The sequence below is a fragment of the Pseudoclavibacter terrae genome (genome assembly GCF_008831075.1).
GTDB classification, from domain to species: Bacteria; Actinomycetota; Actinomycetes; order Actinomycetales; family Microbacteriaceae; genus Pseudoclavibacter; species Pseudoclavibacter terrae.
The window spans coordinates 354,647-412,317 of the sequence record NZ_WBJX01000001.1; the positions used below are offsets into that span (position 1 = coordinate 354,647).

The 57,671-nt window shown below is 66.5% G+C and carries 46 protein-coding genes and 3 tRNA genes (1 of these 49 cut by a window edge); 30 read left to right on the plus strand and 19 right to left on the minus strand.

The features are described from left to right. Nucleotides 1-94 precede the first annotated feature (94 nt). From F8O03_RS01710 to F8O03_RS01725, 4 genes are all read right to left on the minus strand, one after another. The gene (locus F8O03_RS01710; protein WP_151422110.1) at nt 95-1,150 is read right to left on the minus strand and encodes an ABC transporter permease; all 1,056 of its coding nucleotides are present in this window, start codon (nt 1,148-1,150) and stop codon (nt 95-97) included. Further along, nucleotides 1,147-2,166: an ABC transporter permease gene (locus F8O03_RS01715; protein ID WP_151422111.1), complete on the minus strand. Its 1,020-nt coding sequence runs from the start codon at nt 2,164-2,166 to the stop codon at nt 1,147-1,149. Before F8O03_RS01715 ends, F8O03_RS01710 begins: the two co-directional genes overlap by 4 nt. Next, nucleotides 2,163-3,809 (minus strand): sugar ABC transporter ATP-binding protein, encoded by a 1,647-nt coding sequence (locus F8O03_RS01720; protein WP_151422112.1) that lies wholly within the window; start codon nt 3,807-3,809, stop codon nt 2,163-2,165. Before F8O03_RS01720 ends, F8O03_RS01715 begins: the two co-directional genes overlap by 4 nt. 75 nt (nt 3,810-3,884) lie before the next feature. Continuing rightward, on the minus strand, nt 3,885-4,967 hold the full coding sequence (locus F8O03_RS01725) for a substrate-binding domain-containing protein (protein ID WP_151422113.1): 1,083 nt from the start codon (nt 4,965-4,967) through the stop codon (nt 3,885-3,887). 746 nt (nt 4,968-5,713) lie between these two features. On the opposite strand from F8O03_RS01725, the gene F8O03_RS01730 reads away from it, so the two are divergent. Further along, nucleotides 5,714-6,481, plus strand: a complete 768-nt coding sequence (locus F8O03_RS01730; RefSeq protein WP_151422114.1) for a hypothetical protein — start codon at nt 5,714-5,716, stop codon at nt 6,479-6,481. Nucleotides 6,482-6,640: 159 nt separating this feature from the next. Here the strand turns inward: F8O03_RS01730 and F8O03_RS01735 are convergent, their stop codons facing one another. The 3 genes from F8O03_RS01735 to F8O03_RS01745 all read right to left on the minus strand — a co-directional run bounded on the left by F8O03_RS01735 (nt 6,641) and on the right by F8O03_RS01745 (nt 10,074). Beyond that, nucleotides 6,641-7,519, minus strand: coding sequence for a DUF3592 domain-containing protein (locus F8O03_RS01735; RefSeq protein ID WP_151422115.1), 879 nt, complete (start codon nt 7,517-7,519; stop codon nt 6,641-6,643). After that, nucleotides 7,516-8,361 carry a DUF3592 domain-containing protein gene (locus F8O03_RS01740; RefSeq protein ID WP_151422116.1) on the minus strand — a complete coding sequence of 282 codons (846 nt, stop codon included), beginning with the start codon at nt 8,359-8,361 and terminating at the stop codon, nt 7,516-7,518. Before F8O03_RS01740 ends, F8O03_RS01735 begins: the two co-directional genes overlap by 4 nt. A gap of 378 nt (nt 8,362-8,739) precedes the next feature. Next, the gene (locus tag F8O03_RS01745; protein ID WP_151422117.1) at nt 8,740-10,074 is read right to left on the minus strand and encodes a uracil-xanthine permease family protein; all 1,335 of its coding nucleotides are present in this window, start codon (nt 10,072-10,074) and stop codon (nt 8,740-8,742) included. 300 nt (nt 10,075-10,374) lie between these two features. On the opposite strand from F8O03_RS01745, the gene F8O03_RS01750 reads away from it, so the two are divergent. After that, nucleotides 10,375-11,922, plus strand: coding sequence for an NCS2 family permease (locus tag F8O03_RS01750; RefSeq protein ID WP_151422118.1), 1,548 nt, complete (start codon nt 10,375-10,377; stop codon nt 11,920-11,922). Nucleotides 11,923-11,950: 28 nt separating this feature from the next. Here the strand turns inward: F8O03_RS01750 and F8O03_RS18325 are convergent, their stop codons facing one another. Both F8O03_RS18325 and F8O03_RS01760 read right to left on the minus strand, forming a co-directional pair. After that, on the minus strand, nt 11,951-12,487 hold the full coding sequence (locus F8O03_RS18325) for an NINE protein (RefSeq protein ID WP_151422119.1): 537 nt from the start codon (nt 12,485-12,487) through the stop codon (nt 11,951-11,953). A gap of 100 nt (nt 12,488-12,587) precedes the next feature. Next, a complete protein-coding gene (locus F8O03_RS01760; protein WP_244295824.1) occupies nt 12,588-13,514 on the minus strand; it encodes a DUF368 domain-containing protein in 927 nt (308 codons plus the stop codon). 223 nt (nt 13,515-13,737) lie between these two features. Between F8O03_RS01760 and F8O03_RS01765 the strand changes: the two genes are divergently transcribed. Both F8O03_RS01765 and F8O03_RS01770 read left to right on the plus strand, forming a co-directional pair. Next, on the plus strand, nt 13,738-15,432 hold the full coding sequence (locus tag F8O03_RS01765) for a molybdopterin-dependent oxidoreductase (RefSeq protein ID WP_151422120.1): 1,695 nt from the start codon (nt 13,738-13,740) through the stop codon (nt 15,430-15,432). A 169-nt stretch (nt 15,433-15,601) separates the two neighbouring features. Continuing rightward, nucleotides 15,602-16,249 carry a hypothetical protein gene (locus tag F8O03_RS01770; RefSeq protein ID WP_151422121.1) on the plus strand — a complete coding sequence of 216 codons (648 nt, stop codon included), beginning with the start codon at nt 15,602-15,604 and terminating at the stop codon, nt 16,247-16,249. 19 nt (nt 16,250-16,268) lie between these two features. Here F8O03_RS01770 and F8O03_RS01775 read toward each other — a convergent pair. From F8O03_RS01775 to F8O03_RS01785, 3 genes are all read right to left on the minus strand, one after another. Then, nucleotides 16,269-16,341: transfer RNA gene (locus F8O03_RS01775), tRNA-Phe, on the minus strand. A 79-nt stretch (nt 16,342-16,420) separates the two neighbouring features. Further along, nucleotides 16,421-16,497 (minus strand) — tRNA-Asp (locus F8O03_RS01780). Between the two features lie 92 nt (nt 16,498-16,589). Further along, nucleotides 16,590-16,662: transfer RNA gene (locus F8O03_RS01785), tRNA-Glu, on the minus strand. Between the two features lie 360 nt (nt 16,663-17,022). Between F8O03_RS01785 and F8O03_RS01790 the strand changes: the two genes are divergently transcribed. Next, complete coding sequence (locus F8O03_RS01790) at nt 17,023-18,819, plus strand: peptidoglycan DD-metalloendopeptidase family protein (RefSeq protein WP_151422122.1); 1,797 nt, start codon at nt 17,023-17,025, stop codon at nt 18,817-18,819. A gap of 297 nt (nt 18,820-19,116) precedes the next feature. Here F8O03_RS01790 and ppa read toward each other — a convergent pair whose 3' ends face one another. Then, nucleotides 19,117-19,605, minus strand: a complete 489-nt coding sequence (gene ppa, locus F8O03_RS01795; RefSeq protein WP_068479635.1) for an inorganic diphosphatase — start codon at nt 19,603-19,605, stop codon at nt 19,117-19,119. Nucleotides 19,606-19,851: 246 nt separating this feature from the next. On the opposite strand from ppa, the gene F8O03_RS01800 reads away from it, so the two are divergent. The 8 genes from F8O03_RS01800 (at nt 19,852) to F8O03_RS01835 (ending at nt 30,025) form a co-directional block, all read left to right on the plus strand. After that, on the plus strand, nt 19,852-20,112 hold the full coding sequence (locus tag F8O03_RS01800; protein ID WP_104251780.1) for a PLDc N-terminal domain-containing protein: 261 nt from the start codon (nt 19,852-19,854) through the stop codon (nt 20,110-20,112). Nucleotides 20,113-20,207: 95 nt separating this feature from the next. Further along, nucleotides 20,208-21,236 (plus strand): tRNA lysidine(34) synthetase TilS, encoded by a 1,029-nt coding sequence (gene tilS / locus F8O03_RS01805; RefSeq protein ID WP_151422123.1) that lies wholly within the window; start codon nt 20,208-20,210, stop codon nt 21,234-21,236. A 64-nt stretch (nt 21,237-21,300) separates the two neighbouring features. Beyond that, a complete protein-coding gene (gene hpt / locus F8O03_RS01810; RefSeq protein ID WP_104251707.1) occupies nt 21,301-21,858 on the plus strand; it encodes a hypoxanthine phosphoribosyltransferase in 558 nt (185 codons plus the stop codon). Between the two features lie 155 nt (nt 21,859-22,013). Continuing rightward, nucleotides 22,014-23,990 (plus strand): ATP-dependent zinc metalloprotease FtsH, encoded by a 1,977-nt coding sequence (ftsH, locus tag F8O03_RS01815; protein ID WP_151422124.1) that lies wholly within the window; start codon nt 22,014-22,016, stop codon nt 23,988-23,990. 495 nt (nt 23,991-24,485) lie between these two features. Further along, nucleotides 24,486-26,420, plus strand: coding sequence for a dihydropteroate synthase (gene folP, locus F8O03_RS18525; protein WP_208851777.1), 1,935 nt, complete (start codon nt 24,486-24,488; stop codon nt 26,418-26,420). After that, nucleotides 26,413-27,864: a 2-amino-4-hydroxy-6-hydroxymethyldihydropteridine diphosphokinase gene (gene folK / locus F8O03_RS18340; RefSeq protein ID WP_167516432.1), complete on the plus strand. Its 1,452-nt coding sequence runs from the start codon at nt 26,413-26,415 to the stop codon at nt 27,862-27,864. The genes folP and folK overlap by 8 nt, the downstream gene beginning before the upstream one ends. Next, nucleotides 27,861-28,460: a DUF3180 domain-containing protein gene (locus tag F8O03_RS01830; protein WP_167516433.1), complete on the plus strand. Its 600-nt coding sequence runs from the start codon at nt 27,861-27,863 to the stop codon at nt 28,458-28,460. The genes folK and F8O03_RS01830 overlap by 4 nt, the downstream gene beginning before the upstream one ends. A 650-nt stretch (nt 28,461-29,110) precedes the next feature. After that, nucleotides 29,111-30,025, plus strand: a complete 915-nt coding sequence (locus F8O03_RS01835) for a type IV toxin-antitoxin system AbiEi family antitoxin domain-containing protein (protein WP_151422128.1) — start codon at nt 29,111-29,113, stop codon at nt 30,023-30,025. A 16-nt stretch (nt 30,026-30,041) separates the two neighbouring features. Here F8O03_RS01835 and F8O03_RS01840 read toward each other — a convergent pair whose 3' ends face one another. Continuing rightward, the gene (locus tag F8O03_RS01840) at nt 30,042-31,127 is read right to left on the minus strand and encodes a GTP-binding protein (RefSeq protein ID WP_151422129.1); all 1,086 of its coding nucleotides are present in this window, start codon (nt 31,125-31,127) and stop codon (nt 30,042-30,044) included. Between the two features lie 45 nt (nt 31,128-31,172). Here F8O03_RS01840 and ykgO point away from each other — a divergent pair, with 45 nt between their 5' ends. Both ykgO and galE read left to right on the plus strand, forming a co-directional pair. Then, entirely contained in the window at nt 31,173-31,295 is a 123-nt protein-coding gene (gene ykgO / locus F8O03_RS01845) for a type B 50S ribosomal protein L36 (RefSeq protein WP_104251782.1), read from the plus strand. A 120-nt stretch (nt 31,296-31,415) separates the two neighbouring features. Beyond that, nucleotides 31,416-32,405: a UDP-glucose 4-epimerase GalE gene (gene galE / locus F8O03_RS01850; RefSeq protein WP_151422130.1), complete on the plus strand. Its 990-nt coding sequence runs from the start codon at nt 31,416-31,418 to the stop codon at nt 32,403-32,405. Here galE and F8O03_RS01855 read toward each other — a convergent pair. Continuing rightward, nucleotides 32,395-33,585 (minus strand): acyltransferase family protein, encoded by a 1,191-nt coding sequence (locus tag F8O03_RS01855; protein WP_167516434.1) that lies wholly within the window; start codon nt 33,583-33,585, stop codon nt 32,395-32,397. The genes galE and F8O03_RS01855 overlap by 11 nt on opposite strands. Nucleotides 33,586-33,638: 53 nt before the next feature. Then, entirely contained in the window at nt 33,639-34,718 is a 1,080-nt protein-coding gene (locus F8O03_RS01860) for an acyltransferase family protein (protein WP_151422132.1), read from the minus strand. Between the two features lie 418 nt (nt 34,719-35,136). On the opposite strand from F8O03_RS01860, the gene F8O03_RS01865 reads away from it, so the two are divergent. The 12 genes from F8O03_RS01865 (at nt 35,137) to F8O03_RS01920 (ending at nt 49,064) form a co-directional block, all read left to right on the plus strand. After that, nucleotides 35,137-35,679: an SGNH/GDSL hydrolase family protein gene (locus F8O03_RS01865; RefSeq protein ID WP_167516435.1), complete on the plus strand. Its 543-nt coding sequence runs from the start codon at nt 35,137-35,139 to the stop codon at nt 35,677-35,679. Nucleotides 35,680-35,891: 212 nt separating this feature from the next. Next, nucleotides 35,892-37,361 carry a tyrosine-protein kinase domain-containing protein gene (locus F8O03_RS01870; RefSeq protein ID WP_151422134.1) on the plus strand — a complete coding sequence of 490 codons (1,470 nt, stop codon included), beginning with the start codon at nt 35,892-35,894 and terminating at the stop codon, nt 37,359-37,361. Nucleotides 37,362-37,461: 100 nt separating this feature from the next. Continuing rightward, nucleotides 37,462-38,763, plus strand: a complete 1,302-nt coding sequence (locus F8O03_RS01875) for a UDP-glucose dehydrogenase family protein (protein WP_151422135.1) — start codon at nt 37,462-37,464, stop codon at nt 38,761-38,763. A 99-nt stretch (nt 38,764-38,862) separates the two neighbouring features. Next, a complete protein-coding gene (locus tag F8O03_RS01880; RefSeq protein ID WP_151422136.1) occupies nt 38,863-39,993 on the plus strand; it encodes a glycosyltransferase in 1,131 nt (376 codons plus the stop codon). Then, on the plus strand, nt 39,994-41,055 hold the full coding sequence (locus F8O03_RS01885; protein ID WP_151422137.1) for a glycosyltransferase: 1,062 nt from the start codon (nt 39,994-39,996) through the stop codon (nt 41,053-41,055). Between the two features lie 43 nt (nt 41,056-41,098). After that, complete coding sequence (locus tag F8O03_RS01890; protein WP_151422138.1) at nt 41,099-42,229, plus strand: glycosyltransferase family 1 protein; 1,131 nt, start codon at nt 41,099-41,101, stop codon at nt 42,227-42,229. Then, on the plus strand, nt 42,226-43,452 hold the full coding sequence (locus tag F8O03_RS01895) for a polysaccharide pyruvyl transferase family protein (protein ID WP_151422139.1): 1,227 nt from the start codon (nt 42,226-42,228) through the stop codon (nt 43,450-43,452). Before F8O03_RS01890 ends, F8O03_RS01895 begins: the two co-directional genes overlap by 4 nt. After that, nucleotides 43,449-44,909, plus strand: a complete 1,461-nt coding sequence (locus F8O03_RS01900) for a lipopolysaccharide biosynthesis protein (protein WP_280115558.1) — start codon at nt 43,449-43,451, stop codon at nt 44,907-44,909. The genes F8O03_RS01895 and F8O03_RS01900 overlap by 4 nt, the downstream gene beginning before the upstream one ends. A gap of 5 nt (nt 44,910-44,914) precedes the next feature. Next, the gene (locus F8O03_RS01905; protein ID WP_167516436.1) at nt 44,915-45,952 is read left to right on the plus strand and encodes a glycosyltransferase; all 1,038 of its coding nucleotides are present in this window, start codon (nt 44,915-44,917) and stop codon (nt 45,950-45,952) included. Between the two features lie 62 nt (nt 45,953-46,014). After that, nucleotides 46,015-47,319 carry an O-antigen ligase family protein gene (locus F8O03_RS01910; RefSeq protein WP_151422142.1) on the plus strand — a complete coding sequence of 435 codons (1,305 nt, stop codon included), beginning with the start codon at nt 46,015-46,017 and terminating at the stop codon, nt 47,317-47,319. 95 nt (nt 47,320-47,414) lie between these two features. Then, entirely contained in the window at nt 47,415-47,912 is a 498-nt protein-coding gene (locus F8O03_RS01915; RefSeq protein ID WP_167516437.1) for an ElyC/SanA/YdcF family protein, read from the plus strand. Between the two features lie 63 nt (nt 47,913-47,975). Further along, entirely contained in the window at nt 47,976-49,064 is a 1,089-nt protein-coding gene (locus F8O03_RS01920) for an acyltransferase family protein (protein WP_151422144.1), read from the plus strand. Between the two features lie 478 nt (nt 49,065-49,542). Here F8O03_RS01920 and F8O03_RS01925 read toward each other — a convergent pair whose 3' ends face one another. Both F8O03_RS01925 and F8O03_RS01930 read right to left on the minus strand, forming a co-directional pair. After that, a complete protein-coding gene (locus tag F8O03_RS01925; RefSeq protein ID WP_151422145.1) occupies nt 49,543-49,989 on the minus strand; it encodes a hypothetical protein in 447 nt (148 codons plus the stop codon). 312 nt (nt 49,990-50,301) lie between these two features. After that, nucleotides 50,302-51,255 (minus strand): acyltransferase family protein, encoded by a 954-nt coding sequence (locus tag F8O03_RS01930; protein WP_151422146.1) that lies wholly within the window; start codon nt 51,253-51,255, stop codon nt 50,302-50,304. Nucleotides 51,256-51,756: 501 nt separating this feature from the next. On the opposite strand from F8O03_RS01930, the gene F8O03_RS01935 reads away from it, so the two are divergent. The 3 genes from F8O03_RS01935 to F8O03_RS01945 all read left to right on the plus strand — a co-directional run bounded on the left by F8O03_RS01935 (nt 51,757) and on the right by F8O03_RS01945 (nt 56,962). After that, a complete protein-coding gene (locus F8O03_RS01935; RefSeq protein ID WP_151422147.1) occupies nt 51,757-52,674 on the plus strand; it encodes a UTP--glucose-1-phosphate uridylyltransferase in 918 nt (305 codons plus the stop codon). A gap of 344 nt (nt 52,675-53,018) precedes the next feature. Then, nucleotides 53,019-54,431, plus strand: coding sequence for an acid phosphatase (locus tag F8O03_RS01940; RefSeq protein WP_244295826.1), 1,413 nt, complete (start codon nt 53,019-53,021; stop codon nt 54,429-54,431). Nucleotides 54,432-54,700: 269 nt separating this feature from the next. Continuing rightward, on the plus strand, nt 54,701-56,962 hold the full coding sequence (locus F8O03_RS01945; protein WP_151422149.1) for a hypothetical protein: 2,262 nt from the start codon (nt 54,701-54,703) through the stop codon (nt 56,960-56,962). A 28-nt stretch (nt 56,963-56,990) separates the two neighbouring features. Here F8O03_RS01945 and F8O03_RS01950 read toward each other — a convergent pair whose 3' ends face one another. Then, nucleotides 56,991-57,671, minus strand: the final stretch of a protein-coding gene (locus F8O03_RS01950; protein WP_151422150.1) for a pectate lyase family protein. 1,518 nt of this gene lie beyond the right edge of the window; the window shows 681 of its 2,199 coding nt (coding positions 1,519-2,199); its start codon lies off the right edge, out of view — the gene reads right to left on this strand; its stop codon occupies nt 56,991-56,993.

A 57,671-nucleotide genomic window follows, 5' to 3' on the forward strand; every position in this document is an offset into this window, starting at 1 on the left:
CCCCCCGCCGGGGGGCTCTTTTTTGGGGGGGGGGTTGGTCCCCCCCCGCCCCCCCCCCCCCCCCCCCCACAACTCTGGGCGGAGGGCCGGGCCGCTACGCGCGCTTGCGCCCGTACAGCGAGATGACGACGAGGATGATGGCGCCGTAGATGAGCTGCTGCACGTTGGACCCGAGGTTCAGCACGGTCACGAGCGTGGCGACCTGGCCGAGCACCAGCGCGCCGCCGACGGTGCCGACCACCGACCCTCGCCCGCCGAAGATGGATGCGCCGCCCACGACGACCGCGGCGACGGAGGAGAGCAGGTAGCTGTCGCCCATGGTCGCGGAGGCCTGCTGGAAGTAGCCGACGATGACCATGCCGGCGAAGGCGGCGAGCATGCCGGAGATGACGTAGCCGGTGATGCGGATGCGGTCGACGGGCAGGCCGGCGAGCCTGGCCGTCTCGGGGGCCGCGCCGACGAGGAACAGGGAGCGCCCCCATCCGGTGTAGCTGAGGACCAGCTGCAGCACGACCATGAGGACGAGTCCGAGGGGGAGGACGGCGGCCATGGACAGCCCGAAGACGCTGATCTGCGCCGATGTGATGGCGGTGATGAAGTCGGGGATCTGCGTGAGCTCGGAGAAGTTGAACTGCAGCAGGATCACGCCGAACAGGAGGCCGTTCATGGCGATGGTCGTGACGATGGGGGTGAGCCCGAGCTTCGCGATGACGAGCCCGTTGAGGAGGCCGATGACGGCTCCCGCGAGCAGTGCTCCGATGAATGCGCCGAACGGGCCGAGGGGTCCGACCATCGCGAGGAACGACAGTGCGGAGAACGCGATCGTGTTGGGCACGGACAGGTCGATGCCCGCCTGGATGACGGCGAAGGTCTGCCCGAAGGACGCGATGGAGAGGATGATCGCGAAGGTCGCGGTGCCGATGAGCGATTCGATGGTGATGAGGTTGGGGCGGATGATGCCGCCGATGAGGAACAGCACGAGGAACGCGACGAGCGGCCACACGCTGCGGGGGACGCGAGCGAGCAGCGACTTGGACGGCGAGTACTCGACCTCGTGCTCGGCGCCGCCAGCCGCCCCCGGGCCGGTGCCCGAGTCTCCGGCGCCGGATGCCCCGGTGCCGCCGACTGCGGCCGGAACTGTTGCGGTCATGACCGTGCTCCCTTCCGAGCGAACGACACCTTGCGCCACACGACGGGGATGCCCACGACGGAGACGATGATGAGCGCCGAGATGACGTACTGCCAGTACGAGTTGATGCCTGCGAAGAAGAGCAGGTTGCCGATGAGCCCGAGGGTGATGCCGGCGAGGATGGTGCCGATGATGCTGCCGCGTCCGCCCGTGAAGCTGGCGCCGGCGAGGGCGACGGCGGCGATCGAGGAGAGCAGGTAGGGGTCGCCGCTTCGCGGGTCGCCGGTCATGGTGGAGCCGGCGAGCATGATGGCGCCCGTTGCGGTGAGGACGCCCGCGATGCCGAAGGCGGCGAGCTTCGTGAGGCGGGAGTTGAGGCCTGCCGCGCGGATGCTGTCCATGTTCGAGCCGACGCCGTAGATGTGCCGGCCGAGGGCGGTGCGCTGCAGGATGAACCAGAGCAGCACGGCGATGAGGGTGAGCCAGACGAGCGCCACGGGAACGAACGGGATGGCTTCGCCGCTGGTCGCGAGGTGGAACTCGGTGGTGATGTTCCCTCCAGGCCGGTCCATGACCTCGCGGGCGAGGGAGCCGAAGATGAAGGCGCTCGCGAGGGTGACGGCGATCGCGGGGAGTCCGCCGTAGGAGACGAGGAAGCCGTTGAAGAGGCCGCAGGCGAGTCCGGTCGCGAGCCCCATGAGCACCGCGATGGGGACGGGGACCAGCTCGGTCTGCGCCGCGAACACGACGTTCGAGAGGCTCATGATCGCGCCGATGGAGATGTCGATGCCGCCGACGAGCACGATGAGCAGCTGCCCGAGCGCGACGAACGCGAGCGGCACGACGAGGTTCGCGGCGGTCTGCAGCTGGAACCTCGTGAGCAGCTCCGGGTTGATGATGATGTAGACGATCAGGAACACGACGAACGCGGCTGCTGGCGCGAACGCGCCTTCGCGTCGAAGCCTGACGAGTCCCTGCCGCTTCGCGACGGCCCGGGTGACGGGGGCCGCCGGGGGCGGGGTGACGGTGGCGGTCATCTGCTGCTCCTCGTGGTGGTGTGTCGTGCCGCCTCTTCCAGCTCGGCGGCCGAGACGGTCTGGATGCTGCCCGTCGCGCCGACTGCGGCACCGACGATCGCATCCGCCGTCAGTCGTTCGCCCGCGAGTTCGTCGGTGACCTGCCCGTTGTAGAGCACGAGCACCCGGTGGCAGACGTGTACGAGCTCCTCGACCTCGGTCGAGAACCAGAGCACGCCGACGCCCTGCTTCGCGAGGTCGACGATCGCGCCGTACAGCTCCTGCTTGGCGCGCACGTCGATGCCGCGTGTGGGGTCGTGGAGCAGGATGACCGATCGGGAGCGGTTCATCCACCTGCCGAAGACGAGCTTCTGCTGGTTGCCGCCGGACAGTGAGCCTGCCGCTTCGAGCGGGCCGCGCGTGCGCACGGAGAGGGCGGCGAGTACGCCGTCGAGCCAGCCGCGCTCGCGGCGGAGGCGCGGCTTCCCGCCGAGCTGCCAGGCCTTGAACCAGGGGGCGAGGAGGTTCTCGCCGACACCGAGCTCGAGCGCGAGGCCTTCCTTCTTGCGGTCTTCCGGCACGTAGCCGAGGCCACGCCGCACGCCCCGCACGGGGGTGAGGCGGGAGACGGGGTCGCCGTCGATCGTCCACGAGTCGGCGGTGGCGGCGGATGCGCCGAACAGGGTGCGCAGGAGCTCGGCTTGGCCGTGCCCCGCGAGCCCGCCGATGCCGACGATCTCGCCGGCGCCGATCGTGAGGGAGATGCCGTGCACGCCCTCGGCGCGCAACCCCTCGACCTCGAGGACGTCGCCGTCGTCGGTGCGCGCTGGCGGGTCCGGGAAGAACCGTTCGGCCTTGCGGCCCGCCATGAGGGAGATGAGCTCGTCGTCGGTCCAGGAGCCGCGCGAGAACTCGCCGGCGAGGCCGCCGTCGCGCAGCACGATGCCGCGGTCGGCGATCTCGGCGATCTCGCCGAGGCGGTGCGACACGTAGATGACGCTGCCGCCACGCGCCGTGAGCTCGCGGATGCGCGCGAACAGCCACTCGACGCCGGGGGGAGTGAGCGCCGACGACGCCTCGTCGAGGATGAGCAGCTTGGGCTCGCCGGCGAAGGCGCGGGCGATTTCGACGAGCTGCCGGTTGGCGAGCGACAGGTCGGAGACCAGCGCTCGCGGGTCGATCTGCGACAGTTCTAGCGACTCGAGCAGTGTGCTCGCGGCCGTGATGGCTTTCTTCTGCGAGAAGCCGCGGAGCGGCGCCCCGTCGGGGAGGCTGAGGTTCTCGGCGACGGTCCACTCGGGGACGAGCGCGAGCTCCTGGAACGCGCAGCGCACGCCCGAGCGGCGCGAGAGGCGCACGCTGCCGGACGCGAGCGGTGCATCCTCGACCGTGATCGTGCCGGAGGTCGGGGTGACGGCGCCCGCCAGCATCTTCGCGACCGTGCTCTTGCCCGCGCCGTTCTCGCCCACGAGGGCCAGCACCTCGCCTGGGTGGCAGACGAAGCTCACCCCCTGCACGGCCTTGACCGGGCCGTAGCTCTTCACCAGGTCGGTGGCGACGAGGAGCGGCTCGATGCTCTGCGCCTGCCCGGTCGCTGTTGGCCTTGGCGCGGCGGCGGGGTGCACCGCGTCCGGTGCCGCCGCGCCCACTTCACTTGCATTCATGACTCGATGTGTCCTCGCTGATCGATGCGACTGGGAGCAGGTGGTGGCCCTGCCGAGCAGGGCCACCGGTGCCGGCTAGGAGCCGGAGTAGTACTCCATGACGTCCTCGAGCTTCAGGTCGAGGCCGGGGAAGTCGTAGCCCAGCTGGAAGTTCGCGGGGCGATCCTCGAGGCAGTAGTCGGCGGCGTTCTCGGTGGTGATCTCGAGCGGCGGGAAGAACTGCTCGCGCTCGATCTCCTCGCCGTCGAGGAGCTTCACGGCCTGCTCGAGGCCCTTGGCGTAGATCGCCGGCTGGCCGAAGATCATGTTGCCCGAGTAGCCCTCTGGCCCGTACTCGACGAGCGCGCACGCCTCGCCGTTGTAGCCGGAGCCTCCGACTGTCGGAACGAAGGGAACGCCCGCGGCCTTGTAGGCCTCAGCGACGCCCTGGCCGCCGGTCAGGAACGAGTAGACGCCGCCGATGTCGGGGTTGGAGCGGAGGATGTTCGCCATCGACTCCTGCGCGGTGGCCTCGTTCCAGCCGTTGGTGTCCTGCGCGACGACGGATGCGCCGCCGGCTTCGAGCGCCTCGATGACGCCGGGCATGGAACCCTCGTTGAGGGGGACGCCGGCGAGGCCCTCGAGCACCGCGACATCCTTGTTGTCGGTGAGGTTCTCGAGCAGCCACTCGGCGCCGATGGTTCCGGCGCTCGCCCAGTCGGTCGAGACCGTGTAGACGTCCTCGCTCTCGTAGGGGCCGCCGTTGGCGATGACGGGGATGCCCTGCGCGGTGGCCTGCGCGATGGCGGGGTCTGCGCCGCTGGAGGAGGCGGGGTCGAAGAGGATGAGGTCGACGCCGTCGGCGATGAGGTTCTGCATGGCGGCGTTCTGCTGGGCCGCGTCGTTGTCGTCGGTGCGGACGATCTTCAGCTCGACCTTGTCGACGTACTCGGGGGAGTTGGCGAGGGCCTGCAGCGAGGCGAGGCCCATCTCGCGCCAGGCCTGGCCGCCGAGGGGCTGCTGGAAGCCGATGACGAACTTGCCGTCCTCGCCGCCTGCGGAACCGCCGCCGCCTTCAGCTGGCGCGCTGGTGCATCCGGCGAGGAGGACCACGGCCGAGGCCGCGGCGACGAGTGCTGAACCCATCCTGAAGCGCGATGTGGGTCGACGAGAGTGCATGATTTCTCCTTTGAAATCTGGCGGGTGCTGCTGGCGATGGAGGTGTATGGGGTTGGCCGTCTGAGGGAGGTCAGGGGCTGATCGCCAGCTTGCTTCGTGACACTAGCCCAAAAATGGCAGCGCTACCAGTAGCGCTGCCAAATTGGGTCGGGATGGTGACCCGGAGCGGGTGGCCGTGCCTCGGAGGCCCGCGGCGGAGACCGCCACGCGGCTCTGCCAGTGCGCCACTCGGCTCTGCCGGTGCGCCACTCGGCTCTGCCGGTGCGCCACTCGGCTCTGCCAGTGCGCCACCCGCTCTGCCGGTGCGCCACGGGGCTCTGCTCGTGCGCCTCGCGGCTCTGCTCGTGCGCCTCGCGGCTCTGCCAGTGCGCCACTCGGCTCTGCCAGTGCGCACACCCGGCTCTGCCGGTGCGCCATCCGCTATGCCGGTGCGCACCCGCTCTGCCGGTGCGCACACCTGCGGCGAATGCATGGTCGTGCGGTCGGGGGCATGCATTTGTCATGGGTTTGTCGTTTGGCCGCGCGGCCCCATCGCTGCCAGCGAAGTGGCCCCTTTGGGGTTCCCATTCGGGCCATTTGGCTGGCTGCGATCAGCCGCGTCGTGGGGGTGGGGCCATTTGGCTGGCAGCGATGGGGCTGCGGGCTGCGGGCTGCGGACATCAACCTCACGCCCAACCTCGTCGCTCAGGAGTGCTGAGCGGCGCTGAGGAGTGCTGAGTAGTCTGGCCGCAACGAGGGGATGCGACGTGAGATCACGTGCTGGAATTTCAGGGGCCGTCGGCGCGCAGCTGCGGGAACGGCGCGACGAGACGCTTGCGCGGCGTGCGGTGCTGCTCGGTGGCGGAGCGGATGCGCCCGCCGAGCCGGGCGCGAAGCCCGGCAGCGCGGCATCCGCTGCCGAAGCGTCGGGCACGGAGACCGCGTCCGCTGGCGAGGCATGCGCTGCAGCATCCCGCCACGACTGGGTCGCGCAGCCGATGCACTCCGACGCAGCGATTCGAGCGCAGACGGGGCAGGGCTGGGATGACTGGATCGACGCGATCGACGCCGGTGTGGGGCGCGACGCCGCGCATCCGCAGATCGTCGAGTGGGTCATGGCCAACTCCGAGCAGAACGGCTGGTGGAGCCAGGGCATTGCGGTCAGCTTCGAGCGGATGACGGGCCGGCGCCTCGCCGGGCAGATGCCAGACGGCACGTTCACCGCCAACCGCTCGCGCACGCTTCCTGTTGACCGCGAGGTGCTTCGCTCGCTCATCGCCGACGACGAGAACCGGGATGCGCTGCTCGGCTTCGAGACGGAGTTCCGGTCGAAGGTCGCGTCGAAGACCTACAAGGTGCTGATTGCATGTGACGGGGAGTCGATCGGCGGGCTGCTGTTCACGTTCGACGCCCCCGCGGATGGCCGTACCAAGCTCGCCATCATGCACGAGAAGCTGCAGGTGCTCGACGAGATCGAGCTCTGGAAGGCCTATTGGGGCGATTGGCTCGACGCGCTCGAGGGGGCGCTGGTCTGACGCGGCCGTCCTCGGAACCGCCGCGCACGCGCGCCATCCGCCCGCAAACATGCGGCAGACGCATCTTCGTGACGTCGGAAAGATGCATTCGCCGTGCGGATGCACGCGCGGGTTGACGCTGGCGGCGTGCGCCAGCGACAGCACGGCGCAGCCCGCACCTCACGCGCCGAAGGGGAACGGCGGCGTATGCGCTTGGTACGACTCGATCCGGTCTGGATGCTCGCGGGCGATCAAGATGCGGCGCTCGTCTCCGGGGCTCGCGGGGTCGTAGATGACGGTGACCTGGTCGCCGAACCCGGGCAGTGAGTCCTCGTGGAACAGGCCCCATGGTGTGGTCCAGCGGGTCTGCCCGCGGTGGTCGGTGAACCGGATCGTCCAGCGGCTGACGACGCGCGCGCTCTCGCGCGGACGCTCGACGCCCTGCGTGACGACGCCGGATGTTCGCGTCCCGCTCGCGAACATCGTCTCGAACGTCGACTCCGTGCGACGGTCGCGCCGACCGCGGGCGACGCGCCGCCACACCGAGAGAGCGAGCAGGACGGTGAGCGCGACGGGCATCGCCCAGGGGAGAACGGTGAGCGTCCACGGTGAGTCGTCGACGACGGGAGTCCCGTCTTCATTCAGAAACAGGACGAGGGGTTTCACGCTCGTTCCGGCAATCAGGGCTGCGAGCGACGCCCACGCGCCAACCGCGGCGCCCGCGAACCAGATTGGCTGCCCGTCTGCCAGGGCGCGTGTGAAGTCCGACGCGCCGGTGTAGGTGCGACGCCCGGCGGCCTGCGCGATGAGGAATCCGAGCGACACGAAGATGCCCACCGGCATGAGCAGTGGCATGAGCGCGAGCACCGGGAAGCCGCTGCCGCGCTCGATCTGCTCGATCGCGAACAGCGAGCTGAGCCCGACGGCGGCGAGGAACCCGCCGACGGCGAGCCCCGCGTCGAGCGTCAGCAGCACTGCGAGCGCGCCTGGGCTGCCGACCCGGCGCGCCTTCACCGCGGCCCGTTGCGCGTGCGTCCGGGCCGGGTCGACGGTGCTCATGCGTAGTCCTCCGCTCGGTCCGGCGATGACCTCGAGACGAATATCCGCGAGGTGTCACCCGGACGTGCGGGGTCGAAGAGCACCCATACGCGCTGCCCCGGTTTGGGCGCCGTGCTCCAGTCGAAGGCATTGGTGCGCTTGACCCAGCGCTGCATGCCCCGCGCGTCGGCGTATGTGAAGCGCCACGACGCGATGGTGCGTGTGCCCGGCGAGATGTCCACCCCTTCGGTGACCGTGCCCGGCGTCGGGTGACCCGCCGCGAGCATCCGCCGCACCGCATCCACGCGCCGCGAGGACCGCCGTCGGAGCAGCCTGCACGTCACGAAGGCGACGACGGTGAGGGCTGCAGCGAGTGCCGGGAGCCACACGGGGAGCCAGTAGGAGGCCCACGCGGCGGACGACCAGGCGTCGACGGTGTCGAAGTGCTCGTCGAGCGTGGACCCGACACGCTGCGGCTGCGTCCACAGGCCCGCGAACGCGACGAGCCCGGTCGTCGTGCCCGCCAGCGCAATCGTGAACGGGTCGACGGGCGGCAGCGGACGCGGATCACCGATGAGGTTCGCGTAGACCAGGAAGTAGAGGGGGAGCGCGCCGAGAAGGAGGACGAACGCGGCGGGGAGTGCGTACCAGGCGTCGTTGATCCACGGCTCGGCATCGAGGTCGCGGATGCCGAGGGCCATCTGGCGACCCGAGTTGCGTTCCGCGATCAGCCCGAAGCCGAGCAGGGCACCGAACAGGAACAGCACGACGCCGACAGCCCAGAGCTGCGCGAGCGTCTGAGGACTGCCCACGCGGCGCGTCGCTCTCGCCCTTCGTGCTTGGACCGGGTCGATGGTGCTCATGGCTGGATAGTGACAGGCGGATGCGCCCCGCACCAGTCCCGGATGCTTCGACTTCGCCGCGCAGGTGCCCCGCGTCCCAGCGCACACCCCCGAGCGCGCCGATGCGGAACCCCCCCCGGGCGCCCCTCGCCCCCACCCTCCCCCTCCTCCCTCGCCCCACCCTCGCCCCACCCTCGCCACCCTCCCCCCCCATCCCGCCCCGGGAGTCGAAAGTGGACTTGTGGTTGTCAAACTTCGAGTTTGACGACCACAAGTCCACTTTGGAGATCTCGGCGCGGGCGGAGGGCCGGTTCGCGTCGTTACGGGGCGGGATGCGTGGCCGCGAGCGAGGGGCGCGCGGCGTCGGAGGCACGCAACCGCGCAGCTTGCACGTGCCGGCTACCGCGCGGCCCGCTCCGCATCCGCTGCCCCGTCGGCCCCAGCGACGAGGTCGTCGCCGGCCTCATCGGCGTCGGAGCCGCGAAGCTTCGCGATGCCGCTCATCAGGTGGTAGACGACGAGCGTCGCCACGGTGCCGAGGACGATGCCGCCGAACGTCACCTGGCCGCTGTTGATCGTGAAGTCGCCGATCGCGACGATCAGGCCGACGCCCGCCGTGAACTGGTTCGTGGGTGACGAGAAGTCGACCTTGTTCTCGAGCCAGATGCGCACGCCGATGATGCCGATCAGGCCGTAGAGGGCCGTCGTGATGCCGCCCAGCACGCCCGCCGGGACGCTCGCGATGAGCACACCCACCTTCGGGGAGAGGGCGAGGAGGATCGCGGCGATCGCGGCGACCCAGTAGGCGGCCGTCGAGTAGACGCGGGTCGCCGACATGACGCCGATGTTCTCGCCGTACGTGGTGGTGGGGGAGCCGCCGCCGAAGCCGGAGAGCACCGTCGCGAGGCCGTCGGCCAGCAGGGCCTGGCCGGCCATCGGGTCCAGGTTGCGGTTCGTGAGCTGCCCGACGCCCTTCACGTGGCCGACGTTCTCGGCGATGAGCGCGAGCACCACCGGCACGAACATCAGGTAGACGAGCAGGTGCTCAGCGGCGAAGACCGGGGCCGTGAAGGTGGGCAGGCCGATCCACGCGGCATCGTCGAGGCCCGCGAGGTCGACCTGGCCCATGAACGCAGCCACGATGTAGCCGACGATGACGCCGATGAGGATCGACAGCCGCCCGACCATGCCCTTGAACGCGACCGCGACGACGATGACCGTCAGCAGCGTCACCGACGCGACGAGCGGTGACGCCTCGAAGTTGTTCTTCGCCGCAGGGGCGAGGTTGAAGCCGATGAGCGCGACGATCGTGCCCGCGACGACAGGTGGCATGAGGAGGTTGATCCAGCGGGTGCCTGCGAGGTTCACGATGAGCCCGACCACGGCGAGCAGCGCGCCGACGACGATGATGCCGGCAAGTGCGACGCCCTGCCCGTCGGAGGCGACGGCCGCGAGGATCGGCGCGATGAACGCGAACGACGAGCCGAGGTAGCTGGGCACGCGGTTGCGGGTGATGAGCAGGAACAGCATCGTGCCGATGCCCGAGAACAGCAGCGTCGTCGACGGCGGGAAGCCCGTCAGCAGCGGAACGAGGAACGTCGCGCCGAACATCGCGACGACGTGCTGCGCGCCGAGTCCGATGGTGCGGGGCCAGGTCAGGCGCTCCTCGGGCAGCACGATCTCGCTTGCGGGGACGTTCTTTCCGTCTCCGTGCAGTTTCCAGGGCAGTGCCACGGCGGTCTCGCTTCCAGGTCGTTCGGCGGGGATGGGCCTGCGCGGGGATCGGCGCGTGACCTCTACGAGATTAGGGGATGCGGTGGTTGCCGTCGCGCGTCAACCAAGGTGACGTGGGAGTGAGATCCAGCTCGGTGGCGACGGCGATCCGGCTCACGTCACCCTGACTGTCGATGCCGCGCGTCACCCTGGCTGTCGAGCGGAACAGAGCGGCGCAGAAGAGGGGTGGGCGGCATCGGGTGCTCCGCGCGCTGGCTACGCTTGTTCCTGTACCGCGAGCAGCACGATCAGGGGAGCCGCATGAGCGACAGCCACGAGTCCGCAGTCGACGACGAGCAGGCGGAAGGCGGCGACGGCGGGCACGTTGCGACGCCAACGCGTGCGACGCAGGTCGCGCCGACGAGACGTGGCAGCGGGTCGACGTTCACGGAGCGCCTCGACACGTTCTTCGAGATCACGCACCGCGGCTCGAACGTGCCGCGCGAGATTCGCGGTGGCCTCGTCACGTTCATGACGATGGCGTACATCGTCATCCTGAACCCCCTGATCCTCGGCGGATTCTCGCAGGATCAGGCGACGCTCGACGTCGAGGGCGGCTGGCTGCAGGCGTCGCAGGTCGCCGCCGTCACTGGGCTCACGGCCGGCGTCATGACGATTCTGTTCGGTGTCATCGCGAACCTGCCGTTCGGTCTCGCGGCCGGCCTGGGCATCAACTCCTTCCTCGCCGTCAACGTCGTGCAGCAGGTCACCTGGGCCGAGGCCATGGGGCTTGTGGTCATCAACGGCCTGGTCATCGTCGTGCTGTCGGCGACCCGCCTGCGCGAGATGATCTTCCACGCCGTGCCGCCGCAGTTGAAGACGGCGATCACGGTGGGCATCGGCCTGTTCCTGGCGTTCATCGGGCTCGTGGATGCGGGCTTCGTCACGTCCTCGGGGAACGCGTCGCCGCCCGTGCAGCTCGGTGTGGGCGGTTCGGTGACGACGGTTCCGACGCTCATCTTCGTGGTCGGCCTGATCGTGATGGGGGTCCTCATGGCCCGTCGTGTGAAGGGCGCGCTGCTCATCGGCATCGTCGGCACGACCGTCGTCGCGGTGATCGTCGAGGCGGTCATGAAGCTCGGCCCGGCGTTCGAGAACGAGGGCGGATGGTCGCTCAACGTGCCGATGCTGCCCACGCAGATCGTCTCGGTGCCCGACCTCGGCCTCATCGGCGCGTTCGACTTCGGTGCGTTCGAGCGCATCGGCATCCTGGCCGGCGTCATGCTCGTCTTCACGCTGGTGTTCACGAACTTCTTCGACGCGGTCGGCTCGCTGACCGGGCTCACGCGTGAAGCGGGTCTGCAGGACAGGCAGGGCAACTTCCCTCGCCTCAAGTCGTCGCTGGTCGTCGAGGGCATCGGGGCGGTCGCGGGTGGCGCGACGTCGAGCTCGTCGAACACGATCTTCGTGGATTCAGCCGCCGGCGTCGGCGAGGGCGCCCGCACGGGGCTCGCGAGCGTCGTGACCGGTGTCATGTTCCTGCTGGCGATGTTCTTCACGCCGCTGACGCAGATCGTCCCGCTCGAGGTCGCGGCCGCAGCGCTGGTCGTCGTCGGTGTGCTCATGGTGTCGCAGGTGCGCGAGCTGAAGTGGGACGACTTCTCCGTCGCTCTCCCGGTGTTCCTGACGATCGTGATCATGCCGCTCACGTACTCGATCGCGAACGGCATCGGGGCGGGATTCATCTCGTGGGTGCTCGTGCAGACGCTGACGGGCAAGGCGCGCAAGGTGTCGCCGCTGCTGTGGATCGTCGCCGTCGGCTTCCTCATCTACTTCGCGCGCGGCCCCATCGAGGGCCTGTTCGCGTAGCCGTGACGGGGAGCCGCTGACCCGCGCGCTAGTACTGACCTGGGTACTGCCCGCCGCCGCCAGCGGGCCCGTATCCCTGGTTCGCCGTGTACGCGCCAGCCCCCGCGAGGCGCGCGTTGGCTTCTCGGACGAACTGCGGGATGAGGAAGAGGTCCACGATGACCCAGATCGCGACGCCGAGGATGAGGAGCAGGCCGATGCCGAGCCAGGACGTCGCGAAACCCACGAGGTAGAGCACGAGCTGCGTGATGGCGATGCCCGTGCGGCCGAGGTAGAAGTTGTGGATGCCGAGTCCGCCGAGGAAGATCGCGAGCACGTACGTGATGCCGACTTCCTTGCCCCCGCTGACCACGACCGTCTGCTGGTAGAGCACGGGCGCGTTGGCGGCTGGTGCCTGCGTGGGCGCGTAGTGCCCCCACTGGGCGCCGTCCCAGTATCGCTGCCGGCCCGTTGGGTCCGGGTACCAGCCGGCGGCGGGCGAGGACGGCCCGTGGTTCGTGTTGGACGAGCGGAAGGCGTCGTCTTCGGGCTGCGATGCGTACGGATCCGATGGAACGAGGCTCATCAGGCACTTCCCTGCTGTCGAGTGGATGCGTCACTCATGCTAGCGAGCGCCACCGACACTGCGCGGGCCTGTGGGTTTCGGGGGCCGAAGCGCGGCAGGGTCAGGGCGTCGGATGTGCGCCTGGTGCCGTGCGCAGGGCTCGCCGGACGAGCAGTCCTTCTGCGATGAGGAGTGCGCCCACGATCGCGGCACCGAGCAGGAACCACAGAGCGGGGCCGACGACGTCGCCAGATGCCCAGAGCAGCTCGCGGTCCTCGCTCTGCCATGGCCATAGGGCGCGGAGCGACCCGGCCATGATGCCCGTCATGAGGGCGAGGGTCACGCGGCGGTGCTTCGTGAGGAGCCACAGCAGCACCTGCACGAAGAGCGCGAGACCCGTGATGGCGCCGATCGCGAAGAGTGCGATGTAGCCGAAGTCGAGCGAGTTGAGGGCACGCAGCGTCGGCTCGTACATGCCCGTCGTGACGAGGACGAAGGATCCGGAGACGCCGGGCAGCACAAGCGCGCACACCGCCACGGCTGCGGAGACGAGGATGGCGATGGGGGATGGGTCGGCGTCGTTCGCAGACGGGAGTCCGGTCAGCACGAAGCTCAGGATGGCGGCGGGGACCGCGATCGCGTAGTCGCGCACCTGCCAGCGGGCGCCGAGCATCCGGGCCGGAACGATGAGCGACACGGCGATGAGCCCTGCGAAGAGCGCGCGGGATGCGATGGGGTGCGCCTCGACGAGGGGTGCGACGATGCGTGCGGCGACGACGATCGCGAGGAGCATCCCGATGCCGACCGGCATGACGACGCCCCAGCGCACCTGGGCGAAGTGCTCACGTGCGCGCTGCAGGCCTTGACCGCGCACGGTGTCGACTGCCGCGCGCACGACGCCGCGCACGAGGTGGCCAGCTGAGTCGATGAGGGTTTCGTAGACACCGATCAGCAGGGCGATGGTGCCGCCGCTGACGCCCGGGATGATCTCCGTCACGCCGATGAGCGCGCCTCGGAGGAGATTGACGAGGACGTTGAGCGCTGACAAACCGGCCCTTCTCGGGCGCCGGGGTCGGAGGTGGCGCCGGATGCGTGCGCGCAGGGGGAGGCGGCACAAAGCCCCTAGTCTGTCAGGCCGCATCCGCGGTCGCACCCGCGGGGCATCGCCGCCACCCGGCGTGAGGGCGACGAGGCGGGCGGCATTCACAGCGGATTCACGCAATCCACTGGCACTCAGCCCGGCCGGGTCTGGCGCGCGTACCGTGTCCGCCATGTCCTCCGAACCCAGCCTCGCAGAGGCTCAAACCCGTCGCGGACGTCTCCGCGGCGCGGCTCCCGCCGGCCTCGCTGGCATCGGTGCCGCGGCGCTCGGTGTCGGCCTCGGTGAGCTCGCGGCCGCGTTCCTGCAGACCACCGCGAGCCCGATCGTCGCGGTGGGTGCCCTGCTCATCGACCTCGCGCCGCCCTGGGCGAAGGACACGGCGATCGCGCTCTTCGGGACCGCCGACAAGATCGCGCTCATCGCGCTCGTCGCGGTCGTGCTGCTCGTCGTCGCGGCGATCGCCGGCGTGCTCGAACGAGCTCGTCCGCCGTGGGGCCGCGTGCTCATCGGGCTCATCGCCGCGATCGGCGCTGTGGCTGTAGCCACCCGTACCCCGTTCTCGCCCCTCGATACCGTGCCGCCGCTGCTCGCGATGGTGGTGGCTGTGCTGACGCTGCAGTTCCTCGCGAAGACGCTCGCCGATGCTGAGCAGCGGGCCCGCCAGCGCTCGAGGGAGTCGGCCGTCGCCGTCGCGCGAGGCTCAGCCGTCGGCGCGACAGGACGCGCGGCTGCGAGCGAGTCGGAGACGGAGGGGGCAGCGGGCGTCGAGGTCGAGTCGACCGCGACTCCGGCCGGTGTCGACCGCCGCCGCTTCCTCATCTACTCGGGGGCATCCCTCGTCGTCGGCGTGATCGCGGCTGCCTCGGGTGCCGCGCTCTCTGCCGGAACTCGCGCCGTCACGGCGGTCCGCGAGGCGATCGCCCTGCCGGCTGCCGCGGTGAAGGCGGCGGCCGTCCCCGCGGGCGCGCAGTTCGACATCCCGGGCCTCCCGCCTGTCGTCACGCCGAACGCCGACTTCTACCGCATCGACACGGCCCTCAGCGTGCCGCTCGTGAACCCTGAGGGCTGGTCGCTGCGCATCCACGGCCTCGTCGACAACGAGGTGACCATCACCTGGGACGAGCTGCTCGCCCTGCCGCTCGAGGAGAGCATCACGACCCTCATGTGCGTGTCCAACGAGGTCGGCGGCGGCCTCATCGGCAACGCGCTCTGGCTCGGCTACCCCCTCCGGGAGCTGCTCAAGCGTGCGGGTCCGCAGGCGGACGCCGACATGGTGCTCTCGAAGTCGGCCGACGGCTGGACCGCCAGCACCCCCATCGGGGCGCTCACCGACGACCGCAACGCGATCCTCGCGGTCGGCATGAACGGCGAACCGCTCCCCGCCGAGCACGGCTTCCCGGTGCGGATGGTCGTGCCAGGCCTGTACGGGTACGTGTCGGCGACGAAGTGGGTCGTCGACCTCGAGGTCACCCGCTTCGACCGGGTCAACGCGTACTGGACCGACCGCGGGTGGAGTGCCGAGGGGCCGATCAAGATCGGCTCGCGCATCGATGTGCCCAGCGCCGGAAGCCTGAACGCGGGTCCGACGACGATCGCCGGGTTCGCGTGGCAGCAGCACACGGGCATCGAAGCCGTTGAAGTCCAGATCGACGACGGCGAGTGGATGCCGACGGAGCTCGCCGCGCCCATCTCCGACGACACGTGGCTGCAGTGGAAGCTCGACTGGGACGCCCCCGCAGGCGAGCACTCCGTGCGCGTCCGCGCGACGTCGAGCGACGGCGAGGTGCAGACGGATGCGCGCGCCAATGTCGTTCCCGACGGCGCCACCGGCCATCACGAGATCACGGTCAACGTCACCGCGTAGGTCTCGGCGTCGGCGGGGCCCGCCCGCAGCTGCTCGCACCACACCTTCCTCCTCCACAAAGGTGTGGGAAGCGCAGCCCCGTTCCGGGATGAGCCTGCGTTTCCCAAAGATCTGCGCCGTGTCTCAGGCGGATGCACCGCGCAAGACCCCCCCCGATAGCCTGGCGGGGATGCCCCCACATTCCCCCGACGAGGCTCCCCGACCGTCGACCGTCCGCGATCTGCCGCGCGCCGCGTGGATCTCGGCGCGCGCATCCACCCCGAACGTGCCGCTGGCGGTGCTGTCGGTGCCGATCTACGCGTTCTCGATTCTGCCGATGACCCTTCGAGGTGGGCTCTACCTCGATGAGTCCCGCACCGGTACGGTGCTCTTCGCGCGGCGACGGCCGATCTTGGACGGGTTGGTCGTCGTGCTCGTCACGGCTGCGGCGTTTGTGCTCTGGGTGGCCTGCATCCTGCTGTTCGACACCATGCTCATGCTCCTGCTCGGGATGCTCGTCTACGCGGCGCTGCTCGTCGGCGCTGTCATCGCGCTGGTGCAGCCGGGCGGGACGACGCTCTCGGCGTCCGGCCCGGAGACGCCGAAGGGGGACCGCTGGATGGTCGCGGCCCTCGCGCAACTCCCGGGTACCCGCATGACCGCGGTGATGCTCGCGAGGCGCTTGATCGAGCACGCTCCGCCGGGCTCGGTCCTGGTTGCGGCCGCGGCGACGGATGCGCTGCTCGAGCGCTACGTGCGCGCCGGCTTCACGGCGGGGCGGGCACGGCGCGTCTATCGCCTCGTTCCCCCGCGGACGCAAAGAAACCCCGCCATGTAGAAGCTAGGCGGGGTTTCAGTGGCTCCGACGGGCGTCGATCCCGTGACCTCACGATTTTCAGTCGTGCGCTCTACCAACTGAGCTACAGAGCCGGAGGCTGTTGCCTCGTGGCGACGCACTGATGTTCGTCGCCGTTGCAAATTGCCCTCTTCGAGAAGAGGGCAAGATGCTTGGCGACCCTGACGGGACTTGAACCCGCGACCTCCGCCGTGACAGGGCGGCGCGCTAACCAACTGCGCTACAGGGCCTTACTGTGGTGTCTCAGCCTGGGCTGATTCATCCGTATTCGATTGCGACAGTTCAATGTACAGCATCCCAGCACCTGGTGTTGTCACGACCGTGACCCCAACGGGATTCGAACCCGTGTTAACGCCGTGAAAGGGCGCCGTCCTAGGCCGCTAAACGATGGGGCCGAGTGCTTGTAGCTGACTTGACTACCGAGAGAAGAGCATAGGGGCGTTTTCGCCTCGCGGCAAATCCGGTGCCGCATCGCGGTCCGTTCGGCGTGTCGCACGGGGCGCGGTCGGGTGCGCGCGCAGGCTTCCTCGTATCCGGATGTTCCCCACGAGGCGCGGGATTCCGGCCCACTCAGCGACCCGGTACAGGTTTCCTCACCCGGGTCTCTGTGACGCGCTAGGCAGATGTTGACAAACTTGTTACTGTTTCTCGTGTTGTTGGTGTGAAACGAGTGACTGCAGTGGTAAATGCAGTCTCGCGTTGCCGCAGAGGCGTCCGCCTCGTTCCGCACCCAAGATCCATCACGAGGAGAGCGAATGCCCGCCACCAGGAGCCGGAAGCCCCTGCGACTCCGCGACCGCTGGCGTACCCCGCTCGTGGGCGCAGCATCCGCCGCCGTGCTGGCCGCGCTTGCACTCTCCGCTGGCCCCGCATTCGCTGCAGACGATGACTACGCCACGTGGGAAGACGTCGTCGCAGCTGAAGGCGACGTCGATCGCCAGGAATCGCTCATCAGCGAGATCGAACAGCAGATCGCCGACCTCGACGCGAAGGTATCCGCAGCAGCCGCCGAAGCGCAGGCCGCCGGCGAAGAGCACGGCAAGGCGCAGACCGCGTCGAGCGAGAAGTTCGCCGAGGTCACGATCCTGCAGGAGCAGGCGGATGCGGCCGAGGAGAAGGCCGCGACGTCACGCGAGAAGGCCGGTCAGCTGGCTGCCGCCATGAGCACACGCGGCGCAGGCGACCCCAAGCTCGCTCTCTTCCTCAACCCCGGCGACGCCGACACGCTGCTCTACCAGCTCGGCACCATCAGCAAGCTCTCCGAGCAGACCGACGGCATCTACAACCAGGCCGTCACCGAGAAGAACACGGCAGACGTCCTCGGCACCCAGGCCACAACCGCGCACGACGAGCTCGCGAAGCTCGAAGCCGACGCGAAGACCAAGTTCGACGCGGCGCAGGCCGAGCAGGTTGTCCTCCAGAACGAGAAGTACCTCGCCGACGACAAGAAGGCCGACCTCCAGGCCATGCTCGCGCCGCTCAAGGAGAAGCGCGACGTCACCGCCAGCGACTACGCAGCCGGCGAGAAGCTCCGCCAGGAGCAGGTCGCGCAGACGAACCGCGAACGTGCAGAAGCCGCGGCCGCCTACCAGGAAGAGGCGTACCAGCAGGCCGTCGCCGACGCTGAGGCAGCAGGCGTCCAGGCGCCGGCCAAGCCCGACATCTCCACCGACGTGCCAGAGGCATCCGCCCCGCTCGCGCCAGCCGACCCGACCGATCCTTCTGTCGCCCCGGAATCGCTGCGCCCGCCGGCACAGGCCGCACCTCCTCGCCAGCCTTCTGCCCCGCCGACGGCCACGGCGGACCCGACCGCCCCGGTCGCGCCGCAGCAGCCGACCGCTCCCGCCGAGTCGCCCGCCCCGAACCCCGACCCCGTCACGCCGGCACCGACCACGGCCCCGGAGCCGACGACCGCCCCGGAGCCGACGCAGGCGCCCGAGCCGACGCAGGCACCAGAGCCGGAGCCGACGACCGCGCCGACCACGGCGCCCGAGCCCGACCCCACGAAGCCCGACATCGAGATCCTCCCCGAGGAGCCGCAGAAGCCTGACGTCGAGCTCGAACCGGAGCCCGAGCCCGAGCCCGAAGTCGTCGCACCGACCACTCCGGAGACCCCGAGCGGAGTGCTGGCCGGCTACTACGGACCGATCAGCAGCGGCGTCGTCACGGACGAGTACGGCATGCGCCTGCACCCGATCTTCGGCACCTACCGCATGCACAACGGCCTCGACCTCGGCGTCAACGGCGGTACGTGCGGAGCCCCGCTCTACGCGGTGCACAGCGGCACGATCACCTACGCCGGCTACAACGGCGGATTCGGCAACCACGTCGTGCTCGACTTCGGCAACGGAACCCAGGTCTCCTACTCGCACATCATGGACGGCGGCATCAACGTCTACGTCGGCCAGACCGTGAACGCCGGTGACGTGCTCGCCTACGCCGGAACCACCGGGTCCTCCACGGGCTGCCACCTGCACTTCGAGCTGAAGTACTGGGGAACCCTGATGGACCCGAAGCCGTGGCTCGCCTCGGCAGGCATCTACTACTACTGATCCGCACCCGCACTGGCTGAGCCCAGCGCGAGCAGAAGGGCGGCTCCTCGCTTCGGCGGGGAGTCGCCCTTCTGCGTGTGACGTCCTCGGCGCTCACCCGCGGGACGACCCGTGCGCTCGATGTCTGTCCAACATCAGTGCAATATCGTTCGATTCTGGGCCTTGGGCGCAGCAGATCCCCGATATCGCACTCATGTTGGACAGCCGCATCCGCACCGGGCACACGAAGAAGCCCCGCGTCCACGTGGGATGCGGGGCTCTCGTCAGCCTGCCGCCGGTCGGACCGACGGACGGCGCCTACTCGGCTGGCTTGTACTGCGCGATGGAGCGCTCGATGATCGCCTCAGCCGCGGCTGCGTCGCCCCAGGCCTCGACCTTGACCCACTTGCCGGGCTCCAGGTCCTTGTAGTGCTCGAAGAAGTGCTTGAGCTGGTCCTTGGTGGAGTCGTCGACGTCGCCGAGGTCCTGGATCTTGGCCCAGCGCGGGTCCTTCGCGGGGACGCAGAGGATCTTGTCGTCTCCGCCTGCCTCGTCTGCCATGTTGAGCACGCCGACGGGGCGCACCTTGAGGCCGACGCCGGGGAAGAGCGGGTACTCGAGCAGCACGAGTGCGTCGAGGGGGTCGCCGTCGTCTGCGAGGGTGTGCTCGAAGAAGCCGTAGTCGACGGGGTACACGAACGGGGTGAAGAGCACGCGGTCGAGGAAGACGCGGCCGGTCTCGTGGTCGACCTCGTACTTGTTGTGGCTTCCGCGCGGGATTTCGATGACGACGTCGTAGCTGCCCATGGCGCTCCTTCGTTGCGCCTGGCGGCGCTCATTCTGTGTGGCTTGTCGGCGAGCGTCGCGGGGCCCTGTGGGGCGCTGCTCGCCGCACGAAACCGTTGGTCTCGTTCGGGTTCAGGGTAGTGGATGCGCCTCGGTTGGGGGTGCGGATGCGCCGTTTCCGTCGGGGCCGACCGTGACGGCCGTCTGCGCTTCGCGCTGTGACGCTCGGCTGGAGCGGCGGTGATGGATCGTGGCATGCTGGTCTGCATGGCTGATCTCAAGGAAGCGCTGCATCTCGATCCGTTCATCCCGCTTCGGGAGGGGACGGGCCAGGCGCTTCCGCATGTGCTGTCGCTCGGGACGGCCCTTGTCGCCGGTGTGCAGTTCACGCTGCTCGCCGCCGCGCTTCTGAGTCTCGTCCGGCGTAAGCCGACTCAGGTTCGCGGGTCGCGACTCGCGTGGGGTGCGTTCTCGCTCGTGAACTTCGTGGGCCCGATCTCCTACTTCCTCTTCGGCCGCAAGCGTTGACCCTGCTGCCAGCTCCCGCGCCTCGCCGCCCCTCGGTCGGTGCTTGTTGCGGCTCCGAGCGTGACGGTTCGCGCGGGCGCGTTTAGGCTGTACCTGTGTCAGATCGCCCTCGCCTCACTCCAGCAGTCGCCGACCTTCGCCGAGCCGTCCGTGGTTCGCTCCTCGGGCGTGTGCAAAAGGGCGATCGTGTGCTCGTCGCCCTGAGTGGCGGACCCGACTCCCTTGCTCTTGCCGCAGCCACCGTCTTCGAGGCCAAGCGCCTCGAGGTCGAGGCCGGCGCGATCATCATCGACCACGACCTGCAGGAGGGTTCGGCGAAGATCGCCGAGCATGCTGCGGAGCAGGCGGCTGAGCTCGGCCTCGCCCCGGTAAGCGTCGTGCGTGTGAGCGTCGAGGACCTTGGTGCTGGCCCGGAGGCCTCCGCCCGCGTGGCCCGCTACGAGGCGATCGAGGCCGTGCGCGTCGAGACGGGCGCATCCTGGGTGCTGCTCGGCCACACGCTCGACGATCAGGCCGAGACGGTGCTGCTGGGCCTCGCTCGGGGTTCCGGCGCGAAGAGCCTGCACGGCATGGCGCCCGTCACGGGCACGCTGTTGCGCCCGCTGCTCGGCCTGCACCGCCAGGTGACGGTCCAGGCGTGCGAGGACCAGGGCATCACTCCGTGGATCGACCCGCACAACAGCGACCCCGCGTACACGCGCGTCCGCGTGCGCGACACGGTGCTGCCGCTCCTCGAGAAGGAGCTCGGCCCCGGCATCTCCGAGGCGCTCGCCCGCACGGCGACGACGCTTCGCGAGGACTCCGAGACGCTGGATGCGCTTGCCCTCGAGTGGGCGCACGAGATCGTGAACACCGACGATGACGGCCGCATCTCCCTCGACGTCGGCGGCATCGTCGCGCAGCCGCCCGCACTGCGCCAGCGGATCTGCCGCATCGTCGCCGAGCAGGGCTTCGGCGTTTCGCTGACGCGTCGCCACACGATGGCCGTCACGGCCCTCGCGACCGAGTGGCGCGGTCAGGGCCCGGTCGATCTCCCCGGCATCCGGGTGGAGCGCGAGAAGGGTCGCATCCTGTTCGGTGCGACGGCCTCCGCGCACGACGACCACCTCGACGAGACCGCCTAGCTTCACCCGTTCCGCCGCACACCACGTTCGTCTTCTCGAGCGCTGAAACACCCCAGGAGCCAGGATGCGCGCCACTGATATCCCGAACGACGTCCGCGAAGTCCTCATCACGGAAGAGGAGATCCAGGCGAAGCTCGCTGAGATCGCCCGCCGCATCGAGGCTGATTACGCCGAGTGCGAGCCGTTGCTCATCGGCGTGCTGAAGGGCGCGGTCATGGTCGTCTCCGACCTGTCCCGCGAGCTGACGATCCCGCTGAAGATGGACTGGATGGCCGTGAGCTCCTACGGCTCCGGCACCGAGTCGAGCGGTGTCGTGCGCATCCTGAAGGACTTGGACACCGACCTCACGGGCCGCCACGTGCTCATCGTCGAGGACATCATCGACTCCGGTCTGACGCTGTCGTGGCTCAAGCAGAACCTGGAATCGCGGGGCCCTGCATCCGTCGAGATCTGCACGCTGCTGCGCAAGCCGGAGCGCCTCAAGTCGGATGTGCCCGTTCGCTATGTCGGCTTCGACGTGCCCAACGAGTTCGTCGTCGGCTACGGCCTCGACTACGACGAGCAGTACCGCCACCTGCGCGACATCATCGTGCTGCAGCCGCACGTGTACGGCGGCGAGTAGGCCGGGCAGCGCGACCCGGTGCATCCGCGCGCCTTCAGCGAACACTGGAGACCCGTGTCGGTGGTGCCGAGTACCATGACTTTCGATCGCGCGCCCTGGTGCGCTGGCGAAGAACCGGCTGAAAGGCACCGAGCACGCCACTCGAGTCTCGACTTATGAAGCAAGTTACCAAGATCCTCAAGAGCCCTATCTTCATCGTGGTGCTCGCCGTGCTGGTCATCGGCCTCGGCTTCAGCCTCATCAACGGCAGCGGCACCCGCGAGGTGACGACGCAGCAGGGCCTCGAGCTCCTCCAGGAGAAGAAGGCTGACAAGGTCGTCATCGTCAACGGTGACAACCGCGTCGACATGGAGCTGGCGCAGGCCGACCCCGAGTACGGCCAGAATGTCCAGTTCTACTTCGTGGATGCGCGCGCCGACGACGTCGTGTCGGCCGTCGACACGGCGGCTCCCGCCGGCGGGTACGACGACGACGTGCCCCAGCCGAGCTGGCTGCTGTCGGCCGTCAGCATCCTCTTCCCGCTGCTGCTCATCGGCTTCTTCATCTGGATCCTCTTCGCTGGAGGCCTGGGCGGCGGCGGTGGCCGCGGCGTCATGCAGTTCGGCAAGTCGAAGGCGAAGCTCGTCTCGAAGGAGAGCCCGCAGGTCACGTTCGACGACGTCGCCGGTGCCAACGAGGCGCTCGAGGAGCTTCAGGAGATCAAGGAGTTCCTCAAGGAGCCCGCCAAGTTCCAGGCTGTCGGCGCCCGCATTCCGAAGGGCGTGCTGCTGTACGGCCCTCCAGGAACCGGCAAGACCCTGCTCGCTCGCGCCGTCGCGGGTGAGGCCGGCGTGCCCTTCTACTCGATCTCGGGTTCCGACTTCGTCGAGATGTTCGTGGGTGTCGGCGCGAGCCGCGTCCGCGACCTGTTCGAGCAGGCCAAGCAGAACTCGCCCGCCATCATCTTCGTCGACGAGATCGACGCCGTCGGTCGCCACCGTGGTGTCGGCATCGGCGGCGGCAACGACGAGCGCGAGCAGACCCTCAACCAGCTGCTGGTCGAGATGGACGGCTTCGACGGCTCGACGAACGTCATCCTCATCGCAGCGACGAACCGTCCGGACGTGCTCGACCCGGCGTTGCTGCGCCCCGGCCGCTTCGACCGTCAGATCGGCGTCGACGCGCCAGACCTCGACGGCCGCGCCCGCATCCTCGGCGTGCACGCGAAGGGCAAGCCGCTGTCGCAGGACGTCGACCTTCGTGTCATTGCGCGCAAGACGCCCGGCTTCACGGGTGCCGACCTCGCGAACGTGCTCAACGAGGCGGCGCTGCTCACGGCCCGCTCGAACGCGCAGATCATCGACAACGAGGCGCTCGACGAGGCGGTCGACCGCGTCATCGCCGGTCCGCAGCGTCGCAGCCGCGTCATGAACGATCAGGAGCGCCTCATCACGGCGTACCACGAGGGCGGCCACGCCCTCGCCGCCGCGGCGATGCGCCACACCGACCCGGTGACGAAGATCACGATCCTCCCGCGCGGTCGTGCCCTCGGCTACACCATGGTGCTGCCGCTGGAGGACAAGTACTCGGTGACGCGCAACGAGCTCCTCGACCAGCTGTCGTACGCCATGGGCGGCCGCGTCGCTGAGGAGATCGTGTTCCACGACCCGACCACCGGCGCCTCGAACGACATCGAGAAGGCCACGAAGACGGCCCGCAAGATGGTCACCGAGTACGGCATGACCGCATCCGTCGGCTCCGTGAAGCTCGGGGAATCCTCCGCCGAGACCGTCTACGGTCAGCAGGCCGGCGCGGGCCGCAACTACTCGGAGTCGGTCGCCGAGACCGTCGACCGCGAGGTGCGCCTCCTCATCGAGCAGGCGCACGACGAGGCGTGGAAGGTCATCAACGACAACCGCGACATCCTCGATCAGCTGGCGGCCGAGCTCCTCGAGAAGGAGACGCTCGACCACGTTCGGCTGGAAGAGATCTTCGCGCCCGTGCGCAAGCTGCCGGAGCGCCCGCAGTGGCTCTCCAGCCCCGACCGCCCCGTGAGCACCCTGTCGCCTGTGCCGCTCAAGCCGCACATCCCGGTCGACCAGATGGACCCGATCGAACACGCTCAGGATGGCGGCGCCGAGCTCGGCTTCTAGACCCCGCATGCACGACGAAGAAGGCAGGCTCCCGGCGACGGGAGCCTGCCTTCTTCGTGTGTGCGTGCACCTGCGGTCAGGGCATGGTGGTTCGGGGCCGCGCGTCTTCTCGAGCGCGGCGACAGTCACGGCGATGCTGACGGCTGCGAGGGGCACGATGAGGATGCCCATCTGCAGCAGGTTCCAGCCGAGCGCGAGGAACAGGGCAGCTGCTGCGACGGTGGCCACCCAGAGCGTGATGGCGAGTGGCGTGGATGCGAAGCTCCGGAAGCCTGGTCGGTCGGTCGTCAGGGGTGCTCCTCCGATCGTCGGTCCGTTCTGCGTGGCAGCTACGCCGATGGGTGTCGAGCGTGGGTGGCCCGCCTCCGCATCGGATGCGTATCTGAGAGTCGCCGCGCGACTCGCGCGGGCGGTGCGGGGATGCGCGCGGGCTTCGTTTCGCGGGAGGATGGAGACCGACCCGCGTTGCGGGCGCTGCGGAGTGAGGACTTGCAAATGAACGATGTCAGTTCCGGATCGTCGGAGCGGGTCGATCTTGGGCGCGCGCAGGCTGCCGTGCGGGAGTTCCTGTCGGCGATCGGCGAGGACCCCGACCGCCCTGGCCTCGCGCGCACGCCAGAGCGCGTCGCGGAGGCCGCACTCGAGCTGTTCGGCGGCATCGGGGTTGACGCGATCACGCCCCTGGTTGGTGCCAGGTTCCCCGTCTCCGACACTCAGCAGCAGTTCGCTGCTCCCTCCGGCGCGGCCGAATCCGGGGCTCCGCTCGCCGCACCTGCCAGTGCCGTCGCGTTCGAATCTGCCTCCGCACGCGCATCCGTACCCGAATCTGCATTCACGGGCAACGCAACCGCGCCCGTGTCGCAGCCCGTCGTCCTCCGCGATCTCGCCTTCCGGTCCATGTGCGAGCACCACCTGCTGCCCTTCTCTGGCCGTGTGCACCTCGCCTATGTGCCCGGTGACTCGATCGTCGGCTTCGGCCGTCTGCACGCGCTCCTCGAGACGCTCTCCGCGCGACCGACCCTGCAGGAGCGCCTCGGCGACGAGCTGGTCGACGCCATGATGACCGCGCTCGACGCCCGCGGCGCGCTCGCCGTCATCGAGGCGAGTCACGCGTGCGCCGGGCTTCGCGGCTCGCGGCAGCAGGCTGGCGTCATCGTGACCGTGTCCGCGCGGGGCGAGCTCTCAGAGCCCATCGCCCGCGCGGAGATCATGTCGCTCATCGGGGCGCAGCCGATCGTCGCAGCGGATGAGGTCGCCGTCGCGACGCCCGCCGAGCCCGTCGTCGGCCACGTGCTGCGAGGCGCGCGCTTCGATCCGCGATTGGGGACGCAGGCGCGATCCGCGTCAGCCGACGACGAGGACGATGCGGCTGAGGCGCCAAACGCGCCGGCCACGCCAGATGCATCAGCCGCGTCAGGGGCAGCAGCGGCCGCTGGACCTGCGGCCACCGCATCGCACGCGCCCGCCGAGGTCGCCGAGCGCGACGCGCAGCTCGACGCGGCGACGGGCGAGCAGTGGGCTGAGGACTCGGGCCCCGTGAACACGCGCCCGTTCGAGCTCCCGCAGCGGTTCACGAACCTGCTGCAGCCGGCGATCCCGAAGCGGCCGCGCATCCTCGGCATCCTGAACATCACGCCGGACTCCTTCAGCGACGGTGGCAAGTTCGAGGACCTCTTCAGCCAGAATCGCCGCACGAAGCGCGCCCTCCGCCGCGCGCGGGAGCTCGTCGCCCAGGGCGCCGACATCATCGACGTCGGTGGCGAGTCCACGCGCCCCGGCGCCGTGCGCGTGCCGCAGGAGGAGGAGGCCGCGCGCGTCCTGCCGGTCATCAAGGAGCTCGCGGGGCTCGGCGTGCTCGTGAGCATCGACACGATGTACGCGAAGACGGCCGAGGCCGCACTCGAGCTCGGCGCCGAGTACGTCAACGACGTGTCCGGCGGCCTGGCCGACCCCGCGATGCTCGGCCTCGTCGCCGAGAGTGGGAACCCGTTCATCCTGAGCCACTGGCGCGGGCACTCGGTGCGCATGAACGAGCTCGCCGACTATCGCGACCCCGCCGCCGAGATCCTCTCCGAGCTGGCGAGTGCCCGGGACCGCGCCGTCGACGCCGGCCTCGACCCGTCGCAGATCGTGCTCGACCCAGGCCTCGGTTTCGCGAAGCGGCGCGACGACAACTGGGCGGTGCTGCGTGAGCTGGAGCAGTTCGTGGCGCTTGGGCATCCGCTGCTGGTGGGCGCCTCGCGGAAGCGCTTCACGGGCGAGATGCTGGGGCCGGATGCGGACGTCACCGAACGTGACCTGCCGACGGCGGTCATCACGGCGCTCGCCGCGAAGGCGGGCGTCTGGGGTGTTCGGGTGCACAACGTCGAGGCGAACCGCGTGGCGCTCGATGTCGTCGACGCGTGGCGTGAAGGAGCACAGGATGACTGATCACTCGAGCGGGCACGAACCGAACCTGGACGGCAGACGCGTGGCGGATGCGCCCACCGCAGCGCACGGCGCGGTCGCAGCCGCTGCGCGCGGGCATGCGCACGAGCACGCGTTCGTGCGCGAGCCGGTGGTCGGTGCGACCAGCAGCGCCGCCGGTCGGGTCTCGGCCGAGCCCCCCGCCATGGCGCCGCCCGAGCCGATCCGCCGCGCGGGCGTCCCGGAGCCCGAGCTCGACCGCATCCTCATCACCCGCATGCACGCCCGCGGGCATCACGGGGTGTTCGAGCATGAACGCCGGGACGGGCAGGACTTCTACGTCGATGCAGAGGCGTGGGTCGACGCGGCCGCGGCCTCCTCGAGCGATCACATCGGCGACACCCTGCACTACGGCGAGTGGATGCACGCCTTGCACGCGATCGTGACGGGCGAGCCGGTCGACCTCATCGAGACGCTCGCCGAGCGCCTCGCGGCGGCCACGTTCGGGTTCGACGACGCGGTGGCGGTTCGGATCACGGTGCACAAGCCCCAGGCGCCGGTCGCGTTGGACTTCGAGGACGTCGCCGTGAGCATCCTGCGGCATCGGCCGGCCGCTGCGGGGGAGTACCTGGAATCGGCGGCCGCGCACGCGGTGCACGCGCCCAGCACCCAGACGGCAGCCACTGCCGTTCCTGCTGCCCCCCTCGCTGCGACTCCGAGTACCGCCGCGTCGGGCAGCGCCGAGGACGATTTCCGCGCGCGTGAAGCGGCCGCCGCCGCGCACACCGCCTCCGACGCGTCGATCGTCCTCGACTCCGGGGGTGCCCCGAACGTGCCGCTGCCGCGCGTCGAGCCCGCCGGCGACCTCTTCTCGCCGATCGCGCAGCGCGAGCAGGACGAGCGCTCGCCCTCGGATGCGGCCGTCGTGAGCCGCGCCGGTGGAGCGCCGAACGCCACGTCGGCCCAGCAGCCGTCGCGCGTGCGCCAAGCGGTGATCGCGCTCGGCGCCAACCTCGGTGACCGCGACGCGACGCTCTCTTCCGCGCTGCGGAGCATCGCCGAGCTGCCCGGCACGAAGCTCGTCGCGGCTTCGAGCCTCTACGAGACGCCCGCGCTGACGCTCGAGGGTGTCAGCGAAGCGGCCCCCGCCTACCGAAACGCTGTGGTGCTCGTCGACACCGACCTGCCCGCCGAGGACCTTCTGCAGGCCTTGCACGCCATCGAGGATGCGCACGGCCGCACGCGCGAGACGCGCTGGGGGAGCCGAACGCTGGACCTCGATCTCATCCAGGTGGCCGGGGAGCTCCGCGACGGCGACCTGCAGCTCCCGCACCCGCGGGCGCACGAGCGCGCGTTCGTGCTGGCCCCGTGGCTCGAGGTCGACCCGCGCGCGCAGCTCGCCCCGCACGGCAGCGTCGCGGACTTGCGGGCGGCCGCTCAGGACCGGGTCGATCGGGTCGTGCAGTGAACCTGGCGAGCAGAACACGACCGGGCCTGCTGGTCGGGCTGGTCGTGATCGGGGGCGTGCTCGCGTGGTGCGTGGAGACGTGGCTCGTGACCTCCGGCCGCGCCGTCATGGCGCCGCCGCTCACGATGCCCTTGACGCTGGTCGTGCTCGCGGCGCTGCTGCTGTGGCTCGCGTGGCCCATCCGGGCGTACACGCGCCGCCTGTGGCGTGAGCGCCGCGAAGCTGAGTCGCAACGGCGTGCGCCTGGTCTCGAGCGCGGTGGGGCCGGTGGTGGCGCGGACCGCAACGAACGCCAGGGCCGCGAGGTCGAGCGCGACGTCAGGGGAAAGCGCGTCGACCCGCAGTACGCGTTCCGGGTGCTGGCGTTCGCGCGTGCGGCGAGCTTGGCTTCATCGCTCATGGCGGGTGTCGCGCTGGGCGTTCTCGCGTTTGCGGTGACTCGGACGGTGCCGCCGGAGGAGCCCATCTGGCACGCCGTCGTCTCGGTGATCGGCGCGGCCGTCCTGCTGGCCGTCGGCCTCATCGCGGAGTCGTGGTGCCGCATCCCGCCGGGAGGCGAGGAGACCGCCGCTTCGCAGAACCCCGTCGCCGCATAGCGTTCAGCCCCTCCGACCAGGCCTGCACCTGCCTCTGTCACTACTCCCACCCCTGGAACGAAGCGGTGTAAACGGCATCGGCAGGTCGCCCCTATGCATGTCTCGTCACCGTGACTGTCCGCATCGAGTTCTCGCTTGTCTAGGGATCGATCAGCGACATTGCCCTCGCTGTCTCCGGCGAACCGGCCGGCGTTGATAGGCCAGCCCGGGCGGACCAAGTCTCTCAAGGGCTGCGTTCTGGCAGTCAAGGTGACCTGGGCCTCGGGTAGCTCAGAAAACGCGCTGATGCCAGCGTCTCGTCACTGTGACTGTCAAGCTTGCTTGGTGCCGCCGGATCGACCGTCCGGCGCGGTCGCCCAGGCCGCCTTCCGGTGCAGACGTCGGCCATCTGCTCGAGTTCTCGCGTCTTCGGTCGTGGTCGACAGGGGTTCGCTTGTGTCCGCCAGCAGTCGAGCTGATCACCATCCGGCCAGCCACCGGCCTGAGGACGGGTCCGTCCAAGAACCGTGTCAATCACGGTGACGTGGTGTCCCTTTGACGCTGAAAACAGGCGCCCTCGACTCTGTCGTCACCGTGAATGTGAGCAGGTGTTACCCACAGTTCGAGCTGCTTGGAGTCTGCGGCGGTGTATTTCGGGTTCTCCTGACCACATGACAGAACACGCGTCGCACACGGCGATCATCACGAAGCGCGCGCTCGGAGGGGTCTTCTCTCGCGCCGAGTGGCATCAGGAGGGCTTGACCGACGCCGAATTGCGCAGGGCGATGCGTGAGGGGCAAGTGGCTCGGGTCTGCAGAGGCTGGTACGAGTTCGGTGCTGGCCGACTCGAGGTGAAGCGCGCTGTTCGGGCACGGGCGCGTCTCACATGCACGAGCGCATTGGCGCTGCACGGCGCTTGGGATCTTCGTCCCGCCTACCCGCATGTGCGCATTCGTTTCGGGGAGCGCGGGCACACGGAGCGTCGCAGCGAGGGCGCGCCGGCGTTCGGCCCGTCTGAGCGCGGTTTGCTGTTGCACCGGCCGTCTCGAGGGGGTGATGTTCCGCTTGGCAGGTGCGCGGTCGATGACGTCGAGTTGGCGTTGCGAATGGCGTTCGAGTGTTTGGGCGCGCGGGATCTTGCGGTGGTGGGCGACTCTCTGCTGAATCGCGGGCTGGTGAGCGAGGAGGTTCTGCTCGGCATTGCGGCGAGCGGGTCGGCTGGGGCGGCGAGGAAGGTTGAAGGCGTGGACGGAACGAGCATGTCGGGAACGGAGACGCTGGTGAGGTGTTGGCTGCGTGGCCGGGGTTGTGCCGTTGAGACGCAGGCGCAGTTCGACGGCGTGGGGTATGTCGATCTGCTCGTCGACGGGTGGTTGATCGTTGAGTGTGATTCTCGGGAGTTCCATGTGTCCCCGGCTGCTGCTGCGGAGGATCGGCGACGCGACTTGCTGCTGGTTGCGATGGGGTTCGTCGTCGTTCGTTTGACGTATGAGCAGGTGATGGTCGAGTGGGAGTCGACTGAGCAAGCGCTTCTGAAGGTTCTGGCGCGTGGGCGGCGTATCTCTGGGAGTTCCGTCGGGTTGTGAGCGCTCTGGGAGGTCGCTATTCCCATCCCGGGAACGGGTCGGCATAGCCATGCCAGGTGCTCGGGCCGGCGATGAGCTCATCGTCGGTGAGGGCGCAGCCGCGGAGGGCGGCGTTGATGGCGTCGGTGTGGAGGTTCTTCCCGAAGAAGGCGATGGTGGTGCCGACGGGTGCGTCCGGGTCTGAGGTGGCGAGGCCGGACGCGTCGAGCTGGATGCTGCTGCCGGTGCTGGACCAGTCGCCGACGTGGTTCGTGCGGTTGGCGAGGCGGAAGAGTCCGCGGGAGCGGGCGATGAGGCCGACGCGGTTGGGTGTGAGGCCGGCGAGGGTCGTGGCGAGGCGTTCGGGATGGAAGGGTCTGGGTTCGCTGTAGACGTGGCAGTCGAGGGGGCCGCGGGTGGGTGGGAAGTGGGTTCGTTCGTCGAGGCGCAGCATCCAGCCGACGGTGGATGCGAGCTGGTGCGCGAGTCGTGGTCGGATCGGCCGTAGTCGCCGCCCGAGGTCGGTGGCTGCGGCCGGCGTGGTGATGGCGGCTGTGGGGTTGAGCTGCTGGATGAGGGCGCAGGTCTCGCTGACGACGCCGGCGGGGTGCGCGTCGGTGGCGGTGAGGACGATGACGGTCGCGAATTCGAGCTGCCCGACGAGGGTGGCCGATGCGTCGGCGTCGTCGGGCAGGGCGGCCCCTTCTTGGAACAGCAGGCGCCTGGTGTCGGTGATGCTGGCGACGGTGACGAACTCTCGCGGGCCGACGACGGGCCCGGCGTCGTCGTCAGCGGGAGCAGGGGCCATGGCGTCGCGTCGCTCGGCGAGGACGTGCTCCATGGCGAGCCCGATGCTCTGCGGGTCGGCGTCTGCGGAGAGTTCGACGATGGTGTTGCCGCGCCGTCCGTCCGAGGCCTGCCGCAGGAGCTCTTCGGCGAGCTCGATGCCGAGTTCGAGCGCCCCGGTGTGCTCGCTCCCGTAGTCCGCTGCCGGGGTCGCGCCGCCCGGTTCGCCGCACATGAGGGCGGTGACGAGTTGCCGCCCTGATGTCTCGAGGCCGCTGACGAGGGTCATGCCGAGTGAGCTCGCGGCGGTCTGGCTGGTTGGCTGTTCGAGGGTCATGCAGCTAGTCTAATGAGAAAGGTTCTCAACAAGAAGGGCGTGACCATGAAAGTTCGCAACTCGCTCAAGGCGCTGAAGAAGGTTCCGGGCGCGCAGATCGTCCGCCGCCGCGGCCGCACGTTCGTCATCAACAAGAAGAATCCGCGCATGAAGGCTCGGCAGGGCTGACCTGCCCGCTCTGGCGCGCCCGTTGTCCTGAACTGCCAGAATGGGGGCGGGTGCGTTCCGGCGCGTCCGACGAAGCCCGGCGCAGCCGCTCGGCGCTGACGCACTCTGAGGAGATTCACCATGACTGTGCTCATCACCGGCGGTGCCGGTTACATCGGCGCTCACGTGCTTGCCGCTCTCGAGGCTCGCGGGGACACGGCGGTTGTCGTCGATGACCTCACGACGGGCACTCCCGAGAAGGTCGGTGCGACCCCGCATTTCAACTTCGACATCTCCACGACGGGTGCGGCGGATGCGCTTGCCGACATCATGCAGGCGCTCGAGGTGACGAGCGTCATCCACTTCGCGGCGAAGAAGCAGGTGGGTGAGTCGGTGGCGAGGCCCGCGTGGTACTACCAGCAGAACATGGGTGGGCTCGCGAATGTGCTCGAGGCGATGCAGCGCGCGGATGTGAAGAGCCTCGTGTTCTCGTCGTCGGCGGCTGTGTACGGTCTCGGGACCGGGTCCGACGAGCCGATCCGCGAGGATGACGTGAAGAACCCCATCAACCCCTACGGTCAGACGAAGCTGGCGGGGGAGTGGCTCGTGCAGGCGGCGGCGAAGGCCGCGGGTATCAGTGCCGTGTCGTTGCGCTACTTCAACGTCGCGGGTGCTGGCAGCGATGAGCTGGCCGATCGCTTCGCGCTGAATCTGGTGCCGATGATCTTCGAGAAGCTCGCCGAGGGGAAGTCGCCGCTGGTGTTCGGTGATGACTACCCGACGCCTGACGGCACGTGCGTGCGTGACTACGTGCACGTCGTCGACCTGGCGGATGCGCATCTTGCGGTGCTGGATGCGATCGCGGCTGGCGAGCCGGTCTCGGCCGAGTACAACGTGGGTCGCGGTGAGGGCTACTCGGTGTTCGATGTGCTGGATGCGGTGCGTCGCGCGAGCGGGCAGCAGTTCGAGGCGGATGTCGCGCCTCGTCGCCCGGGTGACCCGGCCCTGCTGGTGGCTGACGCGTCCCGGATCAAGGACGAGCTGGGGTGGACGGCGAGGTACTCGCTGGACGACATGGTGACGTCGGCGTGGTCGGGCTTCGAGCGCAACGGCGCTCCGGTCAAGGCGTAGCGCGGCGGCGGGGGCGCGGCTTCGGGAAGACGAAGACGGCGTCTCCTGCCGGCCAGCGGCGCAGCCAGCAGAAGAGGTAGCTGAGGCTCATCGCGACGATGGTGTTGATGATGAGCATCCAGGTGGGGTCGCGCATGCCCCAGTCGCCGAGCCATGAGGTGATCATGATCTGCGCGGGGTAGTGCACGACGTAGAAGACGACGGAGTTGCGGCCGATGTACTGCAGCCAGCGAGCGGAGTCACCGTCGAGGCCCCGTTGGGTGCCGGTGAGGCGGCGGGTGATCATCATGATCGCGGCGACTCCGGCGAGGACGACGGGGATCCAGACGAGTTCGTAGCGGTCGATGAGGCGGGTCGCGGCGGTGAGTGAGCCGTCGCCGGGTGCTGTCGAGGTTGTGCCCGAGATCCACTGCAGTGCTCCGTCGAGGCCGAAGTAGGTGCCGCGCGTCTGCCCGATGAGCAGCGTGCCGAAGCCGCCGGCGATGGCGGTGCAGGCGATGAGGAGTGGCCAGCTCTCGATGCGGGCGAGTTGGTGGCGGTGCTGGGCGACGAGGTGGCCGGCGAAGAAGAATCCGCCGTAGTAGGCGAGGTCGCCCCACATCCCGGATGGCCCGATCCCGTCGGTGGAGAGCGCGGCGCTGAGGCCCCAGAGGGTGAGTGGCACGAGCGCGAACCAGGGGCCGCGGATGCGGGTGAGGAGCGGCGCGGCGAGGTAGTAGATGGCGAGGTAGAAGATGAACCAGAGCCAGCTGAGGGCGATCCAGTTGCTGGGGTCTGTCCACCCGTCTTGCATGGTGACGAGCCAGTACACGGTTCCCCAGAGCAGGTACGGCCAGACCAGGGTGCGCAGTTTGCCGGTGTAGTAGGTGGGGCCCGTCTTTGTGAGGGAGCGGCCGAGGAGCATCCCGGAGAGGAGGAGGAGTGTGCTCATCCGGTAGGGCGCGAAGAGCGTGTTGAGGTCGTTGATGACGCTGGTCGGGTCGACGCCGGCGAGGAAGACCGGGATGGCGCTGGCGTGGAAGGTGACGACGAGGAGGATCGCGGCGCCGCGGACGAGGTCCATCCAGTGCTCGCGCCGTCTCGCGGGGCCGGGGCCGGGGTCGGGGTTCGTTGCGGAGCCGGGCGTCACATGGGCCGGGTCTCTGCTGGCTGGCTGCTCGGTGGGTGCTGGTGTTGGCATGTGGGTTTCAGTGGGCGCTGGAGGGGTGTCACGGTGCGCGAACCGGGTTCCGATCATCTGGGGACCGGCGTTGCTCGTTGCGGGAAGACGAAGAGCGCATTCACGACGCGGCTGCGGCGTCGGAGTGCAACAGCGCCGAACGATACGGCAAGTGCGGCGATGATGCACGCGCTCATCACGATGGGCTGCTCGGTGATGCCCGCCGCGGCCAGGAGTTTGACGAGCACGATCTGCAGTGGGTAGTGGATGAGGTAGAACACGACCGAGTTGCGGCCGATGTGCTGCAGGAAGCGCGAGGGCGCGGGTTCGCGGTGTCCGTCGAGGGTGCCGCGGATGCGTCGGGCGAGGAGTGCGGTGCCGGTGATGCCGGCGAGGACGACGGGAACCCAGATCAGGTCGAAGCGCTCGATGGCGCCGTCGTCGTTCGTGCCGGGCGTTGCGGGCGAGGTGAGGGTGAGCCCGTGTTCCTGGAGGACGAGCAGTGCGGCGAAGACCGAGCTGCCGATGAGGAGCAGCACCATCACCGGTGTGGTGTCGAACCGCCTCAGCAGGTGCTGGGTTCGCGCGATGAGGTAGCCGGCGAAGAAGAATCCGCTGTAGTAGCTGAGGTCGAAGAGTGTGCCGTCGGGGGCGACGGTGCTGAGCAGCCAGAGCGTGGTCGGCACGAGCGCGAACCACGGGGTCGGGATGCGGGTGAGCAGGGGTGCGGCGAGGTAGGAGAGGAAGAGGCACAGGATGAACCACAGCCAGCTGCGTGTGGCCCACCCGTCTGGCCGCATCCACTCGGTGGGGTTCGAGGTGGCGATCCAGAAGATCACGAGCCAGACGACGTAGGGCCAGGCGAGGGTGCGGAGTTTGCTGGCGTAGTAGCGGCGGGGTGGTTTGGCGAGGGCGCGGGGGAGGAGGAGGCCGGAGAGCAGCATGAGGGAGGTCATGCGGAACGGCGCGAAGTAGAGGGTGATGTCGTCGATGACGGTGCCGGGGGTGATGTCGGCGATGTGCATGGGGACGTCGATGGCGTGGTTGGCGATGACGAGGAGGATGGCGGTGCCGCGGATGAGGTCGATCCAGCGTTCGCGCTGGCGGGGCGGCACGGTCGACGATGCGCGTGCTGTCGCGTCGTGTGTCGCCATTCGTTCTCCGTCTCGCCGTGTCTCGACGCTACACTTGCCGGTTTTCTGGGCTACGACATGGCGAATTTGCGCGGATTTGAAATGACGTCCGGGGCTAAATCCCGCGGATGTGCGCGTGTCGGAACGGCCTTCGGTTCACCGGGGAGTACAAGGTGTGCCGCCGGGCCGGTACGATCACTGGGAAATGAAAACACGCAACCAGAGTGCGCGTCGTTGGCCCCAGCTGACACTGCTCGTGGTCGTGGCTCTCGCTGCGGCTGCGTTGGTGGCTCTGGCGTTCATGCCACGGCAGGCCCCCGCGGGGGTCGGCGCAGAACCCGTTCTTACCATTGCCAGCTCGGAAGATGCCGCTTCGGCGACGAACTCCGGTGGGGCTCCATCCGCTTCCGCACCGTCGGCGACCCCTGCGGGTGCCGGCTTGACGGTCGCTTTCATCGGCGACTCGTACACGGAGGGTGTCGGCGCGAGCGACCCGTCGCTGCGCTGGACCACGCTGCTGACGGCGGCGAACGGCTGGGAAGAGCTGAACCTGGGTGTGAGTGGCGCGAGCTACGGCCAGGGCCTCGAAGAGTGGAACTCGTACGCTGTGCAGGTCGAGGAAGCCATCGAGGCGCAGCCTGACGTGGTGATCGTCTCTGGCGGTCTGAACATGTCGGAGCTCGACCAGGAGCTTGGCGTCGAGTCGGTCTTCACCGACCTTCGCGCCGGGTTGCCGGATGCGCGCATCCTCGCGGTCTCGCCGTTCTGGGTGAGCACGGCGTACCCCGCGCAGCTGACGCTCACGAGCGAGCTGATCGAGGCGGACGTGAAGGCTGTCGGCGGCCAGTACCTGGACGTGGGTCACCTGTTCGAGGACGAGTTCCAGTACTTCGAGCTCGACGGCCTGCACCCTGACGACGCCGGTCACCAGCTGATCGCGAACGCTGTCGACGCGGGCCTTCCCGTTGAAATCGGCGGCTGATCAGCGTTCTGCGCCAGCGTGTGCCCGATTCGCGACAGGTTCGGCACGTTTCAAGAATTTACAGCCCAATAACATGACACCAGTAGTATGAGGCCGGGCTTGCCCCAGCTTGCCTGAGATACCCCCTGCGCTCCGAACCGCGAGCCACCCGTTTCGTGCCAGCCGCGAAAGCGGCAGCGGCACGAGCGCGAGAGACACACGGACGGACCTTTATGGAACTGCGCGACTACCTGCGAATCCTGCACAAGAACTGGATTGCCATCCTGATCTGCATCCTTACAGGTGTCGCAGCGGGCGCTGGGGCTTCGATGCTGATGACTCCCAAGTACGAGTCGACGGCTCAGCTCTACGTCTCGGTCCGTTCATCGGACGGGACCGAAGTTCAAGGGCTCAGCCAGGGCACGACCTTCGCTCGCCAGGCGGTGCAGTCGTACACCACTGTCGTCAACAAAGAGATCGTGACGTCCCGAGTCATCACCGAACTCGGGCTCGACCTGACTCCTGCGCAGCTCGCCACCAAGATCACGGCCCAGAACGAGCTGAACACGGTCGTCATCGAGATCTCGGTGGAGGACGAGGACCCACAGATGGCGGCCACTCTGGCCAACTCCGTTGCCTCGAACTTCATTGATGTCATCGTGAACGAGCTGGAGAAGCCGGACGGGGATGCTGCCAGCCTGGTCAAGATCGAGCCTGTTCAGTCCGCAGCTGTCCCATCGTCACCGGTCAGCCCTCGGGTGCCGCTCAACATTGGTGCCGGAGCGCTCGTAGGGCTTGTAATCGGCATTGCGATTGCAGTCGTTCGCCAGCTCGTTGACGGCAAGATCCGAAGCACGCATGACATTGCCCAGATCACGGACCGCCCCGTGATCGGCACCATCGCCTATGACCCGGATGCCGGCAAGCGCCCCCTCATCGTGCATGAAGAGCCGAAGAGCCCCAAGGCCGAGTCGTACCGTGCGCTTCGCACGAACCTGCGCTTCATGGACATCGAAAACACGCGTCACAGCTTCGTCGTCACGAGCTCGCTGCCCTCCGAGGGTAAGAGCACGACGTCGGCGAACATCGCGATCGCGCTCGCCGAGCAGGGCGCCAAGGTTGTGCTCGTCGACGGTGACCTCCGGAAGCCCAAGGTCGCGACGACCATGGGCGTCGACGGCTCGGTCGGTCTGACTGACCTCCTGAGTGGCCGCGCTGAGCCGAAGGACGTCCTGCAGCGTTGGGGCCGTGGTCGCCTCTACGTGCTCCCGGCAGGTCGCATCCCGCCGAACCCGAGCGAGCTGCTCGGCTCGCACACGATGCAGCAGGTCCACGACCAGCTGCTGGCCGAGCACGACTACGTCATCATTGATGCGCCGCCGCTGCTGCTCGTCACCGACGGCGCGGTGCTCAGTGAGCTCGCCCACGGCACGCTCCTCGTCGTTGCCAGCGGTCAGACCCCCCGCTCGGCGCTCGCTGGTGCTGTCGCACAGCTCGAAGGCATCGGCTCCGAAGTGTCCGGCATTGTTGTGACAAAGGTTCCGACCAAGGGGCCCGACTCCTACGCATATGGCGCATATGGCGCATACGGGGCTTACTACGGAACCGATGAGGCCGGTAACCCGACCACCGAGTACCGCAAGATCGGCACTGGCCAGATGCCCATCGTCACCGCTCGCAAGAGTCGCAACTCCGACTCTTAGACCCACCCCCGGCCTCTCAGCGCTTCGTAGCGTTCGTGACCGGCCATCCCTCCCCCGAGGGCAAGATCCCAGGTTCGCCCCAGACCACGGAGTAGTTCAGATGAAAGTTTCGGTAATCGGCTGCGGATACCTCGGCGCCGTACACGCCTCGGCCATGGCAGACCTCGGGCACGAGGTTGTCGGCGTCGATGTCGACCAGCGCAAGATCGACGCGCTGTCTGCTGCGCTACCCCCGTTCTTCGAGCCGGGGCTCCCCGAGATCCTCGCCTCGGCCAGTGAGTCTGGAAAGCTCCGTTTCAGCATTGACATCAGTGCTGTCGCAGACGCCACGGTGCATTTCATCGCTGTCGGCACGCCGCAGACTCAGGGCAGTGCCGCTGCCGATATGACCTACGTCGAAGCGGCCCTTGACGGTCTGCTGCCGCACCTCAAGCCGGGTGACCTCGTGGTCGGCAAGTCGACCGTTCCGGTAGGTACGGCTCAGAAGCTCGCCGATGTGATCGAGGCGAGCGGAACCGGGGCATCCCTGGCCTGGAACCCAGAGTTCCTTCGTGAAGGCTTCGCGGTGCAGGACACGCTCACTCCAGATCGTCTGGTCTACGGCGTCGAAAACGACAGTGCGACGGAGATCCTCGACGAGGTCTACGCTGACGCCCTTTCCAAGGGCACACCCCGCATCGTCACGGACTTCGCAACCGCGGAGCTGGTCAAGGTCGCTGCTAATGCGTTCCTCGCTACGAAGATCAGCTTCATCAACGCTATGGCGGAGATCTCTGAAGTTGTCGGCGCCGACGTCACTCAGCTGGCGGACGCGATCGGCCATGACGTGCGGATCGGCCGAAAGTTCCTTAACGCTGGTATCGGCTTCGGCGGAGGATGCCTGCCGAAGGACATCCGCGCTTTCGCCGCGCGCGCCGAAGAACTCGGCCGTGGCGAGTCGGTAGCTTTCCTGAAGCAGGTCGACGCGATCAACCTGCGCCGTCGTCAGCGCGTCATCGATCTCGCCCTGAACGAGTTCGGTGGCTCGGTGGTCGGTAAGCGCATCGCAGTCCTCGGTCTGACCTTCAAGCCTGCTTCCGACGACGTGCGCGACTCGCCTGCTCTCGACGTGGCAGTGCAGCTCCATGGCCTTGGCGCTGAGGTCGTCGCGACCGATCCTCAGGGGATCGAGAACGCACGACTTCGCCACCCGCAGCTCACCTACGTGGATGCCGCGTCCGAGGCCTTGACGGGCGCCGACCTGGTTCTGCTCGTCACCGAATGGGACGAGTACAAGAACTTGTCGGCTCAGACAACGGGCGAACTTGTGCAGAACCGCACCATCATCGACGGAAGAAATGTTCTGGATGCCGGCATCTGGAGAAGCAATGACTGGAAGTACATCGGTCTCGGTCGTCCCTAAAGGCAGCTGCGCGCCCCACACCTGCAGCGCATTCCTCGCGCAGCGGGAATACAAGTCAGATCCAGCACGAGCCTTCAGAACCGGTGGGATAGCACTGAAATGACCAAGACAGTTGCGGTGATTGGAACTCGGGGATACCCGAGCTACTACGGCGGTTTCGAGACGGCAGTCCGAAAGCTTGCTCCATACCTTGCTGATGAGGGTTGGGACGTCACGGTCTACTCGAGGCAGGCGTCGACCCTCCCAGACGACCCCACGAGAGACCCCCGGATCAATGTCGTGAACACTCGCGGCATCGAATCCAAGTCGCTGAGCACGTTGACCTTCGGGTTCTGGGGCGTTCTCGGCGCTGCGCAAGCGAAGCCAGACGTCGCGCTGATCATGAACGTCGCGAACTGCTTCTGGTTGCCGCTCCTCAAAGCCCGGGGCATACCCACGCTCGTAAACGTGGACGGCATGGAGTGGGAGCGCGAGAAGTGGGGCAGGGTAGCGAAGGCGATCTTCAGGGCCGGTGCTCGCGCGGCGGCGCTCTGGGCCGACGTGCTCGTCTACGACGCTGTCGAGATCGGCAGGCTCTGGAAGCAGATCTTCAAACGCGACGGACTCTTCATCCCCTACGGAGGGGATGAGCGCGAAGAGCTGCCCGTTCCGGAAGGCCTGAACCGGCGCGAATACGCCTTGATGGTGGCACGCTTGGTGCCAGAGAACACGGTCGACGACTTCCTCATTGCCGCAGAACGGCTTGCTGCGGACCACGACGTGGTCCTTGTCGGATCGACCGGGTACGGGGGCGAGTTCGATGAGAGGGCTCGCGAGCTGGACGCGAAACTCGAGCGATTCCACTGGCTCGGCCATGTGAGCGACGACGATCGTCTCCATGCGCTGTGGCAGCACGCCGGCGCCTATTTCCACGGGCACACGGTCGGCGGAACCAACCCAGCGCTTGTTCAGGCCATGGCCTGCGCGGCACCCATCGTTGCCACTGACACCCCTTTCAACAACGAGGTACTCGCTGGCAGCGGAGAGATCGTGCAGATCTCTGCACAAGACATCGAGCGCAAGATTCGTGAGCTCCTGACCGACCCCGAGAGGCAGGAGCAGCTGAGCGCTGCTGCTCTCGAGCGTTCGCGGGCGTCGTATTCGTGGTCGTACGTCAACTCCCTCTATGAGGGCGCGCTTGAAGATCTTCGGCATGTCCGCAGGAGCCGTAGCGTTGGGACGAGGATCTAGGTGAAGATCTGCCTTGTTGCCGCCCCTCTGAGTGGGCGTAGCGGCGTCTATCGCAGCACACGTGACCTCGTCTCTGAGGCCCGTTCGCGCGGACTGGAGTGGACCGGACTGATCGGCCTCCGCTCCAGTGCTCCCGACGCCAACGAGCCGACCCCTGAGGGGATCAGGGAGTGGACGTTCGACGCAAGAGGACAGAAGGGCGTCACCGCGCTGCGAGAGTACCTCTCGGCCGCTCCTGAAGTGGTGGAGGCGGATGTCGTCATCACACTCATCCCGCAGTCCGACGTAGCGTTTGCTCGGGCTTCAAGGAGCCCGAATCAAATGTGGGTGTCGTTTGTCAGAGGGGCGCCGTGGCCGGCCCCTGGTGAGCAGGGCCGCCTCAAGACATCGGCACAGAAGCTCGCAGTCACGCGGGCTATGCGACGCGCGGATGACGTGTGGGCGACGACGGAAGTGCTTGCTAACTCGTTCTCGAGTGTGCGCAAAGCGTTCCTGATTCCCGCCGGTGTGCCGCTCAAGATTCCGAAGCGGTTCACCGTCCCGTCTCCTTCCGGTGACATCATCTGGGCCGGCCGGCTCGATACGGACAAAGATCCTCAGCTCTTCCTGGACCTCATGGAGGACTCCGGTCTCCAGGGCAAGATGTTCGGCGCGGGCCCCCATCAGGATCGCGTCTCAAACGCCTTGCCGTCCAACGTCTCGCTGCAGGGATGGGTGCATCCCGACCAGCTCTGGGAGAACGCTGCGGCCTTCCTCGGTACGTCCACGCGCGAAGCCTTCGGTCGGAGCGCCGTTGAAGCTGCTGTCGAGGGCATTCCAGTGGTCCTCCACGAGGAATACGGATGTGCGCCGCTCTTGTACACCGACCCCGAGCTGCGGAAGAAGTTCGTGCTTCGAACAAGAGAACCGGGCGCCTGGCGCGCGGCCATGCTCACTGTCGTGAAGGATCCGCACATGTGGGCTCGGGTGTCTGAACACGTCCGTGAGAACGCGAACAACCTGTCCATCGAGAAGTCGGTCGATTCCGTCCTCGCGCGCGTTGAGTCTCAGCGCAGTCGATGATCTCGACCCGTCCACCACGAGCAACACCTACCTCAGGATCACGATGACAAGACCAGAAACAGCGCTGCTCGCATTTCCGATGCACGGTCAGCACAAGCTCTCGACCGAGGGCTATCGCACCCGTGACGGTCATTTCATCGAATGGTTCGGCAAGAAGCTGGCCTCGCAGGGCGAAGTCGCTGTCTTCTCGCGACCGGAGCCGCTCCCGCTGGAGCTGAAGTACCGGCTGGGAGATCAGACCGTCGCCGAGAACACGCGCTCTTACCGCAGCACGAGTTTCAGGCTTCCGAACATGCAGGATCGACGCAAGTGGTGGGTGGACTCACTCGGGAGCTACCGAAAGCCCGGGGCCGCGGCGGGAACACCCGTCGTCTTCTGGAATCCGTTCGTGACAATCTCGAACATCGCCCCTGAAATCCGGAACCTCGGCGGGCCCGTGGCCTTCGATCTCCTCGACGACTGGACGTACCACTACGCCTTCCAGAGCATCTCGGAGTACGTGAAGAAGGCCTACGCCGCTTCGTTCGAGATCGCGGACATCGTGACGGCGAACTCCGAGGCGACTCTCGAACTCGCTCGTCAATATGGACGTACCGATGCGGTGCTCGTGACGAACGGCTGTGACCCGGAGCGCTTCTCCCACGAGAGCAAGGCAAGCGGTCGACCGAAGGTCGGATATGTCGGAAAGATCGGCAAGCGAGTGGACCTCGAACTGGTGACGTCAACGGCGTTGTCCATGCCGAACGTCGACTTCGTGTTCGCAGGTCCGATCCTGGACGCCGAGTATCGCGAGCCGCTTCGACGCGTGCCCAACATCGAACTCCTCGGCGATGTCCACTACGAGAAGGTCCCCGAGCTGCTCACGAGCTTCGACATCGGCTGGGTGCCTCACCGCGTCGGTGAGGGAGAAGTGGGCGGCGACGTCATCAAGACCTATGAATACCGAGCCGCTGGGCTGAAGGTCCTGACGACTCCCGTTCTGGGCGCGTCCGACCGTGGTCTGACGAGCGTGGAGTCGCTTCCCGCCGCCAACCATGCGGCCTGGCTGAAGCAGGAGTTCGATCGCGCACCGCGCGTGGTTCGCGACCTGACGCCGGTTCCTGTCGAGCACACCTGGGAGCAGAAAGCCGACTTCATCTTGAACGCACTCACTGAAGCGAAGGACCCTCGATGAAGAAGCAGCTGAAGAAACTCCTGAAGCCGGTGGACGGTGTCCTCCGGTCGACAGCGCTCTTCCGATCAGTGGCGACGGCGACGCTCAGCCTTCCGGGTTCCAAGTCGAAACGTCACGGCCATGTGCTTCTCGCCCCGCCAGGTGCCGGCAACATCGGTGATTCAGCGCTGGTGGAGTCCTTCCTGGAATCGGTCGATGAGCGTGTGACCGTTGTCGTTCGCAGCAAGTCCAACTTCACTTTGGACCAGCAGAACGTCCACGTGGTAGAGATGCCTCACCTTCTGTACGGCCGTCTCCCCTGGGCGATCAGAGATCTTGTTCGTCTCTCGAGGCTCCTCGATCGGTCGACATCATTCTCGGTGGTCGGGGCAGACATCATGGACGGGGCCTACAACCCCCGCGCATCCGCGAGGCGTGCCATCTTGAGCAGGCTCGCCCTGCGACGGGATACCTCGTCTCGGGTCCTTGGCTTCAGTTGGAATGCATCTCCCGAAGCTGGTGCCCTCAGGGAGGTGCGCGCCGCCTCTCAGGCGGGTGTCCAGTTGCTCTTGAGGGATCCGGCCTCCGCACGGCGTGCGGTCAAAGACAACCTCAGCAACGTCACTTCGTGCGCCGACATGGTCTTCACCGCGAAAACGGTTGATTCGGATGCGAAGAAGAAGTACCTGGCCCACGTGGGCGATGCACCGTTCGCACTCTTGAACGTCAGCGGACTGCTGCGGCAGTCGCAGGATCTGACTGAGGACTACATCGCGGTCATCGAGCATCTCCGTGTTCTCGGCTACCACGTTGTCCTGCTCCCGCACGTCGTGAAGCCGGGTTCGAGTGATCTCGACGCGGTCGATGCGGTCGCCCAGCGCCTCGTGGACCAGACGAACGTCACGACGATTCGCGAGACGTTGCGGCCAGCAGAGGTCCGTGGTCTCACGAAGAACGCGAAGGTCGTGATCACGGGACGCATGCACCTTGCGGTGATGTCTCTGATGGCGGGCCTCGCACCAGTGACGCTGGCCTCTCAGGGAAAAGTCCAGGGGCTCTTCGAACTTTTCGAACGCGAGTACCTGTGCGTCCAGCCGAAGCCCGGCATGAAGGACGCCATCATCGAGGCGCTCAGCCGCGCGCTGGATGATGGGCCCATCGACCAAGAGCGCTTGGCCAAGGTGACGAACCTCGCCGAGCTCAACTTTGCTGGGCTGCAGTCTGAAGGGTCCTCAACCCCGTGACAGCTGGCACCTCACTCGGGCACTCGGCGGCGCGAGGCGGCGCTATTACCATGCTGGGTCAGCTCGCAAGAGTTCTGATCCAGGTGGCCGGTATCGTCGTGCTAGCCCGCCTGCTCTCACCAGAGGACTACGGTCTCCTAGCGATGGTCGTCGCAATCGTCGGCGTTGGCGAGATCTTCCGGGACTTCGGACTCTCCTCGGCTGCTATCCAGGCTCCGACCATCAGCAAGGGGCAGCGCAGCAATCTCTTCTGGCTCAACTCGGGTATCGGCTTCACGTTGGCCATCCTCACCATCGTTCTCGCGCAGCCGATCGCCCTGCTCTACGGGGAGCCACGACTCGCGGGGATCTGCCTCGTACTCTCGTCGACCTTCCTCCTCAACGGCATCGCGACTCAGCACAAGGCTGACATCACGCGTCAGCTGAAGTTCCGCAAGCTGGCGCTCATCGAAGTGATCGCTCCTGCGATCGGCCTCGCGGTCGGTCTTGTGAGCGCCATCGTTGGCTTCGGCTACTGGTCACTCGTCCTGCAGCAGGTGGCCATCCCGCTCGTCGCAGCGATTCTGTTCTTGCAGGCTGGTCGATGGGTTCCACAGTGGTACGACAAAACCGAGAGCGTTCGGGGCTTCATGAAGTTCGGCGTGAACCTCCTGGGCGCGCAGATGCTGACGTACGCATCACGCAACGCGGACAGCGTCGTCATCGGCATGCGCTTCGGACCCGCTTCACTGGGACTCTATGACCGTGCTTTTCAGATGATCGCCCTGCCGCTGAATCAGTTGAACGCCCCAGCGAGCAAGGTGGCCCTGCCGATCCTGTCCCGTCTGGACGAAGACTCCAACCGCTATGCATCGTTCCTGCTTCGCGGTCAGTCGGTGATGATCAACATGATCACGCCACTCCTAGCGTTCGGTGCCTCGGTGGCTCCCGCGGCGGTGACCATCGTTCTCGGGGCGCAGTGGACCGAATCGGCCGCCCTCTTCCAGCTCCTAGCTCTCGGTGGCATCGCGCAGGCGCTCAGTTACGCGACGTACTGGGTGTTCCTGTCCAAGGGGCTCACCGCGTCCAACCTGCGTCTCACCCTTGTTTCCCGACCGCTGATCGTCCTCGGGATCATCGTCGGTTCAAACTGGGGCGTGCAGGGGGTGGCCACCGCCTACGCGGTCGGGCTGCTGCTCAACTGGCCGCTCGGCCTGTGGTGGATCTCGCGAGTTTCGGACGCGCCCGCCCTCGGCATGTTCTTCAACGGAGTACGCGCGCTAGTCGTCTACGGCATCGCTGCCATCGGCACACATTTCGTGACGACGTCACTGCTGCACTTCAATGAGCTCGGCACCGCAGCCGTCGGTTTGGTGATCTTCCTGGCCATCGCATCGCTGGGTCTGCTCTGGCGCCCGTTCAGGAGAGATATCGCTGGCATTCTCCAGCTGAGAAGTCTGTTGGGTAGGCGGAAATGAGCTTCATGAAGAACTCCAAGCGCCGCGCTGCGGGCGGCGATCGTCGGCTTACAGTGCTGTACTCAGTTCCAGCGCCCTCGAGAGCCTCAAATCCTTACACCACCATGTTGGCGGAAGGCGTCGCGCGGTCGGCCAACGTCGAGTTCTTCTCCTGGAAGACCGCGCTTCTCTCGCGCTATGACGTCCTGCACGTCCACTGGCCGGAGACAATGGTGCGAGGCAAGGGCCGCGTGACCGAACTTCTCCGCAGCCTGGCGGGTGTGCTCCTCCTCCTCCGGCTCTCTGCGAGCAAGATCAAAGTGGTCAGGACCGTCCACAACCTTGATGCGCACGAGGCTGGCAGTCTGCTCGAGAAGTTCTTCGTCCGTCGGCTGGAGACGATGGAGAGCCGACGAATCTATCTCAACGCCTACGATGTGGGCATGGACGCGCACGATGTCGTCATTCCTCACGGGCACTACAGGAGTTGGGAAGGCTACAGACCCTCACTTAGTGCTGCGGAAGTGAGCGCCGGTCGTGCAAACCTGCTCTACTTCGGGGGCATCAGGCCTTACAAGGGCGTAGAGCAGCTCATTGAGGTGTATCGCTCCGACACGGCTCGGGTTCTACCCGAGCTGGTGGTGGCCGGATCATCTCCGGACGAGGCGCTCTCGACGGCGCTCAGGAGACTCGCACAGGCAGACGGAAGGGTCACGCTCAGGCTCGAGCGCGTCAGCGACTCGGATCTGTCTGAGCTGATACGGCGAGCAGACGCGGTCGTGCTCCCGTACAGGAAGATGTACAACTCCGGAGCTCTACTGCTGGCACTGAGTCTGGGTACACCGGTGATCGTCCCGGACGTACCGGTCAATCGAGCTCTGGTGTCCGAGTTCGGTGAAGAGTGGGTCTGTCTGGTGGATAGCTTCTCGCTCGAGACGCTTTCGAAGGCTGTGGAAGGTTTCCTTGCGAAGCCCCGCCCAACTGGACCCGACATGAGTGGCCGTGAATGGGCCGACGCCGTCGATGCCCACCTTGGTGTGTACAACGATGCCGTCAGCGCGTAACGTGATGCGACCGATGACAAGGCGTACGCACGAGATGTTCGAGGGCAAGACGATGGGTTCGCATGATTGAGATCGTTTGGGTCGCTCTGGGCTTGGGATTGCTTGCGCTCATGCTGCCGGCGAAGCCCGTTTTGCGAGCTGTCGCGTCTCTGGCGATCCTGCTGGCTGTCCTCGCAGTGTTCCAGACCACGGGCGGTCGAGGAACGGTCACCGTTTCGGCGAGCTACGTGATTGTCGCCTGCGTAGGGCTCGTCGGTCTAGTGGCCTTCTGGAGGAAGAGCTCTCCATGGCTCTTCGTTCCACTGGCGGCCTACCTCGCTTTCGGTATGGCCTTCATCTGGGACGGCGGGGCCGGACAGTCCGGCGGCACCATGAACATCGTCTACATCATGCTTGCGTGGGCTGCCGGTGCTTTTATGGGGTCATCGTTCCGCGATCGAGCCGAGCTCGACCGGAGCTTCACAGTTCTCCTGGTCTTGATCGTCGTGTTCCAAGTCCTAGTAACCGCCCTCCAAACTCTGGGCGTACCCATTTTCGAGCTCACGGGACGCAGCCTCGACCTCGAAGGTGGTCGCGCCAACGGAACCTTCACGCATCCTTCGACGATCGGGAAAGTCCTCACGCTGGTGATGATGCTTCTGATGCCGATGACAAGGGCCGCTGACTCGACAACCAGGAAGTTAGCGCTGTTCGGTTTGCTGCTCGCGATCGTCCCGATCGCGTTGTCGGCGAGTCGGGCGAACTTCATCTCTGCCTTGGCCATGATCCTTGTGTGGTCGTTGCTTCAGCCCCGGGACACTAAGTTCTTCAGCCGGAGGTTCCTGCTCCCGGCCCTCGTGGGTGTCGTCTCGCTTTTCTTCGTCGATTCCATCCTTGAACGATTCAACAAGGACCCCGTTGGTGGTGAGCGGGAGCACTTCATGGAGGTGGCGCTTCTTCAGTTTGCCGACACGCCCTGGTTCGGAGTGGGGCCCGCCAACTATGTGCGTGTCGTGGGCATGCGCGACGCCCTGACGGCCGAGGGGTGGCCTGTTCATAATGCCTTCATGCTGCAGATCGTCGAACTCGGCATTATCGGCGCACTGCTCTTCTTCCTGCCGCTCCTCTACATGTTCGTGAGATCGGTACTCGCCGTGCGCCTCGTCAGTCGCCAGGGCGACTACGCCAGGGCTGTTGTCGCTTACCTTCCAGCGTTCGTTCTCATCTCCTGGACTGGTTGGGGGATGCTCGCGCCGGGTATGGCAGCGCTGTTGTTCTTCTGCCTTGCTTTCTCTATGCAGCAAGTGACGAGTAAGGCGATGCCGGTTGTGGCGGCGTCGGAGGTTGCCCTCGTGCCCGCTCGTGCCCGCAGCTCGATGAGATCTTGAGCAGTCGTCCGCTCCCGAGCTTGCGAGCGCGGAGTGGAGATCGATCTCGTCGCCGTCCCGGCATCGGCACCTTGGCGGCCACGGCTCTCCTGTGCTTGGCACTCACCCCGGTCGGGCCAATCTTCGCTCCGACCCCGGGGGAGGCTGGTAGGGCTGACGTCATACTGGTTCTTGGGCCAGCGACGGCGTCCCGTCTAGACCTTGCGAAGGAGATGATGGAGTCCGGGCACGCGGCGAATTTGGTGGTGTCGACAAACAGTGGGCACGAACGGTTCGGGGCGAGGAACCTTCAGACATGTCGAGTCGACCAGGGCTACCCGGTCCACTGCGAGCAATCCGCCCCTTTCACGACGCAGGGAGAAGTTGGGCTTCTTCAGCGGTTGAGCGAGGAGAACGGGTGGCACAAGGCCATCGTGATCACTTCGAAGACCCACGCGACCAGGGCTAGCTTGTACATCGGCCGCTGCTACGACAGAGAGGCAGACGTGATCTGGCCTTCAGAGCGGCTGAGTGTGCTGCGCGGCGTTGAGGAGTACTTCTATCAGTCCGCCGCGTTCGTCAAGGCCTTCGCAGTCACGAACGACTGCGTCTAGGCGCCCGCGGGTCTGTGTCCGACCGTGGCGACGCAACCCAATCGTTATGAGAGGCTTGTCCATATGACTGCATCCGCTCCTGCCATGACGAGGTCGCCTCGCCTCGACTCGCTCACAGGTGTGCGGTTCTTCGCCGCGCTTATCGTCTTCGGGTTTCATTCCCTGCACTACGTCAGCGGCCTCGAACTGTTCGGTGCTGGCATGGTGGGTGTGTCGCTCTTCTACATCCTCAGCGGGTTCGTCATGGCGTGGACCGCACGCGATGACGACCTTCCTTCTCTGTTCTATCGGCGCAGGTTTGCCCGGATCTACCCTGCATTCATTACGGCCTGGGTGGCCTCGTTAGCTCTACTTGTCTCCTCAGGAAGCCTCACTAGTTGGGACTTTCTTTCGCCAACGTTGCTGCAGGCTTGGGTGCCCGTGGAGGCTGCATACTTTGCGGGAAGCGCCGTCTTCTGGAGCTTGTCCTGCGAGGCGTTCTTCTACCTCATGTTCCCGTTGATCCATAAGTTCATGCGCGGACTCAGCACGGCCGGGATCGTGGCCGTTGCGTGTAGTGCTGGTGCTGTGAGTATCGGCACGGCGCTCGCTACCATCGGTGTTGCGGAGAGCGATTTCACTCGCTGGTTCTTGATCATCTTCCCTCCGCTGCGCTTGATGGAGTTCGTTGTCGGAGTGGCTCTCGGCATGCTTTTTCGGCGCGGCTTCAGGCTGCCAGTGCCTCTCTGGGCGGCAGTCGGGCTCGCCGTTCTGTCGATTTTTCTTGCGGCCTATGCCCCGTACTCCGTTTCGCGCTATGCAGTGACGCTAATACCGTTCGTCATCTTGGTGGCCGCGCTCGCAACGGCCGATTTGCAAGGACGCGTGAGCTTGTTTCGGTGGAAGCCCCTCGTAATGCTTGGGGTCTGGTCCTATTGCTTTTACCTATTGCACGCGATGGTGCTTTCTGCGTCGTTCCGCGCGTCGAGGCTCTTTGAGATCGATGCGCCTTGGGTGGTGCTTGGCGGAGCCTTGCTGTTGTCGATTGGCGCCGCGTGGCTCCTCCACGTCGTTGTGGAAGCGCCGTTCGAAAGGCGTCTGCGTCCGTCCAAGGTGCCGCGTCTCGACAGTGACGCTTCGCCTTCAGCGATGGCAGCAAGCGACCAAGCGTAAGTTTGGGCTCAGCGCCCAGAAGGTGGTAGCTCGGCGAGCCGCTGACGCGTTCTCTCAGGCCACGCGATCAGAAAGTTCGACCGCGGCCATCGGCTCGTGCTGCGCATGAAGAACGAGGGGCCGGCTACGTGAGCCGCGAAGAGGACATGTACATGCAGCACGATCGCTTCAATGGTCTCAATTGGTGCGTTGAGGCCCGCCCCTGCGGTTGAGTCCAGGTCGCTTTAGCGCCAGCTCGGCGGACAACAGTCATCGTCTTCTGGTGATCTCTTTGACTGACCCTTGGTTGAGCTGCAGCCGGATGTTTCCTGTCCCGTACCTCGAGTTCTGCGGGACGGCTAGCGTGCCGATTCATGCGAACACGCGCTCGGCTCAATCTGCTTCAACTGGAGCCGAACACGACCCCTGGCGGCATGCCCTCGGCCATCCGCGCCGGCATGCTCCGATGATGAGTTCCCTAGGAGCGCTCACGGGTGGGCTAGGCGACCTCGAGACTCGTCACTTCCGGCGTGCTGTCAGGGACCGAAACGGAGCACGTCATTACGGTCCCTCGGTCCTCGCTCTCTTGGTAGTCGATGTCGCCGGACACGATAAACGTAATCGAGCCAGATTCGGGGTCCGTCTCCTGAGACTGGATTCCGCCCGCCCAGTCGACGGTGGAGCCAGGGTAGCCAGCATCGAGCGCCGTATTGCACGCAGTCTGCGCCTGCTCAACGGTGAGTTGATCGGCCGGTGCCGCGTCACCAGCATTGTCGGGTTGCACCGCTTCGGCACCATCTGGTGCGGCTTCGGAGGTCTCGCCAGGGGCGCTATACGTCTGCCCCTCCGGCTCAGCCGAGGTGGGAGTCGCCGGCGTTACGTCATCGCCACCGGGACCAGAGCACCCGGCGAGGGACAGCATCACGATCGCGGCGATGGTGATCAAGGGAGAGCTTCTTGCTGCGTGCATCGTCGTCCTTCACTAGGTGGAAACCCTGCGACGAACATAGTCGAGTCAACCGGGGAAGTGGAGACGCCAACGGTGGCACGATTTGAAAGCACCGACGCAGAAATATTGTGCCTGGTCGGCCCCACCGGGAAAGACTGTGTGTGGCCCACGCCAAAGTTCAAGCAGCCCCGCCCTCTTTGCCTTCTGTGCCCCCAGTTATTGATGCTCGCGTCCGGGTTGCGAGCTTGTCAGTCCGCTGGGGTTCGATCGTTGCGCTTGCGGCACTTTCAGGTGGTCAGTGATGGAGGCTTACGTCAGAGCCTCCCGGCTCTTCTCTGGCCAAGCGAACAGCAGGTTCGATCGCGGCCATAGTTTGGTGACCCAGATGAAGAAGAGGCCGCTGCCCAGACCGATTGCTACGAAGATCGGGTACTGCAGGTAGGGGTTAGTCAGATCCACCCTTGACAGCAGGGTGCCAGCCGTCCGGATCGCGAAGAGATGCACGATGTACAGAACGATGGAGTTCCTTCCGAGGAATTCCAGAACTGAGCGAGTCCGTCCTGCTCGGATTCGAGGGACCAAGTTCATGGCAATCGCGATCATGCCCACCACGCCGAGCGCATATAGGGGTTCGTAAACGACCTTGAGTCCCGCGACACTCGCATAGGACGCCACTGCAGCTGCCACGACAGCCAGTGCCATGGTCAAAGGCTTGTTGAGCACGCCATTTATCTTCTGGCGGTGCTGAGAGTAGCAGTTTCCCAGCATGAAGAATGCAAAGAGGAATGCGGCTTTCTCGAGCCGGAAGGCTTCGGGTAGGAATTGCGAGGCAATCAATGCTGCGGACGCGACCGCGATGCTCGGCACTTTCTTCAGCGCCCAGGCGGCCGAATAGAAGATGAGCAAGAACCACAAGTACCAGAGGTGCGTCTCTGCGGGGTTGTAGGCAATCCTCAGAATGTATGAGAGGGCAAGATCTCCCGCGAGCGCGAGCCCTACTAAACTCCAGAGGAGGTATGGCCACCCGATCTTACGGGCTTTCCCGCCGAAGTACGCTCCCGCGCTCTTGTTCAGAGACCTATGGAGAAGTATTCCGGAGAGGAACATGAGTGTCGGCATGCGGTACGGCTCGACGATTTGATTGAACACTTCGATACCTCGGGGGTAGAAGTCGCCGAAGTAGGCAACTCCCGTCCCGGCGTGAAACAAGACCACCAAGAGCATCGCGATTCCACGCAATGCATCCATCCATGTTTCTCGCACTTATCGCTCCTCGTCTTTACTGATTTTCGAGCCTTGGTGCAGCATCGACGGATCGAGCGGAACCGACCGTCTCGTGATTCCGGCCCTGGCGGCGGTCCTGTTAGCGTCGCTGGGCAGGCCGCATTGAAGCATGTAGGAACTGCAAGCTCTGGAGCGCAGGGGATGCTTCCAGGCGTGAGGTTTACCACTCGTCGAATCCGCGAGAGCGCCGACAGGCGCCCTGCGTTTGCGGCGTGGCATCGCAGGGAGCCGATGGTCTACCGTACCCAGGGTACGTCACGAGCGAGGCGCGCCAGCTTCCCTGGCTGATGCTGTTGCTGGGCCGCCGATTGCTGAACCTGTGCGCCCGCAGGCCGCGAGGCCCGGTGGTGCATGAGGCCAGTTGGAAGCTCAAACAGACCTCCTTGCTCGAGCTTGCCCGCTAAACGTCTGCTCGTACACGAGACGTCACGTGTCGGCCAGCGAAACTTGTTGGTTACCCGGGTCCAATAGTCTTGGCTCATGCGTGCACCAATCACCAAGGCCGTTATCCCCGCAGCCGGCCTCGGCACCCGATTCCTTCCTGCCACCAAGGCCATCCCGAAGGAGATGCTCCCCGTTGTGGATCGCCCAGCCATCCAGTACGTCGTGGAAGAAGCCGTCGAGGCTGGACTGTCTGACGTGCTCATGATCACTGGCCGCCACAAGGCATCGCTCGAGAACCACTTCGACCGTGTCGCAGAGCTGGAGACTCTCCTCGCTGCCCGCGGGGAGCACGAGAAGCTTGCGCGCGTCAACGCGGCGACGAACCTCGCCGACGTGCACTACCTGCGACAGGGTGACCCGCTCGGCCTCGGTCACGCCGTGCTCCGCGCCAAGCAGCACATCGGCCACGAGCCCTTCGCCGTACTCCTCGGTGACGACATCATGTCCTCTGGCGGATCCTTGCTCAAGCGCATGATCGAGGTGCACGAGCAGACCGGCGCAAGCGTCGTCGCGCTCCAAGAGATCGAGCTTGACCAGATCTCCGCGTACGGAGTCGCCGCGTACGACACGAGCATTCCGCGGGAACAGGGAGTCGTGGGCCCCGACACGATCCAGCTGACCGGGCTCGTTGAGAAGCCGGCCCGCGAAGACGCGCCATCGAACCTCGCCGTCATCGGTCGTTACCTGTTGCGTCCCGAAGTGTTCGATGTTCTCGAGCGCACAGCTCCCGGCCGTGGCGGGGAGATCCAACTCACCGATGCTCTCGAGGTTCTTGCAGGTGATCCTGAGGCATTCGGCGGAGTCGTGGGTGTTGTCTATGGCGGCCGCCGGTACGACACCGGAAACAAGCTCGAGTACATCAAGGCAACAGTCGAGCTCGCGAGCCAGGACCCGAAGCTGGGGCCGGACCTGGTTCCCTGGCTCAAGAGCTTTGCTGGGCAACTGACTGACTAATACGGGTTACTGAGTAGACCGCCCCAACTCCGATAGGAGCTGGGGCGGTCTTGGTCCATCTGGGCAGATGCGGACCGGCCGACTCTAGTCTGTGGCTATCGTCGACAGACCAAGTATGCGGTCGCGAGTAGAGGCCGGCAACTCGATGAAGTGCGATTATCCATCCGCGCCGACGACGTCTCATGACGCCCCCTGGGGACCAACGAGTTCACTGGCCGTCCACCTAACGGACACTGCCGCGATTCCCCGGATCCCTACGCTCGCGGAGTTCATCCCCCGACCGTTAGGCCGAACCCCGCATGCGCATCACGACGTCTCGACGACGCCTCGCTTCCACTCTCGCTGTGACGACCGGGCTGGGGGTGCTCCTCTCCGGCTTCGGCGCGGGGGCAGCATCCGCCGCCGAGCCGTTCACCGACGACCAGCTCGCCTACGACTACCCGTCGAACGCCGACTACGACTACGTGCCGATCATGGACCAGTTCTCCTGGCTCGTCACCGATCGCCCCGACATCATCGCGCTCAACGACAGCCAGACCGTCGACATCAACAACTCGGCCACCCCTGAGCAGGTCGAGCGCGCGATCGTCGACCAGTACGACGACATGTCCGTCTCCATGGCCGACGGACTCGGCGCGAACCTCGGTGCCATCTACGCCGAGGCGCGCCTCGCGGGCGAACTCCCGAAGATCGACGCGCTCCTCGCGAAGAGCGGCGGCCTCGTCGGCTACTACTCGTCGTCGAACCCGTCGAAGAACTACTTCGACTACGACCGCCCCTACATCCGCTTCCCCGAGCTGCTCCAGTACCGCGACAAGGAGGGTGGCGACGCCTGGGACTCGACCAGCGGCGCCTACCCGAGCGGCCACACCTCGCAGGCGTACTGGCAGGGCACGTCGCTCTCGATGATGCTGCCCGAGCTCGCCCCGCAGATCCTCGCCCGCACCTCCGAGGCCGGCAACAACCGCATCGTCATGGCCGCCCACTACCCGCTTGACGTGATGAGCGGACGAATGATGGGCCAGCACATCGTCGAGCGGCGCATGAGCGACCCCGCGTTCCGGGAGCTGTTCGCTGAAGCCGAGGCCGAGCTGCGCGGTGTCCTCGAGGCCGGATGCGGTGCGGCACTCGCGGACTGCATCGCCGCCGACACCCCGTATCTGTCGGATGAGGATGCGCTCGCGCTCTACGAGCAGCGCATGTCGTACGAGTTCCCGCAGATCGCCCCCGCCGGCGACGCGGTGACGATCCCCGCGAACGCCGAGTCGCTGCTCATCACGAGCCACCCCGACCTCACACCCGAGCAGCGTCGTCAGGTGCTCGAGCTCACCGCCATCGACTCGGGCTACCCCCTCGACGAGGGCGCCGAGGGCAGCTGGCAGCGCCTCAACCTTGCGGCCGCCATGGCAGCTCAGGTCGAGGTCAACGCCGACGGAACGATCAGCCTCGTGGAGGCAGGAGCCGAGCAGCCAGGGCCCAGTACGCCCGGAACCACCGAACCGGCCGTGACGCCCATACCGACCGCGGAGCCCACGCCCACCGCGACGACCGAGCCCACCGCATCCCCGACGTCGACTCCCGTTCCTTCGACGACGGCCCCGGCCACCGGCAGCGACGCAGCAGGCAGTGGATCCGACGCGTTGGCCACTACTGGGTCAGAGGACGTCGTCGCAGGGATTCTCGTGGCTCTTACGATGCTGGTCGTCGGCGTGACGGCACTCCTGATGCGCCAGCGGTCGGCGAAGGCGAAGAACTAGCGGGATCCATCCCACAAGGCCCGCAGCTCGCGCCGCACCTTGGCATCCATCAGATGCCGGGCTCGACGGGCTGCGGGCCTCGCGCGTCACCGCGCTGACCGACGGTAGAATACCCCGGTGCCCTCTTCGCCGAGCTGCCACCCCACCTACCTCTGCAGTCGGCCTGCACAGCACGATGCGGGACCCACGTTTCGCGTAACAAGCATGTGCGAACCTACTCACTCGAGAGTGGTTGATGGTGCACGCGAGGTTTGATGGAGGAGTCTGAAGTGTCTGACTCTGAACAGGCGAAGCAACGCGGCGGACGCGTCTCGCGGCGCGCGGTCATCTACGGAGCCCTGGGCCTTGGGGGCCTGGCCGTGGCGTCACAATTCGTGCCGGATCTACGTATTCGCTGGCGTGAGCCTCTCGGGGAACTGGCGGCATTCCCCGCTCCGGATCGAGCTTCATTCCTCGACACGGAGCAAGTGCTTGCCCCCTACCTGATGACCGCAGTGCCGCTGGCCAACGACATCATCGGTGATCCCCAAGCGGAGTATTACGGCTTCATGGCGGGCGGATGGTGGAGGCCCCCCAACGCGCAGACCGAAACGAACGCTCGGATCATGGAGCACATATCGACGCTCGCATGGTTCGCAGCGAACAAGCGAGACTGGAATCCGCTCTACCGTAGTGAGATTCTCCTGGCCCGTATCGAGGCTGCGGTCGCGTACTACACGTCTCTCCAGCTGCAAGACGGTACTTACCCCGAGTACGAGGGAAAGCCCTCCCTGGCTGCCACGACGTTTGGCATAGTCGCCCAGGCCGATGCTTATGAGGCGTTGCAGCAGATCGGGGCCTTACCCGACGCGATGCTCCAACTTCGCAGGAGCATCGAGCGTGCAGTCCGCTGGTTCATGGATGTCCAGGCGAAGCATTGGACGCCGCCCGTTCGCGTGTTCAACCAGGTCACTGCCGGTCTGATTGGTGCGCAGCGCGCCCTGCAGATCCTGCCTGATCCGCCGGCGGATCAGAACGCTGTATATGAGCGGATCTCCTACCTGTGCGCGCACGGCCAAGCGCCCGCCGGCTTTCTGCACGAGCCCTACGGCGTCGACTTTGGCTACAACTTCACTGTCACGATGCCCGACCTCGCTTGGCTGTACGCTCACACTGGACACCCGGAGATTGTGCCGTTGGTGAGGAGGTACATGGGCTTCATGCCGTTCGCTGTGCTTCCGGAGCCCGGAACCGGCGGGCTCTGGCACGTACCCGCGTTGCACGCGCGGAATGTGACCACCTCCGTGTCCCGTCCCGCTGGCGACCTCGCAGACAGAGGGGCACTGGCGAAGGTGTTCCTCGACGACGTGCCGAGTATTGCGCTCTTCCTCCCGACTAGGGAGGACAAGGCTGCTTCTCGCGAAGAGTTTGCCTCCGCGGCGGGACCGGTCAGCGAGCTTGCAAAGCCGCACACATCACCTCGAACGTGGATGTATGGACTGCTGGCGCCCCAAGGGCCCGCTCGGGCTGTACGTGAAGCTCTGGAGAAGCAACTCCCTGTCCTGACGAGCGAGCGTTTTACGAAGCTCGAAAGCGGTTCCCAGAAGGATCAGTATCTATTCGTTCGCCGGCCGAGCTACTACGCAGCGAGCGTCTTCGGTGACTGGACGGAAAACGATAAGTCGACGCGCCAACTCGGTACCGTCTGGAGTCCCCGTCTCGGCACCATTCTGGTCGGTACAAATGACCCGGACCACCCCGAGGGATGGGAAACGCTGGGGCCCGATCGTGCATTTTCCACTCGCCAGTCGAGTTCCACGAGCAAGTACTTTGATAGTCGCACTTCCGCGGGGGACCATGCCATCAACCTCGACGAGGTCCAGGACAAGACGGGGTTGTTCGCGCAGCGCACGGAAGCGGTTACCGACCCTGGTGACTACATCACGGGTTGGGCCTACTGGGACCAGGGGCTGCAGTTTACGTTCATAACGGATCGCGCAGGCGAGTGCATCCAGCGGATCCCTGTCCTCCTAAAGGAGGGCGACACGCTGACATTCTCAGATGGGTCGACGTTCTCGCCAGGTGATGGCGACCACGAGATCGAGACATCAACCATCGTTCTGGAGCGCAAAGGCAGCCGTGTCCTCTTTGATCTCGGGGCCACTAAATTTCGCGCGTTCGTCAAAGCCAGTGGTTGCTCCATGGCCGGCGGTGAGATCCACCGCGTCGGCATCGTCTTCGAGGGCGAGTTGAACGTGAACATCGTGTTCCTCCGGGGGAGCGAGCCGGGTTCGTTACAAGCGGAAGCACACCGACACAGCAACGACGACGTCTCTATCCGAATCACGATCTCCACCTCGCGCGCGAGGCCCGTTTCTCGCCTAAAAATCAGAGGCACCGGCGTGGATACCGAGATCGATGTCACCGGTACTGGATTTAGGGTCTTCGAACGAACGCTCACGCCTAGTCGGCCAGGCACCGTCTCGCTGGTCACCACAGCCCACCTCGAAGATGGCTCAGTGTTCGGTGAGACCGAAGCAGCGATCACCTAGCCCGTGACCTCGATCCACCTGGGGCCGATCAGAAGTGGATCATCTCCTGCCAGAGCGTGCCGTCCCAGACCAGTTCCAAGCGGCGCCCCTTGGTCAGGGCCCGATTTCCGGCGGACTTGAGAGATGTGCGCGCGGCAGTGCCATGCACGAACGTGGTCGTTCCCGTCGTCATCTGCATGAAGACCCAGTGCTGGCCTCGACGGCGTCCCTTGGGAAGAGAACTGATGCTGACTGACTTGCTTTCGCCCAGGACGTGGACGACAACTGTCTTGTCGGAAGATCTGACGATGTTCGCGAGAGAAGAAGCCAGGAGCACGGCCTTGACTGAAAAGTATCCCGAGCTCAAGTCAGTCCCCACGACACCGTCTGAGTAGTCGACTTCCCATTCCCAAGACGAATTGGCATGCGCTTCTCCGGGCGTGGACGGGAACGGATACTGGAGTCGCACTTGCCGCGCGTTGACGCGGTTCTCCGTCCCGCCGAAGACGAAATACGCGCGGGCGGCTGCGCTGGGTGTGATTCGAACATCTAGGTCGGTGATATTGGTGTTCTGCCGACCAGGGTCTCGGCCCGTGGTCGATCCTGTGATGAACGGCCGAGGCTTGCCCGCTTTGTTGTAGGTGTAGTCCAGGACGATGTTGCGAGCTAGAGTCTGGCTGTTGCGTGCGAAGAATCCTTCGTACAATCCGTCCGCGACGCCCTCGGGCGC

Bases quoted from the DNA above. Each gene is read 5' to 3' on its own strand.
- F8O03_RS01710 (WP_151422110.1), bottom strand. From the start codon at position 1,150: ATGACCGCAACAGTTCCGGCCGCAGTCGGCGGCACCGGGGCATCCGGC.
- F8O03_RS01715 (WP_151422111.1), bottom strand. From the start codon at position 2,166: ATGACCGCCACCGTCACCCCGCCCCCGGCGGCCCCCGTCACCCGGGCC.
- F8O03_RS01720 (WP_151422112.1), bottom strand. From the start codon at position 3,809: ATGAATGCAAGTGAAGTGGGCGCGGCGGCACCGGACGCGGTGCACCCC.
- F8O03_RS01725 (WP_151422113.1), bottom strand. From the start codon at position 4,967: ATGCACTCTCGTCGACCCACATCGCGCTTCAGGATGGGTTCAGCACTC.
- F8O03_RS01735 (WP_151422115.1), bottom strand. From the start codon at position 7,519: ATGAGCACCGTCGACCCGGCCCGGACGCACGCGCAACGGGCCGCGGTG.
- F8O03_RS01740 (WP_151422116.1), bottom strand. From the start codon at position 8,361: ATGAGCACCATCGACCCGGTCCAAGCACGAAGGGCGAGAGCGACGCGC.
- F8O03_RS01750 (WP_151422118.1), top strand. From the start codon at position 10,375: ATGAGCGACAGCCACGAGTCCGCAGTCGACGACGAGCAGGCGGAAGGC.
- F8O03_RS18325 (WP_151422119.1), bottom strand. From the start codon at position 12,487: ATGAGCCTCGTTCCATCGGATCCGTACGCATCGCAGCCCGAAGACGAC.
- F8O03_RS01765 (WP_151422120.1), top strand. From the start codon at position 13,738: ATGTCCTCCGAACCCAGCCTCGCAGAGGCTCAAACCCGTCGCGGACGT.
- F8O03_RS01770 (WP_151422121.1), top strand. From the start codon at position 15,602: ATGCCCCCACATTCCCCCGACGAGGCTCCCCGACCGTCGACCGTCCGC.
- F8O03_RS01790 (WP_151422122.1), top strand. From the start codon at position 17,023: ATGCCCGCCACCAGGAGCCGGAAGCCCCTGCGACTCCGCGACCGCTGG.
- ppa (WP_068479635.1), bottom strand. From the start codon at position 19,605: ATGGGCAGCTACGACGTCGTCATCGAAATCCCGCGCGGAAGCCACAAC.
- F8O03_RS01800 (WP_104251780.1), top strand. From the start codon at position 19,852: ATGGCTGATCTCAAGGAAGCGCTGCATCTCGATCCGTTCATCCCGCTT.
- hpt (WP_104251707.1), top strand. From the start codon at position 21,301: ATGCGCGCCACTGATATCCCGAACGACGTCCGCGAAGTCCTCATCACG.
- ftsH (WP_151422124.1), top strand. From the start codon at position 22,014: ATGAAGCAAGTTACCAAGATCCTCAAGAGCCCTATCTTCATCGTGGTG.
- folP (WP_208851777.1), top strand. From the start codon at position 24,486: ATGAACGATGTCAGTTCCGGATCGTCGGAGCGGGTCGATCTTGGGCGC.
- folK (WP_167516432.1), top strand. From the start codon at position 26,413: ATGACTGATCACTCGAGCGGGCACGAACCGAACCTGGACGGCAGACGC.
- F8O03_RS01835 (WP_151422128.1), top strand. From the start codon at position 29,111: ATGACAGAACACGCGTCGCACACGGCGATCATCACGAAGCGCGCGCTC.
- F8O03_RS01840 (WP_151422129.1), bottom strand. From the start codon at position 31,127: ATGACCCTCGAACAGCCAACCAGCCAGACCGCCGCGAGCTCACTCGGC.
- ykgO (WP_104251782.1), top strand. From the start codon at position 31,173: ATGAAAGTTCGCAACTCGCTCAAGGCGCTGAAGAAGGTTCCGGGCGCG.
- galE (WP_151422130.1), top strand. From the start codon at position 31,416: ATGACTGTGCTCATCACCGGCGGTGCCGGTTACATCGGCGCTCACGTG.
- F8O03_RS01855 (WP_167516434.1), bottom strand. From the start codon at position 33,585: ATGCCAACACCAGCACCCACCGAGCAGCCAGCCAGCAGAGACCCGGCC.
- F8O03_RS01860 (WP_151422132.1), bottom strand. From the start codon at position 34,718: ATGGCGACACACGACGCGACAGCACGCGCATCGTCGACCGTGCCGCCC.
- F8O03_RS01870 (WP_151422134.1), top strand. From the start codon at position 35,892: ATGGAACTGCGCGACTACCTGCGAATCCTGCACAAGAACTGGATTGCC.
- F8O03_RS01875 (WP_151422135.1), top strand. From the start codon at position 37,462: ATGAAAGTTTCGGTAATCGGCTGCGGATACCTCGGCGCCGTACACGCC.
- F8O03_RS01880 (WP_151422136.1), top strand. From the start codon at position 38,863: ATGACCAAGACAGTTGCGGTGATTGGAACTCGGGGATACCCGAGCTAC.
- F8O03_RS01890 (WP_151422138.1), top strand. From the start codon at position 41,099: ATGACAAGACCAGAAACAGCGCTGCTCGCATTTCCGATGCACGGTCAG.
- F8O03_RS01895 (WP_151422139.1), top strand. From the start codon at position 42,226: ATGAAGAAGCAGCTGAAGAAACTCCTGAAGCCGGTGGACGGTGTCCTC.
- F8O03_RS01905 (WP_167516436.1), top strand. From the start codon at position 44,915: ATGAAGAACTCCAAGCGCCGCGCTGCGGGCGGCGATCGTCGGCTTACA.
- F8O03_RS01910 (WP_151422142.1), top strand. From the start codon at position 46,015: ATGATTGAGATCGTTTGGGTCGCTCTGGGCTTGGGATTGCTTGCGCTC.
- F8O03_RS01920 (WP_151422144.1), top strand. From the start codon at position 47,976: ATGACTGCATCCGCTCCTGCCATGACGAGGTCGCCTCGCCTCGACTCG.
- F8O03_RS01935 (WP_151422147.1), top strand. From the start codon at position 51,757: ATGCGTGCACCAATCACCAAGGCCGTTATCCCCGCAGCCGGCCTCGGC.